Origin of the sequence: Klebsiella sp. CN_Kp088 (assembly GCF_040064335.1) — a bacterium.
Taxonomy (GTDB): Bacteria; Pseudomonadota; Gammaproteobacteria; order Enterobacterales; family Enterobacteriaceae; genus Klebsiella; species Klebsiella aerogenes.
The window spans coordinates 55,075-112,745 of sequence record NZ_JBEAIQ010000015.1; the positions used below are offsets into that span (position 1 = coordinate 55,075).

The 57,671-nt window shown below is 55.9% G+C and carries 50 protein-coding genes and 1 tRNA gene (2 of these 51 only partly in view); 28 read left to right on the plus strand and 23 right to left on the minus strand.

Annotation, left to right across the window (positions count from 1 at the left end; translation table 11 throughout):
- Nucleotides 1–152 carry the 5' end (the start) of a mannitol-1-phosphate 5-dehydrogenase gene (gene mtlD, locus ABLV08_RS05485; RefSeq protein WP_015703789.1) on the minus strand. 997 nt of this gene lie to the left of the window's left edge, so 152 of the gene's 1,149 nt are visible here — the first part of the coding sequence; the start codon lies at nt 150–152; its stop codon lies off the left edge, out of view.
- A 101-nt stretch (nt 153–253) separates the two neighbouring features.
- Nucleotides 254–2,164 carry a PTS mannitol transporter subunit IICBA gene (gene mtlA / locus ABLV08_RS05490; protein ID WP_015369190.1) on the minus strand — a complete coding sequence of 637 codons (1,911 nt, stop codon included), beginning with the start codon at nt 2,162–2,164 and terminating at the stop codon, nt 254–256.
- 538 nt (nt 2,165–2,702) lie between these two features.
- On the opposite strand from mtlA, the gene ABLV08_RS05495 reads away from it, so the two are divergent.
- The 7 genes from ABLV08_RS05495 to ABLV08_RS05525 all read left to right on the plus strand — a co-directional run bounded on the left by ABLV08_RS05495 (nt 2,703) and on the right by ABLV08_RS05525 (nt 10,237).
- A complete protein-coding gene (locus tag ABLV08_RS05495; protein WP_015703788.1) occupies nt 2,703–3,068 on the plus strand; it encodes a DUF3302 domain-containing protein in 366 nt (121 codons plus the stop codon).
- Between the two features lie 2 nt (nt 3,069–3,070).
- Nucleotides 3,071–4,207 carry an HlyD family secretion protein gene (locus ABLV08_RS05500; protein ID WP_015369193.1) on the plus strand — a complete coding sequence of 379 codons (1,137 nt, stop codon included), beginning with the start codon at nt 3,071–3,073 and terminating at the stop codon, nt 4,205–4,207.
- Between the two features lie 91 nt (nt 4,208–4,298).
- A complete protein-coding gene (locus ABLV08_RS05505) occupies nt 4,299–4,907 on the plus strand; it encodes a glutathione S-transferase (protein ID WP_015369194.1) in 609 nt (202 codons plus the stop codon).
- 105 nt (nt 4,908–5,012) lie between these two features.
- Nucleotides 5,013–6,401 (plus strand): L-seryl-tRNA(Sec) selenium transferase, encoded by a 1,389-nt coding sequence (gene selA / locus ABLV08_RS05510; protein ID WP_348855636.1) that lies wholly within the window; start codon nt 5,013–5,015, stop codon nt 6,399–6,401.
- Nucleotides 6,398–8,257 carry a selenocysteine-specific translation elongation factor gene (gene selB, locus ABLV08_RS05515; protein WP_015703786.1) on the plus strand — a complete coding sequence of 620 codons (1,860 nt, stop codon included), beginning with the start codon at nt 6,398–6,400 and terminating at the stop codon, nt 8,255–8,257. The genes selA and selB overlap by 4 nt, the downstream gene beginning before the upstream one ends.
- A 169-nt stretch (nt 8,258–8,426) precedes the next feature.
- Nucleotides 8,427–9,578, plus strand: a complete 1,152-nt coding sequence (gene yiaY, locus ABLV08_RS05520; protein ID WP_348855637.1) for an L-threonine dehydrogenase — start codon at nt 8,427–8,429, stop codon at nt 9,576–9,578.
- A gap of 170 nt (nt 9,579–9,748) precedes the next feature.
- Nucleotides 9,749–10,237 (plus strand): 4Fe-4S binding protein, encoded by a 489-nt coding sequence (locus tag ABLV08_RS05525; protein ID WP_348855639.1) that lies wholly within the window; start codon nt 9,749–9,751, stop codon nt 10,235–10,237.
- A 37-nt stretch (nt 10,238–10,274) separates the two neighbouring features.
- Here ABLV08_RS05525 and avtA read toward each other — a convergent pair whose 3' ends face one another.
- Complete coding sequence (gene avtA, locus ABLV08_RS05530) at nt 10,275–11,531, minus strand: valine--pyruvate transaminase (protein WP_015369199.1); 1,257 nt, start codon at nt 11,529–11,531, stop codon at nt 10,275–10,277.
- A gap of 172 nt (nt 11,532–11,703) precedes the next feature.
- Entirely contained in the window at nt 11,704–13,734 is a 2,031-nt protein-coding gene (locus tag ABLV08_RS05535) for an alpha-amylase (RefSeq protein WP_348855640.1), read from the minus strand.
- A 315-nt stretch (nt 13,735–14,049) separates the two neighbouring features.
- On the opposite strand from ABLV08_RS05535, the gene ABLV08_RS05540 reads away from it, so the two are divergent.
- Nucleotides 14,050–14,877, plus strand: coding sequence for a protein bax (locus ABLV08_RS05540; protein WP_020077703.1), 828 nt, complete (start codon nt 14,050–14,052; stop codon nt 14,875–14,877).
- Nucleotides 14,878–14,920: 43 nt separating this feature from the next.
- On the opposite strand, the gene xylR is transcribed toward ABLV08_RS05540, so the two are convergent.
- The 4 genes from xylR to xylF form a co-directional block, all read right to left on the minus strand.
- Nucleotides 14,921–16,099 (minus strand): D-xylose utilization transcriptional activator XylR, encoded by a 1,179-nt coding sequence (gene xylR / locus ABLV08_RS05545; protein WP_015369202.1) that lies wholly within the window; start codon nt 16,097–16,099, stop codon nt 14,921–14,923.
- 123 nt (nt 16,100–16,222) lie between these two features.
- Nucleotides 16,223–17,404, minus strand: a complete 1,182-nt coding sequence (gene xylH / locus ABLV08_RS05550) for a xylose ABC transporter permease XylH (RefSeq protein ID WP_015369203.1) — start codon at nt 17,402–17,404, stop codon at nt 16,223–16,225.
- Nucleotides 17,382–18,923 (minus strand): xylose ABC transporter ATP-binding protein, encoded by a 1,542-nt coding sequence (locus ABLV08_RS05555; protein WP_015703783.1) that lies wholly within the window; start codon nt 18,921–18,923, stop codon nt 17,382–17,384. Before ABLV08_RS05555 ends, xylH begins: the two co-directional genes overlap by 23 nt.
- A 64-nt stretch (nt 18,924–18,987) precedes the next feature.
- Complete coding sequence (gene xylF / locus ABLV08_RS05560; protein ID WP_348855641.1) at nt 18,988–19,983, minus strand: D-xylose ABC transporter substrate-binding protein; 996 nt, start codon at nt 19,981–19,983, stop codon at nt 18,988–18,990.
- 372 nt (nt 19,984–20,355) lie between these two features.
- On the opposite strand from xylF, the gene xylA reads away from it, so the two are divergent.
- The 3 genes from xylA to yiaB all read left to right on the plus strand — a co-directional run bounded on the left by xylA (nt 20,356) and on the right by yiaB (nt 23,775).
- Nucleotides 20,356–21,678, plus strand: coding sequence for a xylose isomerase (gene xylA / locus ABLV08_RS05565; RefSeq protein ID WP_015703780.1), 1,323 nt, complete (start codon nt 20,356–20,358; stop codon nt 21,676–21,678).
- Nucleotides 21,679–21,773: 95 nt separating this feature from the next.
- Entirely contained in the window at nt 21,774–23,228 is a 1,455-nt protein-coding gene (xylB, locus tag ABLV08_RS05570; RefSeq protein ID WP_015369207.1) for a xylulokinase, read from the plus strand.
- A 169-nt stretch (nt 23,229–23,397) separates the two neighbouring features.
- Nucleotides 23,398–23,775, plus strand: a complete 378-nt coding sequence (yiaB, locus tag ABLV08_RS05575) for an inner membrane protein YiaB (RefSeq protein ID WP_015369208.1) — start codon at nt 23,398–23,400, stop codon at nt 23,773–23,775.
- Between the two features lie 105 nt (nt 23,776–23,880).
- On the opposite strand, the gene ABLV08_RS05580 is transcribed toward yiaB, so the two are convergent.
- Complete coding sequence (locus ABLV08_RS05580; RefSeq protein WP_015703777.1) at nt 23,881–24,876, minus strand: acyltransferase; 996 nt, start codon at nt 24,874–24,876, stop codon at nt 23,881–23,883.
- 179 nt (nt 24,877–25,055) lie between these two features.
- Here ABLV08_RS05580 and ABLV08_RS05585 point away from each other — a divergent pair, with 179 nt between their 5' ends.
- The 4 genes from ABLV08_RS05585 to ABLV08_RS05600 all read left to right on the plus strand — a co-directional run bounded on the left by ABLV08_RS05585 (nt 25,056) and on the right by ABLV08_RS05600 (nt 30,342).
- Nucleotides 25,056–25,361: a YsaB family lipoprotein gene (locus ABLV08_RS05585; RefSeq protein ID WP_015369210.1), complete on the plus strand. Its 306-nt coding sequence runs from the start codon at nt 25,056–25,058 to the stop codon at nt 25,359–25,361.
- Nucleotides 25,362–25,499: 138 nt separating this feature from the next.
- Nucleotides 25,500–26,411 (plus strand): glycine--tRNA ligase subunit alpha, encoded by a 912-nt coding sequence (gene glyQ / locus ABLV08_RS05590; protein ID WP_015369211.1) that lies wholly within the window; start codon nt 25,500–25,502, stop codon nt 26,409–26,411.
- 9 nt (nt 26,412–26,420) lie between these two features.
- Complete coding sequence (gene glyS, locus ABLV08_RS05595) at nt 26,421–28,490, plus strand: glycine--tRNA ligase subunit beta (protein WP_015703776.1); 2,070 nt, start codon at nt 26,421–26,423, stop codon at nt 28,488–28,490.
- A gap of 232 nt (nt 28,491–28,722) precedes the next feature.
- On the plus strand, nt 28,723–30,342 hold the full coding sequence (locus ABLV08_RS05600) for an ABC-F family ATP-binding cassette domain-containing protein (RefSeq protein WP_348855642.1): 1,620 nt from the start codon (nt 28,723–28,725) through the stop codon (nt 30,340–30,342).
- Nucleotides 30,343–30,438: 96 nt separating this feature from the next.
- On the opposite strand, the gene cspA is transcribed toward ABLV08_RS05600, so the two are convergent.
- From cspA to ABLV08_RS05615, 3 genes are all read right to left on the minus strand, one after another.
- Nucleotides 30,439–30,651, minus strand: a complete 213-nt coding sequence (gene cspA, locus ABLV08_RS05605; protein WP_000014594.1) for an RNA chaperone/antiterminator CspA — start codon at nt 30,649–30,651, stop codon at nt 30,439–30,441.
- A 264-nt stretch (nt 30,652–30,915) separates the two neighbouring features.
- Nucleotides 30,916–31,206: an HTH-type transcriptional regulator gene (locus ABLV08_RS05610; RefSeq protein WP_015369214.1), complete on the minus strand. Its 291-nt coding sequence runs from the start codon at nt 31,204–31,206 to the stop codon at nt 30,916–30,918.
- 246 nt (nt 31,207–31,452) lie between these two features.
- Nucleotides 31,453–32,811, minus strand: a complete 1,359-nt coding sequence (locus ABLV08_RS05615; RefSeq protein ID WP_020077711.1) for an aromatic acid/H+ symport family MFS transporter — start codon at nt 32,809–32,811, stop codon at nt 31,453–31,455.
- Nucleotides 32,812–33,247: 436 nt separating this feature from the next.
- Between ABLV08_RS05615 and ABLV08_RS05620 the strand changes: the two genes are divergently transcribed.
- Complete coding sequence (locus ABLV08_RS05620) at nt 33,248–33,958, plus strand: DUF3053 domain-containing protein (RefSeq protein ID WP_015369216.1); 711 nt, start codon at nt 33,248–33,250, stop codon at nt 33,956–33,958.
- 66 nt (nt 33,959–34,024) lie between these two features.
- Here the strand turns inward: ABLV08_RS05620 and ghrB are convergent, their stop codons facing one another.
- The 6 genes from ghrB to ABLV08_RS05650 all read right to left on the minus strand — a co-directional run bounded on the left by ghrB (nt 34,025) and on the right by ABLV08_RS05650 (nt 39,981).
- On the minus strand, nt 34,025–34,996 hold the full coding sequence (gene ghrB / locus ABLV08_RS05625; RefSeq protein WP_015369217.1) for a glyoxylate/hydroxypyruvate reductase GhrB: 972 nt from the start codon (nt 34,994–34,996) through the stop codon (nt 34,025–34,027).
- 24 nt (nt 34,997–35,020) lie between these two features.
- Nucleotides 35,021–36,301 (minus strand): MFS transporter, encoded by a 1,281-nt coding sequence (locus ABLV08_RS05630; protein ID WP_015369218.1) that lies wholly within the window; start codon nt 36,299–36,301, stop codon nt 35,021–35,023.
- A gap of 100 nt (nt 36,302–36,401) precedes the next feature.
- Nucleotides 36,402–37,337, minus strand: a complete 936-nt coding sequence (locus tag ABLV08_RS05635) for a sugar kinase (RefSeq protein ID WP_032715299.1) — start codon at nt 37,335–37,337, stop codon at nt 36,402–36,404.
- 3 nt (nt 37,338–37,340) lie between these two features.
- Nucleotides 37,341–38,090, minus strand: coding sequence for a xylose isomerase (locus ABLV08_RS05640; RefSeq protein WP_032713095.1), 750 nt, complete (start codon nt 38,088–38,090; stop codon nt 37,341–37,343).
- A gap of 109 nt (nt 38,091–38,199) precedes the next feature.
- Nucleotides 38,200–39,216: a LacI family DNA-binding transcriptional regulator gene (locus ABLV08_RS05645; protein WP_015369221.1), complete on the minus strand. Its 1,017-nt coding sequence runs from the start codon at nt 39,214–39,216 to the stop codon at nt 38,200–38,202.
- A 102-nt stretch (nt 39,217–39,318) separates the two neighbouring features.
- Complete coding sequence (locus ABLV08_RS05650) at nt 39,319–39,981, minus strand: OmpA family lipoprotein (RefSeq protein ID WP_015369222.1); 663 nt, start codon at nt 39,979–39,981, stop codon at nt 39,319–39,321.
- A 168-nt stretch (nt 39,982–40,149) separates the two neighbouring features.
- On the opposite strand from ABLV08_RS05650, the gene ABLV08_RS05655 reads away from it, so the two are divergent.
- A complete protein-coding gene (locus ABLV08_RS05655; RefSeq protein WP_032715297.1) occupies nt 40,150–42,480 on the plus strand; it encodes a molybdopterin guanine dinucleotide-containing S/N-oxide reductase in 2,331 nt (776 codons plus the stop codon).
- Here ABLV08_RS05655 and ABLV08_RS05660 read toward each other — a convergent pair.
- The gene (locus tag ABLV08_RS05660; protein WP_015369224.1) at nt 42,449–42,889 is read right to left on the minus strand and encodes an N-acetyltransferase; all 441 of its coding nucleotides are present in this window, start codon (nt 42,887–42,889) and stop codon (nt 42,449–42,451) included. The two genes, ABLV08_RS05655 and ABLV08_RS05660, sit on opposite strands and share 32 nt — an antisense overlap.
- Nucleotides 42,886–43,449: a DNA-3-methyladenine glycosylase I gene (gene tag / locus ABLV08_RS05665; RefSeq protein ID WP_032715295.1), complete on the minus strand. Its 564-nt coding sequence runs from the start codon at nt 43,447–43,449 to the stop codon at nt 42,886–42,888. The genes ABLV08_RS05660 and tag overlap by 4 nt, the downstream gene beginning before the upstream one ends.
- A gap of 257 nt (nt 43,450–43,706) precedes the next feature.
- On the opposite strand from tag, the gene ABLV08_RS05670 reads away from it, so the two are divergent.
- The 11 genes from ABLV08_RS05670 (at nt 43,707) to ABLV08_RS05720 (ending at nt 55,137) form a co-directional block, all read left to right on the plus strand.
- On the plus strand, nt 43,707–44,291 hold the full coding sequence (locus ABLV08_RS05670) for an autotransporter outer membrane beta-barrel domain-containing protein (protein ID WP_163359247.1): 585 nt from the start codon (nt 43,707–43,709) through the stop codon (nt 44,289–44,291).
- A 240-nt stretch (nt 44,292–44,531) separates the two neighbouring features.
- Complete coding sequence (locus tag ABLV08_RS05675; RefSeq protein ID WP_348855645.1) at nt 44,532–45,737, plus strand: MFS transporter; 1,206 nt, start codon at nt 44,532–44,534, stop codon at nt 45,735–45,737.
- Nucleotides 45,738–45,959: 222 nt separating this feature from the next.
- Nucleotides 45,960–47,651, plus strand: a complete 1,692-nt coding sequence (gene eptB / locus ABLV08_RS05680) for a kdo(2)-lipid A phosphoethanolamine 7''-transferase (protein ID WP_032713100.1) — start codon at nt 45,960–45,962, stop codon at nt 47,649–47,651.
- A 91-nt stretch (nt 47,652–47,742) separates the two neighbouring features.
- A tRNA-Pro gene (locus ABLV08_RS05685) sits at nt 47,743–47,819 on the plus strand.
- A 755-nt stretch (nt 47,820–48,574) separates the two neighbouring features.
- Nucleotides 48,575–50,182, plus strand: coding sequence for a dipeptide ABC transporter periplasmic-binding protein DppA (dppA, locus tag ABLV08_RS05690; RefSeq protein ID WP_015369230.1), 1,608 nt, complete (start codon nt 48,575–48,577; stop codon nt 50,180–50,182).
- A gap of 133 nt (nt 50,183–50,315) precedes the next feature.
- Nucleotides 50,316–51,335: a dipeptide ABC transporter permease DppB gene (gene dppB / locus ABLV08_RS05695; RefSeq protein ID WP_002921786.1), complete on the plus strand. Its 1,020-nt coding sequence runs from the start codon at nt 50,316–50,318 to the stop codon at nt 51,333–51,335.
- Nucleotides 51,336–51,344: 9 nt separating this feature from the next.
- Nucleotides 51,345–52,247 carry a dipeptide ABC transporter permease DppC gene (gene dppC / locus ABLV08_RS05700; protein ID WP_032713101.1) on the plus strand — a complete coding sequence of 301 codons (903 nt, stop codon included), beginning with the start codon at nt 51,345–51,347 and terminating at the stop codon, nt 52,245–52,247.
- A gap of 10 nt (nt 52,248–52,257) precedes the next feature.
- Nucleotides 52,258–53,241, plus strand: coding sequence for a dipeptide ABC transporter ATP-binding protein (gene dppD, locus ABLV08_RS05705; protein WP_015703765.1), 984 nt, complete (start codon nt 52,258–52,260; stop codon nt 53,239–53,241).
- A complete protein-coding gene (gene dppF / locus ABLV08_RS05710) occupies nt 53,238–54,251 on the plus strand; it encodes a dipeptide ABC transporter ATP-binding subunit DppF (RefSeq protein WP_348855646.1) in 1,014 nt (337 codons plus the stop codon). The genes dppD and dppF overlap by 4 nt, the downstream gene beginning before the upstream one ends.
- A 299-nt stretch (nt 54,252–54,550) precedes the next feature.
- Nucleotides 54,551–54,658 (plus strand): type I toxin-antitoxin system toxin Ldr family protein, encoded by a 108-nt coding sequence (locus ABLV08_RS05715; RefSeq protein WP_015703763.1) that lies wholly within the window; start codon nt 54,551–54,553, stop codon nt 54,656–54,658.
- A gap of 371 nt (nt 54,659–55,029) precedes the next feature.
- Nucleotides 55,030–55,137 (plus strand): type I toxin-antitoxin system toxin Ldr family protein, encoded by a 108-nt coding sequence (locus ABLV08_RS05720; RefSeq protein ID WP_015703763.1) that lies wholly within the window; start codon nt 55,030–55,032, stop codon nt 55,135–55,137.
- A gap of 82 nt (nt 55,138–55,219) precedes the next feature.
- On the opposite strand, the gene bcsG is transcribed toward ABLV08_RS05720, so the two are convergent.
- The 3 genes in view from bcsG to bcsE are tightly spaced (each overlapping or abutting the next) and all read right to left on the minus strand, a layout consistent with a single transcriptional unit that may run on beyond the window.
- Entirely contained in the window at nt 55,220–56,899 is a 1,680-nt protein-coding gene (gene bcsG, locus ABLV08_RS05725; protein WP_015369234.1) for a cellulose biosynthesis protein BcsG, read from the minus strand.
- Nucleotides 56,896–57,093, minus strand: coding sequence for a cellulose biosynthesis protein BcsF (gene bcsF / locus ABLV08_RS05730; RefSeq protein ID WP_015369235.1), 198 nt, complete (start codon nt 57,091–57,093; stop codon nt 56,896–56,898). Before bcsF ends, bcsG begins: the two co-directional genes overlap by 4 nt.
- Nucleotides 57,090–57,671 carry the final stretch of a cellulose biosynthesis protein BcsE gene (bcsE, locus tag ABLV08_RS05735; protein ID WP_015703761.1) on the minus strand. 975 nt of this gene lie beyond the right edge of the window, so only the last 582 of its 1,557 coding nucleotides appear in the window; its start codon lies off the right edge, out of view — the gene reads right to left on this strand; it ends in the stop codon at nt 57,090–57,092. Before bcsE ends, bcsF begins: the two co-directional genes overlap by 4 nt.

A 57,671-nucleotide genomic window follows, 5' to 3' on the forward strand; every position in this document is an offset into this window, starting at 1 on the left:
ACCACGTGGACCTGATAGCTATGACGGGCATTCAGGGCATCAAGGACCACCTGATTAACATCGGCGAACGTAAGGGAGATACCGGCGTCAGCCAGCAGTTTGCCAATGAAGCCACGTCCGATATTACCTGCGCCAAAATGTAATGCTTTCATAGTATTAACCTTCAATTAATGTTTTTACCTGAGAGGGCTGGGGTGAGGCTTTTCCCTCACCCCAACCCTCTCCCAAAGGGAGAGGGTATGGAGCGTTGTGGTTATTTATTCAGCAACGATAGGACTTCTTCGACGCTGGTGGTTTTCGCCAGCCGCTCAATCACGGTTTCATCATCCAGTGCGTTGGTCAGGCTGGTGATAACGTGAATGTGTTCGTTGTTGCGGGCGGCGATACCGATGACCAGACGCGCGACTTCATCTTCTTCTTCGCCGAAGCGCACGCCTTCCGGATACTGGCAGAAGACGACGCCGGTTTTCAGTACCCGGTCTTTCGCTTCAATGGTACCGTGCGGTACCGCGATAGATTCGCCAAGATAGGTTGAGGTCAGCTTCTCGCGGTCGAGCATCGCCTGCACGTATTCCGGCTCAACGTATCCGCCTTTCACCAATTGTTCACCGGCGAAGCGAATGGCCTCTTCTTTGGTCGCCGCTTTGCGCCCGAGGAAGATGTTATCCGCACCCAGCTGGAACAGGTTTTTGTCAGTATTATCAAAGCTATCTTTCAGGCTATCGGTGACTTTTACTTCGTTGTCGATGTGGCGCTGCGCCGCTACCAGACGCTCGGTCAGGCTGGTATACAGACCGCTGTCGAGGAAGTTGGTCAGCGAAATATGCTGTGCCTGCGGTACCTGGCGCATGGCGCGCTCGGTCAGGTCGCGGTGGGTGATCACCAGGTCGACATCCGGCGGCAGGTTGTTAATCGCGCTGTTAGTGACAGAGATATTGCTCAGTCCGGCATCCTGGACTTTCTTACGCAGTACCCCGGCGCCCATGGCGCTGGAACCCATACCGGCGTCGCAGGCAACGATGATTTTACGCACGTGGCTAAGGTCGTTAGCCACGTCGCCCGCCGCCAACGGCGTCGCCGCGCCTTTGGACTCGGCTTTCATGTCGTGCATGCGACGGGTTGCGGCTTCGATATCGTCTTCTTCTTTCACTTTGCTGGTTTTCAGCAGGATGGCGGAGACAATAAAGGAGACCGCCATCGCCGCAATAATGGCCGCGATGTTAGCGAAGTAGGCGCCTTTTGGCGTCATCGCCAGTACCGCCAGAATGGAACCCGGGGAAGCCGGGGAAACCAGGCCGCCGTTGAGGATAGTCAGGGTGAAGACACCGGTCATACCGCCGAGGATAACGGCCAGAATCAGACGCGGATTCATCAGCACGTACGGGAAGTAAATTTCGTGGATACCGCCCAGGAAGTGGATGATTGCCGCACCGCCCGCAGACTGCTTCGCGCTGCCGCGGCCAAAGAACATGTACGCCAGCAGAACGCCCATCCCCGGACCCGGGTTAGCTTCAATCAGGAAGAAGATGGATTTGCCAAGCTCATGGGACTGCTGAATACCCAGCGGCGAGAAGATACCGTGGTTAATCGCGTTATTGAGGAACAGGATTTTCGCCGGTTCAACAAAGATAGACGCCAGCGGCAGCATGTCGTGCGCCACCATGAAGTTAACGCCAGCCGCCAGCAGTTTTGACAGCACTTCAACCGCCGGGCCGATGCCGAGGAACGCCAGAATGGCAAGGATCATCCCGATGATGCCGGCGGAGAAGTTATTCACCAGCATTTCGAAACCGGATTTGATCTTACCGTCTACCCAGGCGTCAAATTTCTTAATGCAGTAGCCACCGAGCGGGCCGGCGATCATTGAGCCGAGGAACATCGGCATATCCGCGCCGACGATAACGCCCATGGTGGTGATAGCGCCGACGACGCCGCCGCGTTCACCGCCAACCAACTTACCGCCGGTATAACCGATCAGTAGCGGCAGCAGGTAGGTGATCATCGGGCCGACCAGCTTCGCCAGCGTCTCGTTCGGCAACCACCCTGTTGGGATAAATAACGCGGTGATAATCCCCCACGCGATAAACGCGCCGATATTCGGCATCACCATATTGCTGAGGAAACGACCAAAGCTTTGCACCTTGATCTTGATATCGGATGACATAAAACACCCCTTCTTCTGTTTTGCTTATCGCGCAGGCTGAACGCCCGAGGTTTGTTGTTAATGTGGCGGCAGAGGTAGCCGGACCCTGATTGATAGTGCGAAATCTGGCACTGAATCGTTAAGCTGTCCAGCGAGCGGCTTTTTATGTGATTTTGATCACATAAATATAGGTGTCTGGTGCTTATATGTAGTGATCATCATCACAAAAATGATGTGTAAAAAAACAACAACAGGCCATGAAAGCTCCTGAATCGCATATTTATGTGATATTCGTCACATTATAACTTTGCGATTTTGTTATTTGTTTGTGATGAGCATCACAAAATATTTTGCGCTCAATTCCGCCAGGTGTGATCTGCCGCAGGTTCTGCTTTCCCCAGCGGCCAACGATGTAACTTTGCAACCCGCCTGCGCGAAGAACATTTTTTGCCGCTGATGGCGGAAATGAAAACGGTGAATTATGCTCAAATTGTCAGCCAGCCGCCGCTTCGTCGGCGCTCACAATTCCAATAATCTATTAGCGTGAATCGAGGAAATTATGTTTCTCAATTATTTTGCGCTGGGCGTTCTAATCTTCGTTTTCCTGGTTATTTTTTACGGGATTATTATTTTGCACGATATTCCGTACCTGATTGCGAAGAAACGTAATCATCCGCACTCTGACGCAATTCACGTCGCGGGGTGGGTCAGCCTGTTTACGCTGCACGTAATATGGCCATTTTTATGGATCTGGGCCACCCTCTATCAGCCGGAGCGCGGCTGGGGAATGCAGCATAAGCCGAATGACGCAGGGACTGATGGCGCTGACAGCGAGCTGGCGCAGCTCAATCAGCGTATCGCTGAACTCGAACATAAAATCGCGCATCTGCAGCCGACAGCGCCGCCATCCTCGACGGAGAAATAATCATGGACCTGTTGATCATTTTGACGTACGTGGCCATTGCGTGGTCGGTATTTAAAATATTCCGTATTCCGGTAAATAAATGGACGGTCCCGACCGCGGCCCTGGGCGGCGTATTTATTGTTAGCGCGCTTATTTTATTAATGAACTATAACCACCCTTATACTTTTACTGCGCAGAAAGCGGTTATTTCTATTCCTATTACGCCGCAGGTTACCGGCATTGTTAGCAGCGTGACCGATAAAGCCAACCAGCGGGTGAAAAAGGGCGAGGTACTATTTACTATCGACCCGGCGCGCTACCAGGCGCGTGTCGACAGGCTGCAGGCCGATCTGGTCACCGCTCTGCACAGTATCAATACCCTGAAAGCCCAACTGCAGGAAGCGCAGGCGAACACCGTGCGCGTCTCCGCCGAGCGCGACCGGCTGTATAAAGATTATCAGCGCTATTTGAAAGGCAGCCAGGCGCGGGTCAACCCATTTTCGGAAAGCGATATCGATAATGCGCGGCAAAACTATCTTGCCCAGGATGCGTTGGTGAAAGCCTCGGTTGCCGAGCAGGCGCAGATTCAGAGCCAGCTGGATAGCACGCTGAATGGCGAACAGTCGCAGGTGGTGAGCCTGCGCGCGCAGTTGGCGGAAGCGAAATATAACCTCGATCAGACCACCGTCCGGGCGCCGAGCGATGGCTACATTACCCAGGTGCTGATTCGCCCGGGAACCTACGCCGCGTCGCTGCCGCTGCGCCCGGTGATGGTCTTTATTCCGCAACAGAAACGGCTAATTGTCGCCCAGTTCCGCCAGAACTCGTTGCTCAGGCTGGAGGCCGGCGATGATGCCGAAGCGGTGTTTAACGCCCTGCCAGGTCAGGTATTCCACGGTAAACTGGTCAACGTATTGCCGGTGGTGCCGGGCGGGACTTATCAGGCGCAGGGTTCGCTGCAGTCGCTGAGCGTCACGCCGGGTAGCGATGGCGTGCTGGCGACAATTGAACTGGATCCCGATGCGCAGGTCGATGCGCTGCCCGACGGCATCTACGCCCAAGTGGCGGTCTATTCCGACCATTTCACCCACGTGTCGGTGATGAGAAAAGTGCTGCTGCGCATGACCAGCTGGATGCACTACCTCTATCTCGATCATTAATGCGATCGGCGGCAGGTTGAGACAACGTCGCGCCTGCCATTTGCCTGCGCCTGAACCATACTGATCTTTTCGTTGGCGAAAGGAGCAGGCAATGAAACTGATCGGCAGCTATACCAGTCCTTTTGTACGCAAAATTTCCGTTATCTTGCTGGAAAAGGCGATCCCCTTCGAGTTTGTGAACGAATTCCCCTATAACGACGTCAACGGTGTGGCGCAGTACAACCCGCTGGGAAAAGTCCCGGCGTTGCTGACCGATGACGGCGCGTGCTGGTTTGATTCGCCCATTATTGCGCAATATCTGGAACTGCTAAACGTCGCGCCGGCGATGCTGCCCGCGGAACCTCTGGCGGCGCTGAAGATGCGCCAACTGGAAGCCTTGTCTGACGGCATCATGGAGGCGGCGATCGCACTGGTGCGGGAAAAAGCGCGTCCGGCGGCCCAGCAGTCAGAAACCGAACTGCTCCGCCAGCGGGAAAAAATCGCTCGCGGCCTTGATATGTTGGAAGGGTACGCCGCCGACGGTACCTTGCGTCACGGTGAGCTGAATCTGGCGACCATTACTGCCGCCTGCGCTATTGCTTATCTGAATTTTCGTCGCGTGGCGCCCGGCTGGTGCGCGACGCGGCCAAAACTGGTCAAACTGGTCGAGACGTTGTTTCAGCGATCCAGTTTTGCCCGTACCGAACCGCCAGGGAGTTGACCCAGGCAGGTAACAGTTTCCTCGCGCAGGCGTTACAATCGCCACTCATTGTTGACTCCCTCTCCCGTCGGGAGGGGGGAAAATAACTTATCGTCAGGTTCACTCATGTCTACCGATACTCGCGCGCTTTATACCCGGCTTCCGGCCATTGACCGTTTACTTCGCGATCCCGCTTTTGCTTTACTGCTCGATCGCCATGGCCATTCGCAAATCGTGGCGCTTCTGCGCCAGATGTTGGATGAGGCGCGGAAACATATCCGCCAGGCGCAGGCATTGCCAGAGTGGTGCGACGACTGGCCGCAGGAGACCGCCAGCCGGCTGAACCTTAGTCAGCAGAGCGCGCTGCGTCCGGTATTCAACCTGACGGGCACCGTGCTGCACACCAATCTGGGGCGCGCTATCCAGGCGGAAGCCGCGGTACAGGCGGTGGCGCAGGCGATGCGCGCGCCGGTCACGCTGGAATACGATCTCGACGATGCCGGACGCGGTCATCGCGACCGGGCGCTGGCCGATCTGCTGTGCCGCATTACCGGCGCGGAAGATGCCTGTATCGTCAATAACAACGCGGCGGCGGTGTTGCTGATGCTGGCGGCGACGGCCAGCGGGAAAGAAGTGGTGGTCTCGCGCGGCGAACTGGTCGAGATCGGCGGCGCATTTCGCATCCCCGACGTCATGCGCCAGGCCGGTTGTCTGCTGCATGAAGTGGGCACCACTAACCGCACCCACGCCAAAGATTATTGTCAGGCTATCAATGAGCAGACTGCGCTGCTGATGAAAGTGCATACCAGCAACTACAGCATTGAAGGCTTTACCAAAGCGGTTGATGAGGCGGAGCTGGCGGAAATTGGCCGCGAATATGGCGTGCCGGTGGTGGCCGATCTCGGCAGCGGTTCGCTGGTGGATTTGAGCCAGTACGGTTTGCCGAAAGAACCGATGCCGCAGGAACTGATTGCGGCGGGCGTGAACCTGGTGAGCTTTTCCGGCGATAAGCTGCTCGGCGGACCGCAGGCGGGGATTATCGTTGGCGACAGGGCGCTGATCGCTAAGTTACAGAGTCATCCGCTTAAGCGTGCGCTGCGGGCGGATAAAATGACGCTGGCGGCGCTGGAGGCGACTCTGCGGCTGTATCTACATCCGGAGGCGCTGGCCGACGAGCTGCCGACGCTGCGCCTGCTAACCCGCCGCGCCGAAGATATTCGCCAGCAGGGCGAGCGCATTCAGCCTCGGCTGGCGGCGCACTATAGCGATTTTGACGTGCGCGTCGAAGCGTGTTTATCGCAAATCGGCAGCGGGTCGTTGCCGGTCGACCGACTGCCCAGCGCCGCGTTAACCTTTACGCCGCGCGATGGTCGCGGCAGCCAGCTGGAAGCGCTGGCCGCCCGCTGGCGCGCCTTGCCGATACCGACGATCGGCAGAATTTATGATGGCCGCTTATGGCTGGATCTGCGCTGTCTTGAAGATGAACCCCGGTTTATGGAGATGTTATTGAGATGATTATTGCCACCGCCGGACATGTGGACCACGGCAAAACCACGCTGCTGCAGGCGATTACCGGCGTCAACGCCGATCGTCTGCCGGAAGAGAAATCACGCGGTATGACTATCGATCTCGGCTACGCCTATTGGCCGCAGCCTGATGGCCGGGTGTTGGGTTTTATCGATGTGCCGGGGCATGAAAAGTTTTTGTCCAACATGTTGGCCGGCGTGGGCGGGATCGATCACGCGCTGCTGGTGGTGGCCTGCGATGACGGCGTGATGGCGCAAACCCGCGAGCACCTGGCAATTCTGCAGTTAACGGGAAAACCGACGTTAACCGTTGCGTTGACCAAAACGGACCGCGTGGACGCGGCGCGGGTTGCCGAAGTCCGGGCACAGGTGGAATCCACGCTGAGCGAGCTGGGGTTCGACGACGTGGCTTTCTTCGCCACCGCGGCGACGGAAAACCTCAGCATTGCCGAACTGCGCAGCCATTTGCTCCAGCTGACCGAGCGCGCGCATCCGCAACAGCAGCGTTTTCGTCTGGCGCTGGATCGCGCCTTTACCGTTAAGGGCGCGGGGCTGGTGGTGACCGGGACGGCGTTATCCGGCGAGGTAAAAATCGGCGATACCCTCTGGCTGACCGGCGCCAATAAACCCATGCGCGTCCGCGGGCTACATGCGCAGAATCAGCCGGTTGAACAGGCGCGGGCCGGGCAGCGTATCGCGTTGAACATCGTCGGCGACGCGCAAAAAGAGGATCTCAGCCGCGGCGACTGGCTGCTCTCGGCGCAGCCCGCAGAACCTTGCGAGCGGGCGATCGTCGAGCTCACCTGTCACGCGCCGCTCAGCCAGTGGCAGTCGCTGCATATCCACCATGCCGCCAGTCATATCACTGGCCGCGTTTCGTTACTGGAAGGCAATCTGGCCGAGCTGGTGCTGGATACGCCGCTGTGGCTGGCGGATAACGATCGTCTGGTGTTGCGCGATATCTCCGCTCGTTTGACGCTGGCCGGCGCGCGGGTGGTGACGCTGAATCCGCCGCGCCGCGGTAAACGCAAGCCGGAGTATCTGCAATGGCTTTACACGCTGGCGGCAGCGCAGGGCGACGATGCGCAGGCGTTGGATATTCATCTGCAGCGCGATGCGGTGCGTCTTGACGAGTTTGCCTGGGCGCGGCAGCTGAGCGCCGACGGCCTGACGGCATTAATTAACCGTCCGGACTACCTGCAGGCCGGGAATAGCCTGCTTAGTGCGCCGCTGGCCGCCCGCTGGCAGAAAAAACTGCTCGACGCGCTGGCCCGTTATCACGACCAGCATCGCGATGAGCCGGGGCCGGGGCGTGAACGTCTGCGGCGGATTGCGCTGCCGATGGAAGATGAAGCGCTGGTGCTGTTGTTGATTGAACAGATGCGCAGCAGCGGCGTCATTCAAAGCCATCACGGCTGGCTGCACCTGCCGGAACATAAAGCCGGGTTTACCGATGAGCAGCAGGCCATCTGGCAGCGTGCGGAATCGCTCTTCGCCGATGAGCCATGGTGGGTGCGCGATCTGGCGCGCGATCTGAACGTCGAAGAGTCGTTGATGCGCGCGGTGCTGCGCCAGGCGGCGCAGCAGGGGATGATTACGGCGATCGTGAAAGATCGTTATTATCGCAACGATCGGATTGTTGAATTTGCGCAATTGATCCGCCGCCTGGATCTGCAGCGTGGTTCCACCTGCGCGGCGGATTTTCGCGATACGCTGAATATTGGCCGTAAACTGGCGATTCAAATTCTCGAATATTTCGACCGCATTGGCTTTACCCGCCGTCGGGGCAACGATCATCTACTTCGCGATGCGCTGTTATTCCCTGAAAATAAAAACGGCGAATAATCACGCAAATGAAAAATTAAGCCGGTAATGTTTAACAGTACGTTAAAAATGAAAATATTAACGTACTGTTTTTCATCAAATTTCTTGCCATAAATGGCGTTCAGGTCATGTTTTTTATTTCGACATCCTCGTACCCTTCCATGATATTCACCTAAATGAAGGAATCATCATGGCTGCATCGACTTTTTATATTCCGCCAGTAAACGTTATTGGCGCTGGTTCTGTTACTGAAGCGATGAATACTATCCAGCAATACGGATATCGTCGGGCATTAATTGTCACCGACGCGATGCTGAATAAATTAGGTATGGCGGGTGAAGTACAAAAGGCGTTACAGGAGCGGGATATTTTCAGCGTGGTGTATGACGGCGTGCACCCGAACCCGACGACTCTGAACGTCGAAAGCGGTCTGGCGCTGCTGAAAGAGAATAACTGCGACTGCGTGATTTCCCTGGGCGGCGGTTCCCCGCACGATTGCGCGAAAGGTATCGCGCTGGTCGCGGCAAATGGCGGAAACATCCGTGACTATGAAGGGGTGGACCGTTCGGCAAAACCGCAATTGCCGATGATCGCTATCAATACCACCGCCGGTACGGCTTCCGAAATGACCCGCTTCTGCATCATTACCGATGTCGATCGCCACATCAAAATGGCGATTGTCGATAAGCACGTGACGCCGGTTCTGTCGGTTAACGACTCCTCGCTGATGATGGGGATGCCGAAATCGCTGACCGCCGCCACCGGTATGGACGCGTTGACTCACGCTATCGAAGCCTATGTTTCTATCGCGGCGACGCCGATCACCGATGCCTGCGCGTTGAAAGCGATGACCATGATTTCGCAGAATTTAACTCACGCAGTGGAAGATGGCGGCAATGAACAGGCGCGTGAAGCGATGGCCTATGCGCAGTTCCTTGCCGGTATGGCCTTCAACAACGCGTCGCTGGGCTACGTCCACGCAATGGCGCACCAGCTGGGCGGCTTCTACGATCTGCCGCACGGCGTCTGCAACGCCTTACTGCTGCCGTTTGTGCAGGAGTACAACTGCAGCGTCGCCGCCGCGCGTCTGCGTGACTGCGCGCAGGCAATGGGCGTGAACGTTGCCGGGCTGAACGATAAGCAGGGCGCGGAAGCCTGCATCGCGGCTATCCGCGAGCTGGCGCGTAAAGTCGGCATCCCGGCCGGTCTGCGCGATCTGAACGTTAAAGAAGAGGATATCCCGCTGCTGGCCAGCAACGCGCTGAAAGATGCCTGCGGTTTAACCAATCCGATTCAGGCGACTCACGAAGAAATCATGGCGATTTTCCGCGCCGCGATGTAATCCTAAAAACTCCCCGGCGGCGATACGCCGCCGGGTGAAGCGCCATTCCCCCCGGTTTTACCCAAATTTGATGTCGCATTTGCCTAAAACGTTGCTGATTCCATTCAGGATCAAAGCGCGTAGCGGGGCTTTTCTGGCACGCTGCGTTTTTATCCCGAATGGAGTTGAGGATGAACCGGTTTATTATCGCCGATGCGCAAAAGTGTATCGGCTGCCGAACCTGCGAGGTGGCCTGCGTGGTGTCGCATCAGCAGGATCAAGATTGTTCTACCGTTTCTGCAAGACGCTTTGCGCCGCGGATTCGGGTGGTTAAGAGCGATGAGCTATCAACGGCGACGCTGTGCCGTCAGTGCGAGGATGCGCCCTGCGCGAACGTCTGCCCGGAAGAGGCAATACGCCATGAAGGCGACGTCTGGCGAATCGATCAACGCCTGTGCATTGGTTGTAAAAGCTGTATGGTGGCGTGCCCTTATGGGGCGATGACGGTGATGTTGACCGACGAAGGCGTGCAGGCGCTGAAGTGCGATCTGTGCGCGCACCGGCAAACGGGGCCGGCGTGCGTAGCGGCCTGTCCGACTCAGGCGCTGCGCTGTATTGAGCCCGCCGAGCTGGAAAGATTAAGCGCCGAGCGCCGCCGTTGGGCGGCGCAGGCAATGTAATCGGATGTTCCCGGTCAGTCATGGCCGGGAAACACCATCAGGCGTCTTGCTCCTGCCAGGCGCGCTCAATCTCTTCGGCAAGAATTTTCACTCCCGCCTCGATTTTCTCCGGGTCCGGCACGTAGTTCATGCGCATGCACTGATGCGTATGCGGCCACGGCTTGTCCAGCCCCGGGAAGAAGTAATCGCCCGGCACCATCAGCACACCGCGTTGTTTCAGGCGCTGATACAGCAGCTCGGTGGAGATCGGCAGATCCTTAAACCACAGCCAGAGGAAAATCGCCCCTTCCGGTTTATGAATCAGGCAGCGTTCTTCCGGCAAATAGCGGCGAATGGTAGCGATAGTTTCCTGAACACGCTGATAATAGAACGGTTTAATCACCGTCTCCGACAGACGCAGCAGGTCTTTACGCTTAATCATTTCGCACATCATTGCCGGACCAATGCCGCCCGGAGCGAGGCTGATAATGCCGTTCATATTGCTGATGGCGGTAATGATTTTCTCGTTGGCGATGATAATGCCGCAGCGCGTGCCCGGCAGGCCGAGCTTGGATAAGCTCATGCACAGCACGATGTTCGGATTCCACAGCGGGCGCGCTTCGCTAAAAATAATACCCGGGAAAGGCACGCCATAGGCGTTATCAATAACCAGCGGGACGCCGTGCTGATTGGCGAGGGCATCCAGCTTAATAAGCTCTTCGTCGGTAATGACGTTGCCGGTCGGGTTGGTTGGCCGGGAGACGCAGATCATCCCCGTCTCTTCGGTGATCTGCAGATGTTCGAAGTCCACGTGATACTTAAACTGGCCTTCCGGCAGCAGCTCAATGTTGGGACGGGTGGCGACAAACAGATCCTCTTCCAGCCCGGAATCGGCGTAGCCGATATATTCTGGCGTCAGCGGGAACAGCACTTTGCGGGTGGTGCCGTCGGCACGGCGGCCGGCAAACAGGTTAAATAAGTAGAAAAATGCACTCTGGCTGCCATTTGTTAGAGCAATATTCTGTGGTTCGATCTCCCAACCTAATTCTTCGCGCAGCATTTGCGCAAGCAGGGTCAGAAGCTCGCTTTTCCCTTGCGGACCATCATAATTGCAAAGCGCATCAAGGGCTTTGCCGTTATCCAGCATATCGGCCAGCAGGCTATTGAAGTATTCATTCATCTCCGGGATTTGCGCGGGGTTGCCGCCGCCCAGCATGATCGCGCCCGGTGTGCGCAGGCCGTCATTGAGGTCTTCCATCAGGCGGGTGATGCCTGAATGACGGGTGAATTTGTCGCCGAAAAGTGAAAATGTCATCGCGGATATTCTGTTGGTCTTCTGGAAAGGGAATTACCATAACGCCAGCGTCAACGCGGTGCAAATCGGCACAGGAGGGAGCGATTTATTTTTTGTTCTGCTAATAGGGGAGATATTAGTAATTTGTGCTGAAAAGGCTCCCGCCAGCGGCAAGGAGCCCGGTAAGCGACTGCTATTGCTGTCCGGCCCAGACAACCATCACTTTATCAGCGCTGCTTTCACGCACGAAACCATAGCCCTGCTCTAGCGTCAGCGTCTGTTGTTTACCCATACCAATGGCCGGATGGCGGGCGCGGAATTGGGCGATTTTTTGCCAGTGCGCGACATTATCGGATGCGCTGCCGGCAACATCCTGCCAGTTCATATCGGAGCGGGTACCCTGCAGCGGGTCGGAGCCCGTGGGGCCGAACGGGCGCGAAGATTCATCGCCATAGAAGAGTTGCACGGCGCCTGGCGCGAGTAATAACAGTTCCGCCGCCCGGCTGCCGCCTTCGCGGAACAGGCGGGTATCGTGCGAGGAGAGATAGCTCAGCACGTTGAAACCCTGCAGCTTGTCCGCCATCTGCTGCCAGGTGGCGTCCATGTTTGCAAGACAGTTTGCTGCTTTCGCCGCTTGATCCTGATAATCGAAATTAATCATCGCGTCGAAGCCGTGGCGATAGTAGTCGCTTTGCATTACGCCGTGATCCCAGGCCTCGCCGGTCATCCAGAATGGCGCATCATCCAGCGCTTTCTGCGGATTCGCTTTTTTCCATTCCGCCAGCGCGGCCGTGGCCTGCGTTTTGAGCTGCTGCCAGGCGTCCGGTTCGACGTGTTTCGCGGTATCGACGCGGAAACCGTCAATCCCGTAGTCGCGTACCCATTGGCTAAGCCAGTGGGTCAGATAGTCCCGCGGCGTGTAGCCGGCTATCTCTTTGGCGGCGGTATCTGGCTTGTGACGATAGAAATTTGGCAGGCCAGAAGGGATCGTCGATTCGGTTTTCAGGTCCGGCAGGAACGCCAGCGACATGGTGAAATCGTCGAAACCCGGATTGTCGTAGTCGCCGATATCGGTGCGGATCCATTTTTTCCCCCACCATTGTTCCCAGCCTGCTTTATCGCTGAAGTTGATGTAATCATTGAAGCTGTGCCAGCTTTGCCCCGACGCCGGTTCCCAATCGGTCCAGCGCTCGCCAAGCGTTTTTTTCAGTTCATCGCCTTTCAGGTACAACGAACCGAAGTGAAATTCCTGCATATCGGCGAGCGTGGCGTAACCGGCGTGATTCATGACGATATCAAACAGCACGCGTATACCGCGCCGATGGGCCTCATCAACCAGTTGCCGAAGATCGGCTTCGTCACCCATGTTGGCGTCAAGACGGGTCCAGTCCTGGGTGTAGTAACCGTGATAGGCGTAGTGGGGAAAGTCGCCTTTGGTGCCGCCGCCGACCCAGCCGTGAATTTGCTCCAGCGGTGAACTTATCCATAGCGCGTTGACGCCAAGCTGTTGAAGATAATCCAGCTTGCTGGTCAGCCCTTGTAAATCGCCGCCGTGGAAGGTGCCTATCTCCTGCATACCGTCTTTATGGCGCCCGTAGCTGTTGTCGTTGGCCGGATTGCCGTTGACGAAGCGATCGGTCAGGACAAAATAGATCGTGGCGTTGTGCCAGTTAAACGGCGCGCTGGCGGCGCTATTCGCTTGTTCAAGCAGCAGGAGCCCATTACTACCAGCGGCGGGCCGCAGCGTGATTTTGCCCGCTTTCACCGTGGCGATATTACCGCTATAAAAATCGCGGACCTGGCTTCCTTCAGCGAACGTTTGGCCGACGTCGAGCGTCAGCGGTTTACCATCCCATTTGGGGCACTGGCGCAGCAGCGGCTGCGTACTGGTAGTGTGCTGTTCCGCCAGCGACAGCATCAGCGTTGGCGTACCGGAGCGGGTATCGACTTCCAGCGTATAGCGCCCGTCACGGAACACGCGCCACTGCGGCGGCGTATCCCGGCAGGGTTCCAGCGACAGCATCTGATTGAGTTTTATCGCCCCCGCAGGCTGCCAGCACTGTTGGTCAAAACTTATCCGCAAAGGGCGGGTACCCTTCGTCACCTCATTTTGCGTCGTGAAACGGCCTGCATCCTGTTCAGTAAAGGCGGGGAAGTCAGCGGTTGTCCAGGCGGCAAAGGCCATCCCGGGCAGCAGTAGCGAGGCAAGCGCAGCGAGTTTCATGCTGGAGTCCTGTTAGTGGTTTTTATCACAGTGTGTCTGCGCGCCATAAGGTTGAAATCATCCCGCCGGTAATTTTGCGGGGAGGATGAAAAGGGGTGAGTGATTTAGCTCAAAAAATGAGCTATAAATGAGACGGAGATAGCATTTCTGCGCATTCGCGACGGTGCAGAAACCGATTTCAGGTGACAGCAATTCGGAATTGGACTATTTCTCTTGATGCTCTCTCTGGGTATTTTTGATACTATTCGCGATTCAACTATCGATTTTTTGCGAAAAACAAGGTGTTGGAATGAGTAAATCCGACCAGGAGACCTAATGATATCGATTCCCATGCGACGATATGGGGCTGCGATACTCATGTTACTTACCTGTATATTTTCAGGTAGTGTGTTGGCGACAACGCACACAGCAACAAAGAGTCATAAAGCCTCAGTAGTTAAGAAAGTAAAGAAGCCAAGTAGTATCAAGGTTAGCAGTAAACAAGAGTATTCTCGCAATAGTGTAAAGAGCAGTTCACTTCCTGATTTGCGAAAATACCCTTCCGGGACACCAAGGAAAAAAGCGTTTCTCCGGACGGTTATGCCTTACATTACAAAGCAAAATCAAGCGATCACGGCAGATCGTAACTGGCTTGTCTCTAAGCAATACGACGGCCGTTGGTCGCCGAGCGAGCAGGCGCGTCTGAAAGATATCGCCTCACGTTATAAAGTGAAGTGGTCTGGCAATACTCGCCGTATACCATGGAACTCGCTGCTTGAGCGCGTCGACATTATTCCAAACAGCATGGTGGCGACCATGGCGGCGGCGGAAAGCGGTTGGGGCACCTCGAAGCTGGCGCGCGTCAACAACAACCTGTTTGGTATGAAGTGCGGCGGCGGCAATTGTCGCGGTGCGATGAAAGGCTACTCCCAGTTTGAATCGGTCGAGCAGTCGGTTCAGGCTTACGTGAGAAACCTTAACACGCATCCGGCTTATTCATCCTTCCGTAAGTCTCGCGCACAGCTGCGTAAGACGGACCAGGAAGTGACTGCCAGCGCGATGATCCACAAGTTGAAGGGGTACTCGACGAAAGGGTCGAGCTATAACAACTATCTCTTCGCTATGTATCAGGACAATCAGCGCCTAATTGCCGCTCATATGTAATCATCAATGCCCGGTGCGTAAGCCCGGGCATTTTTCTTTTCTGCTACATCATCACTTCACTGTGCCGATCGCGGTACTCTTTCGGCGTCACGTCGTACTCTTTCTTAAACACTGAATAGAAATACTGCAGCGACGGATAACCGCACATCTGCGAAATTTCGTTTATCGATAGCGTGGTGGAGACCAGCAGGCTGCGCGCTTTTTCCAGCTTTTCGCTGTGGATCACCGTGTGGATGGTCTCGCCGACCTCTTCTTTAAAGCGTTTCTCCAGATTAGAGCGAGAGATGCCGACGGCGTCGAGCACCTGCTCAACCTTGATGCCTTTGCAGGCGTGATTGCGGATATAATGCATCGCCTGAATCACCGCAGGGTCGGTGAGCGAGCGATAATCGGTGGAGCGTCGCTCAATGACGCGCATCGGCGGCACCAGCAGCCGCTGTAGCGGTAGCGCTTCGTTTTCCAGTAATCGATGCAGAAGTTTCGCCGCCTGGTAGCCCATCTGCCGGGTACCCTGCGCCACGGAAGAGAGCGCGACGCGGGAGAGGTAGCGGGTCAGTTCTTCGTTATCGATGCCAATGACGCACAATTTTTCCGGCACCGGAATATGCAGCAGCTCACAGGCCTGCAGGACGTGACGTGCCCGGGCATCGGTCACGGCGATAATGCCGGTTTGCGGCGGCAGCGTTTGTAGCCAGTCGGCGAGCCGATTTTGCGCATGCTGCCAGTTCTCCGGCGCGGTCTCCAGCCCCTGATAGACCACGCCACGGTATTTCTCTTTGGCGACTAGCTGGCTGAAGGCGTGTTCGCGCTCCATCGCCCACCGCTTGCCGCTGGAGGTCGGTAGCCCGTAAAAAGCGAAACGGTTCACGCCTTTTTCTTTCAGATGCAGGAATGCGCTTTCGACCAGCGCGGCATTATCGGTGGCGATATAGTGAACAGGCGGATAGCATTCTGGCTTATGGTAGGAGCCGCCGACGCCGATAATTGGCACTTTGACATCCGCCAGCAGCTTTTCTATCTCCGGGTCGTCGTAATCGGCGATAACGCCATCGCCCAACCACTCTTTGATGTTTTCGATACGCGCGCGAAAATCCTCTTCGATAAAAATATCCCATTCCAGCTGTGATGCCTGCAGATATTCGCCAACGCCTTCAACCACCTGACGGTCATAGGCTTTGTTGGCGTTGAATAACAGCGTAATGCGGTGACGCTTTTCAAACATAGATGATATTCCTGCTCTTACCCCGGTCATACAATACCGGCTAATGCCCGAATTATTTCAAGCGCCTTTTGGCGAAGTTTGGCGGTGGCGCAAGTTATTCGGGCATTTTTCATAGTGATACCGTTATGTTCTCCGCTTGGTAGCCGAATCCATCCAGACCGCCAACAGTAAAATGGCGCCTTTAACGATGTATTGCCAGAAGGTGGCGACGTCCATCATGCTCATGCCATTATCCAGTGCCGACATAATAAACGCCCCCATTACGGCCCCTGCCACGCTGCCGATACCGCCCGCCAGGCTGGTGCCGCCAATCACGCAGGCGGCGATGGCGTCCAGTTCGGCGATATTGCCGGCGGAAGGCGAACCCGCTCCCAGTCGCGAACTGAGGATCAACCCGGCGATGGCGACCATCAGGCCGTTAATAGCGAAGACTGCCAGCTTGGTGCGCTCGACGTTAATCCCGGAGAGGCGGGCCGCTTCCAGATTGCCGCCAATGGCATAGATACGACGGCCAAAAGCGGTGCGGGTCGCCATAAACATGCCTGCCAGCAGCAGGGCGGCGAGTATGAGCACCGGCGTCGGCACGCCGCGATAATCATTGAGCAACCAGATAGCGCCCAGCACGATAACTGCGGTGATGGTCTGACGGCCAACGGCGCCGCCAGAACTGGTGGTCGCCAGCCCTAACGCCTGCCGGCGCATCCGCCCGCGCCATTGCCAGATGATAAAGGCCGCCATGCCAATAACGCCGATACCAAAGCCGATGCCGTCCGGTAAATAACTTTGGCCGATTTGCGACATCGCCGGCGTGGTGGGCGAGACGGTGGTACCGTTGGTAATACCGATCAGAATTCCGCGAAACGCCAGCATGCCGGCAAGGGTAACAATGAAAGAGGGCACCTTGCGATAGGCGACCCACCATCCGTTCCACGCGCCGAGCAACAGCCCCATGACCAACGTAACGAGGATGGTGAGCGGCAGCGGCCAGCCGAGCCAGACGTCGAAAATCGCCGCCGCGCCGCCGAGCAGCCCCATCATCGAGCCGACGGACAGATCGATTTCCGCCGAAATGATCACGAACACCATGCCGACGGCGAGGATGCCGGTGATGGCGGTTTGCCGCAGGAGGTTGGAGATATTACGCGCGCTCAGATAGGCGCCGTCGGTAACCCAGGTAAAGAACAGCATAATGGCGATAATCGCGGCGATCATCACGAAAACCTGGAGATTGAGCCCTTTCAGCGCCGGAAAAACGGCAGGGGCGGATGGCGTAAGTTTGATTTCAGACGACGTGTTTTTCGACATGGCGTTCGCTCCTCAGTGCGGCTTCCATCACCTGTTCCTGGGTCAGACCTTGATTATGCAAATCGGCCTTAAGCTTGCCTTCGTGCATCACCAGCACCCTATCGCTCAGCCCGAGCACTTCAGGCAGTTCGGATGAGATCACGATGACGGCGATGCCTTGCTGCACCAGTTGATTGATAAGCTTGTAGATTTCGTATTTCGCACCGATATCGATGCCGCGGGTTGGTTCATCGAGGATTAAAATGCGCGGATTGAGCAGCAGGCAGCGGGCCAGAATCGCCTTTTGTTGATTGCCGCCGCTCAGGCGGCCAATCGCCAGATCCGGCGATGACGTTTTGATTTTCAGCCGCTGAATCGACTGCTGAATGCAATGCTGCTCCGCGGCGTCATCGAGGCTGCTTGCCGGGCCGGTGAACTGGTTTAACGCCGCGAGAGTGATGTTCTTGCCGACAGCCATCACCGGCACGATGCCGTCTTTTTTGCGGTCTTCCGGCACCATGGCGATGCCATGGGCAATCGCCTGTTGGCAGTTGTTAATCGTCACCGGCTGTCCGTCGATAAAGATGCTTCCCTGCCAGCGCCCCGGCCAGACGCCAAACAGACACTGTACCGCCTCGGTGCGCCCGGCGCCGACTAACCCGGCGATGCCAAGGATTTCGCCGCGGCGGAGGGAAAACGACACGTCGTTGACGCGCTTGATATGACGGTTAACCGGGTGCCAGGCGGTGAGATGCTCGACCCGCAAGATCTCATCGCCATGACTATGTGGTTCATTTGGGTACAGCGCAGTGAGCTCGCGCCCGACCATCATAGTGATGATGTCATCTTCATTCATCCCGCTGGCGTCGCGGGTGCCAATATGCTGGCCGTCACGTATTACGCAGATAGTGTCGGAGATAGCTTTAACTTCATTGAGCTTGTGCGAAATATAAATACAGGCGATGCCGTGGTTTTGCAGATCGCGAATAATCGCCAGCAGCGTCGCGGTTTCTTGTTCGGTTAATGATGCCGTGGGTTCATCGAGGATCAGCAAACGTACCTGTTTATTTAGCGCCTTGGCGATCTCGACCAGCTGTTGCTGGCCCAGGCCTAAATCGCCAACGCGGGTATCGGGCGAGATCGATAAATTCACCTGCGCCAATAGCTTCTGGCAGCGCAGGGTCATGGTTTCGTAATCCAGCAGGCCATGGCGTGAGACCTCGGCGCCGAGAAAGATATTTTCCAGCACCGTGAGATGTTTCACCAACGCCAGCTCCTGGTGAATAATGGCGATACCTTTACGCTCGGTATCGCGAATATGATTCGCCTGTAACGTCTCGCCAGCGAAAATAATTTCACCTTCGTAGCTGCCGTGAGGATAGATCCCGCACAGCACTTTCATCAGCGTTGATTTCCCCGAACCATTTTCACCGCATAACGACACCACTTCCCCGGCATTCAGCCGCAGGCTGACGTTATCCACGGCCTTAACCGCGCCGAAGGCTTTGGTGATGTTCTTCATTTCGAGTAACCAGGACATAGAGACTCCGCAAAAGCGATATCCGGCAGGACGAAAATGACGCCCCGAGGCGGGGCGTCAGCCATTACAGTTCACTCTTTTTGTGGAAACCGTCTTTAATCACCGTGGCGTCAATATTCTCTTTATTGACTTCAATTGGCGTTAACAGGCGCGAGGGGACATCTTTTAAGCCGTTATTCAACGTGGCGTCAGCCTTGGGTTGCTGGTCATTGCCTAATTCAACGGCGATTTCGGCAGCGCTAGTGGCAAGCGTGGTAATCGGTTTATAAACGGTCATTGTCTGCGTGCCGGAAATAATACGTTTCACGCCAGCCAGATCGGCATCCTGCCCGGAAATGGCGACTTTACCCGCCAGCCCCTGGGCGCTTAGCGCCTGGATAGCGCCACCGGCGGTCGCATCGTTGGAAGCCACTACCGCGTCAATTTTGTTGTTATTCGCCGTCAGCGCGTTTTCCATGATTTTTAACGCATTTTCCGGCAGCCAGCCGTCGACCCACTGATCGCCGACGATCTTAATTTTGCCGTCATCAACATAAGGTTTGAGCACCTTCATCTGGCCGGCGCGGAACAGTTTGGCGTTATTATCCACCGGCGAGCCGCCCATCAGGAAATAATTACCCTGCGGTACTTTGTCGACCAGGCTCTGGGCCTGCATTTCACCGACTTTTTCATTGTCGAAAGAAATATAAAAATCGATGTCAGCATTATTAATCATGCGATCGTAGGCGAGGACTTTAATTCCCTCCTGCTTCGCTTCTTTAATAACGTTACTGAGCACCTGGCCGTTGTAAGGAATAATTACTAAAACATCGACGCCGCGATTGATCATATTTTCAATTTGCGACATTTGCGTTTCTTCGTTGCCATTGGCGGATTGCACAAATACTTTGGCACCTAATGATTCCGCTTTATTGACGAAAATATCGCGATCTTTTTGCCAGCGTTCCAGACGAAGGTCGTCGATGGCCATCCCAATCTTAACTGCTTTAGCCATGCCCGCCATGCTGGCGAGAAGGAGCGATGAGGCGCAGAGCGTAAGGCAAAGGTTCTTTATCTTCATAATAACGATACCTTTTCAAAGGGTAGGTAAGGCGTACAGGAATAAACTTCAGGTTGCAGATACGTTGCAGATTCTTAACGGGGAAGCGAGGGCTGGCAATTACCTGTTCTTATTTTCGCATTATGAAATTTAGTTTGTTTTGTAATTTATGACCGCGATCGTATTTTATTCAAGAGTATGCAGGTTATTTCATTTCACATCCATCATAGGATTCCATAAATGATGTGGAGAGGAATTATTTTTGCGAGCTGGCGCACGTTTGTGGATTCTCTCAATGGCGGTGTGAAATAACGTAATTGAGGAAGGCGAAAGTGGAATTCTATATTGACGTATAACTTGTTACTCGCCGCACCCCTGAATATGGAGTTCTCTATGCAGACCTATTTCGATCAACTCGATCGCGTTCGTTATGAAGGCCCGAAATCGACTAACCCACTGGCTTTCCGTCACTACAATCCGGATGAATTAGTACTGGGTAAACGCATGGAAGACCACCTGCGTTTCGCTGCCTGCTACTGGCACACTTTCTGCTGGAATGGCGCGGATATGTTTGGCGTGGGGTCCTTCGATCGTCCATGGCAGCAGCCGGGCGAAGCGCTGGAAATGGCGAAACGTAAAGCCGAAGTGGCATTTGAGTTTTTCCATAAGTTGAATGTGCCGTATTACTGCTTCCATGATGTCGACGTTTCTCCGGAAGGCGCTTCGCTGAAAGAGTACAGCAACAACTTCGCGCAGATGGTGGACGTACTGGCGGAAAAACAGCAGCAGAGCGGCGTTAAACTGCTGTGGGGGACGGCAAACTGCTTTACCAACCCGCGTTATGGCGCAGGGGCGGCGACGAACCCCGATCCGGAAGTCTTTAGTTGGGCGGCGACTCAGGTAGTCACCGCAATGAATGCGACCCACAAGTTGGGCGGTGAAAACTACGTTCTGTGGGGCGGTCGCGAAGGCTACGAAACCCTGCTTAATACCGATCTGCGTCAGGAGCGCGAGCAGATTGGCCGCTTTATGCAACTGGTGGTTGAACACAAACACAAAATTGGTTTCCAGGGCACCCTGCTGATCGAGCCGAAGCCGCAGGAGCCGACCAAGCACCAATATGATTATGATGCCTCCACGGTTTACGGGTTCCTGAAGCAGTTTGGTCTGGAAAAAGAGATTAAACTGAATATTGAAGCCAACCACGCCACCCTTGCCGGCCACTCTTTCCACCACGAGATCGCCACGGCTATTGCGCTGGGCCTGTTCGGTTCGGTGGACGCGAACCGCGGCGATGCGCAGCTGGGCTGGGATACCGACCAGTTCCCGAACAGCGTAGAAGAGAACGCCCTGGTGATGTATGAGATTCTCAAGGCGGGCGGCTTCACCACCGGCGGCCTGAACTTTGATGCTAAAGTTCGTCGCCAGAGCACCGACAAATACGATCTGTTCTACGGCCATATCGGCGCGATGGACACTATGGCGCTGTCGCTGAAAGTTGCGGCGCGCATGATTGAAGACGGCGAGCTGGATAAACGCGTGGCGAAACGCTACGCCGGCTGGAACGGCGAATTGGGCCAGCAGATCCTCACAGGCCAGATGACCCTGACCGACATCGCGCACTATGCGACTCAGCATAACCTGGCGCCGCAGCACCACAGCGGGCATCAAGAGTTGTTGGAAAACCTGGTAAACCATTATCTGTTCGATAAGTAATACCGACAAAAGTGCCCGCTAAAACCGGGCACTGGCTGTAAACCATTTGTGCTGCGCCACGCTTTGCCGTGGCGTTCGCGTTAAGGAGACGCTGCATGTATATCGGGATTGATTTAGGGACCTCGGGTGTAAAAGCCATTCTGCTCAATGAACAGGGCGACGTACTGGCGACGCATACCGAAAAACTGACCGTCTCGCGCCCGCATCCGCTCTGGTCCGAACAAGATCCCGAACAGTGGTGGCAGGCGACGAATACCGCGATGCAAGCGCTGGGCGCGCAACACTCCCTGCGCGAGGTAAAAGCTTTAGGCATCGCCGGGCAGATGCATGGCGCCACGCTGCTCGATAAACAGCAGCGGGTCCTGCGTCCGGCGATTTTGTGGAATGACGGCCGCTGCGGCGAAGAGTGCATGCTGCTGGAAGAAAAAGTCGGCGCTTCGCGGCAAATCACCGGCAACCTGATGATGCCGGGTTTTACGGCGCCGAAGCTGCTGTGGGTACAGCGTCACGAAGCCGAAATCTTTAAACAGGTCGATAAGGTCCTGTTGCCGAAGGATTACCTACGGCTGCGCATGAGCGGTGAGTACGCCAGCGATATGTCCGACGCCGCCGGCACGATGTGGATGAACGTCGCGCGTCGTGACTGGAGCGATGAAATGCTCGCCGCCTGCGGGCTCAGCCGCGACAATATGCCGGCCCTCTTTGAAGGCTGCGAGGTGACCGGCCAACTCCGCGCAGAGGTCGCTCAGGCGTGGAATATGCCGCGGGCGCTGGTGGTAGCGGGCGGCGGCGATAACGCGGCAGGCGCTGTCGGCGTTGGCATGGCCGATGCGGGGCAGGCGATGTTATCGCTGGGGACCTCCGGCGTTTATTTCGCCGTCAGCGATGGTTTTCTGAGTAAACCGGAAAGCGCGGTGCATAGTTTCTGCCACGCCCTGCCGGGCCGCTGGCACCTGATGTCGGTGATGCTCAGCGCCGCGTCTTGTCTGGATTGGGCGGCAAAGCTGACCGGCCTCGGCAGCGTACCGGCGCTGATCGCCGCGGCGCAGTCGGCGGATGACAATGCCGACCCGGTGTGGTTCTTGCCTTATCTTTCCGGCGAGCGTACGCCGCACAACAATCCGCAGGCTAAAGGCGTGTTCTTCGGCCTTACCCATCAACATGGTCCCGCCGAACTGGCGCGGGCGGTGCTTGAGGGGGTGGGTTACGCGCTGGCTGACGGCATGGATGTTGTGCACTCCTGTGGTGTGAAGCCAGACAGCGTCACCCTTATCGGCGGCGGCGCGCGCAGCGCATACTGGCGGCAAATGCTCGCCGATATCAGCGGACAACAGCTGGATTTCCGCACCGGCGGCGATGTCGGCCCGGCGTTAGGCGCGGCAAGATTGGCGCAACTGGCCGTTCATCATGATGCGGCTTTCTCTGACCTCCTGCCGCAGCTACCGCTGGAGCAGGCGCATCTGCCTGATGCTCAACGGTTTGCCCGTTATGCGCCGCGTCGTGAAACGTTCCGCCAGATTTATCAGCAGCTTAAGCCGCTGATGTCATAAGTTGTTCTCGCCCCATCTATTGGGGCGAATTCCCTTCCTGAATGATTCGCTTCGCATTGATTTAATTCACATATTTATTTATTCCGAATTGTTGATTCCAACTTGCTGAAACCGCCGCAACCGGCGATTCCCCGGTCATAATGAGGGTTACCATGGCCAGGGAGGCGCAATGAAATTAAAACGTACGACGGCAAGATTAGTCATGCTGCTGGGCTCGCTGGTTTACCTCATCGGCATCTGGCGAACGTGCCCGCTATTCAGCGGTAAAGGCTATTTTCTTGGCGTGCTGGTGATGGGGATGTTTGCTGTCCTCACCCATCAACGAACGGAGCAGGAAGCGCAGCGAGATGATGATTTTATCTCCCTGTGCCGGTTGGTTCTGTTGCTATCGGCAGGATTGCTGCTGGTCGGCGCCTGGTTTGTTCCGGCGCCGTGGCGCGAAAAAAGTATTTACGTGATAGCATGGTTTGTCTGTATGTACGGTGCGTCAGCAACGTCTTATCCCGCTAAAGTCGCGGATAAAGCGCGCAATAACTCAGTGGAATAAACTGTCAACCGACGGTGAAGAGAGGTCGTCGGCAATGGAAACAAAAGCGACGACCTATTCACCCGCGTTTCATCTGATCTCATGGATTGCGCTGATTGGCGATTTTCAGCTCACCAACCGACGGCGATCAATTCGCTGAACCAGCGTAGACAGCGCCAGGCTACCCAACAGCGCGGCGGCGAAAATCCACACAATATCCAGCAAGGGCCAGCGGCTTAGCTCAAGGCCGCTGGCGCGCAGAGCGTGAATAAACAATGCGTGAAAGCCATAAATGCCTAATGAATGTCTGGAGATTAACGCGATACCCGGGAGCTCACGGCTATTGAGGATGTTTTTGCCCAGGGTGAATAACGAGATTGCACAGATAAACACAGCCGGCCCGCAATACAGATACCAGGTATCGCCAAAATCGCCTCGCCATTGCAGTTCATGCAGCGTGCCGCGTGAAATGACCCACACCGCGGCGGTAAACAGTAGCGCGCACATCAGGGTCAGTCCTCTTCTGTCGGTATTCATGGCGCCGATCGCCCGGCCCAGTATCCCGTACAGTACGTAGTAAAAGGTATCGCCGTTGATATAGAGGTTTATCGGTAGCCATTCAATGCCGCCCGCCTTGATGCTTACCATATTGGGGTTGGCGATGAGGCCAATCACCAGCATCAGCGCCAGCAGCATTTTGCCGCTGACCTGCTTCACCTGAATCAGCGGCGAGAGCAGATAAATCACCACAATGGCAAAGAAAAACCACAGGTGATAAAACACCGGCTTCTGCAGTAAATTTTTTAATGACAGCTCAACGTTGATGTGGGTAAAAAGGGTGATATAGAGCAGCGCCAGCGCGCTATAGAACAGAATACACAGCGCGATGCGCAGATAATGGCGGGGCTGGGCGCTGCGTTCGCCAAAAAACAGATATCCTGAAATCATGAAAAAAAGCGGGACGCTGACCCGTGATGCCGAGTTAAGCAGATTCGCGATATCCCATTCGAACAAGCTGATGCTATGAGGATGGGTAATGTACCAGGTGGTACTGTGAATCATTACTACCATCAGGCATGCTATGCCGCGCAAGTTGGTAATCCAGCTTATTTTTTCCTGCATCTGTACCTCATTGGCCCCTGCGTAAAAAGAGTCTGACTCCCGTCGTTTGTCGTCATCACAATGGAATATTCTGAGTTTTTCGCCACACTCTTGTAGAGCATCAGTGAGATTCGCAAAATGTTTGGCTAGTTTTACATGGTCTGCACGATAACAATTGGCTAACAAGGCGGTTGAGAAAAATGGTGATGAAATATTTCGTATCTGCCCTGGCGGCGCTGCTGCTGGTCGGCTGCAGCCAGACACCTGCTCAACCCGTTCAAAAAGCGCAAAAAGCACGTATTACGCCGCAAACTACGCTGAATATGGAAAAATTATGCAAGGATCAGGCGGCGTTACGTTACAGCACCGACACCCGTCGCGTCGACGTCAATCATTTCGAGCAGTTCCAGGCAAGCTATGAGCTTTCCGGTCTGACTTCGCGGAATGAACGCTTTGTCTGTTCTTTTGATCCAGACGGCCAGTTTTTACATCTTTCTATGCGCTAAATGCGGCTTAAACGCCGCACGATGGCGCCGCTTTGCTCAAATTTCGCTAAACAAAGGCCGTTTCATACTGTATATCTCGCAGCCAGCGGGTATACTGATCCCTTCCTTTAAATCCACACGTATCCAGCACGAAATAATATGCAAAAGTTTGATACCAGGACCTTCCAGGGCCTGATCCTGACCTTACAGGATTACTGGGCTCGTCAGGGCTGCACCATTGTTCAACCACTGGACATGGAAGTCGGCGCCGGCACATCCCACCCAATGACCTGCTTACGCGCGTTGGGGCCAGAGCCGATGGCGACCGCCTACGTACAGCCTTCTCGTCGCCCGACCGATGGCCGCTATGGCGAAAACCCGAACCGCTTACAGCACTATTACCAGTTCCAGGTGGTGATTAAGCCGTCCCCGGACAACATTCAGGAACTGTATCTCGGATCTCTGAAAGAGCTGGGTATGGATCCGACTATCCACGACATCCGCTTCGTTGAAGATAACTGGGAAAACCCGACTCTGGGCGCCTGGGGATTGGGTTGGGAAGTGTGGCTTAACGGTATGGAAGTGACGCAGTTTACTTACTTCCAGCAGGTTGGCGGGCTGGAGTGTAAACCGGTCACCGGCGAAATTACCTACGGCCTGGAGCGTCTGGCGATGTACATCCAGGGCGTGGACAGCGTATACGATCTGGTCTGGAGCGATGGCCCGCTGGGTAAAACCACTTACGGCGACGTTTTCCACCAGAACGAAGTGGAACAGTCCACCTATAACTTTGAATATGCGGACGTAGACTTCCTGTTCACCTGCTTCGAGCAGTACGAGAAAGAAGCGCAGCAACTGCTGGCGCTGGAAACTCCGCTGCCGCTGCCAGCCTACGAGCGTATTCTGAAAGCCGCCCATAGCTTTAACCTGCTGGATGCGCGTAAAGCCATCTCCGTCACCGAGCGTCAGCGCTATATTCTGCGTATCCGCACCCTGACTAAAGCAGTGGCAGAAGCTTACTATGCTTCCCGTGAGGCCCTTGGCTTCCCGATGTGCAACAAAGACAAATAAGAGGCGGCCATGTCTGAGAAAACTTTCCTGGTGGAGATCGGCACCGAAGAGCTGCCACCAAAAGCACTGCGCAGCCTGGCTGAATCCTTCGCTGCCAACTTTACTGCGGAACTGGACAACGCTGGCCTCGCGCACGGCGCCGTCGAATGGTTTGCCGCGCCGCGCCGTCTGGCGCTGAAAGTGGCGAATCTGGCCGCCTCGCAGCCGGATCGTGAAGTCGAAAAACGCGGCCCGGCCATTGCCCAGGCGTTTGACGCTGAAGGTAAACCAAGCAAAGCGGCCGAAGGCTGGGCGCGCGGCTGTGGTATTACCGTCGATCAGGCTGAACGTTTGACCACCGATAAAGGCGAATGGCTGTTGTATCGCGCCCACGTTAAGGGGGAAAGCGCGCAAACGCTGCTGCCGAACATGGTTGCGACCTCGCTGGCTAAGCTGCCGATCCCGAAACTGATGCGCTGGGGCGCTTCTGACGTTCACTTTGTGCGTCCGGTTCACACCGTGACCCTGCTGTTGGGCGATCAGGTTGTCCCGGCGACCATTCTGGGTATCGCTTCCGACCGTATCATCCGCGGGCACCGTTTTATGGGCGAGCCGGAATTCACCATCGACAATGCAGACCAGTATCCGCAGATTCTGCTGGAGCGCGGTAAAGTGATGGCCGACTACGCCGAGCGTAAAGCCAAAATCAAAGCGGATGCTGAAGCGGCGGCGCGTAAGATTGGCGGTAATGCTGACCTGAGCGAAAGTCTGCTGGAAGAAGTGACCTCGCTGGTCGAATGGCCGGTAGTGCTGACGGCGAAGTTTGAAGAGAAATTCCTCGCGGTGCCATCCGAAGCGCTGGTTTACACCATGAAGGGCGACCAGAAGTACTTCCCGGTCTATGCAAACGACGGCAAACTGCTGCCGAACTTCATCTTCGTGGCGAATATCGAGTCCAAAGATCCACAGCAGATCATCTCCGGTAACGAGAAGGTCGTTCGTCCGCGTCTGGCCGATGCCGAGTTCTTCTTCAATACCGACCGTAAAAAACGTCTGGAAGATAACCTGCCGCGTCTGGAAACCGTGCTGTTCCAACAGCAGCTGGGTACCCTGCGCGATAAGACCGATCGTATTCAGGCGCTGGCGGGCTGGATTGCCGAACAAATTGGCGCTGACGTTAACCATGCGACCCGCGCGGGCCTGCTGTCCAAGTGCGACCTGATGACCAACATGGTTTTCGAGTTCACCGACACGCAGGGCGTGATGGGGATGCACTACGCGCGCCATGACGGCGAAGCGGAAGATGTTGCGGTCGCGCTGAACGAGCAGTATCAGCCGCGTTTTGCCGGCGATGCGCTGCCGTCTAACCCGGTTGCCTGCGCGGTGGCTATTGCCGACAAGATGGACACTCTGGCGGGTATCTTCGGTATCGGTCAGCATCCGAAAGGCGATAAAGACCCGTTTGCGCTGCGCCGCGCCGCGCTGGGCGTACTGCGTATCATCGTTGAGAAGAACCTGAATCTCGATTTGCAAACGCTGACCGAAGAAGCGGTGCGTCTGTATGGTGAGAAGCTGACTAACGCCAACGTCGTTGATGACGTCATCGACTTCATGCTGGGCCGCTTCCGCGCCTGGTATCAGGACGAAGGCTATGGTGTTGATACTATTCAGGCGGTACTGGCGCGTCGTCCGACCCGCCCGGCGGATTTCGATGCGCGCATGAAGGCTGTGTCGCACTTCCGTACGCTGGAAGAGTCCTCCGCCCTGGCGGCGGCAAACAAGCGCGTATCCAACATCCTGGCGAAATCCGACGAGACCCTGAACGATATCGTTCATGCCTCGGTGCTGAAAGAAGCGGCGGAAATTAAGCTGGCCGGTAATCTGGTGGTGCTGCGTGATAAACTCCAGCCTTACTTCGCCGAAGGCCGTTATCAGGATGCGCTGATTGAGCTGGCTGCGCTGCGCGAGCCGGTTGATGAGTTCTTCGAAAATGTGATGGTTAACGCTGAAGACAAAGATGTCCGCATCAACCGTCTGACGCTGCTGTCCAAACTGCGCGAGCTGTTCCTGCAGGTTGCGGATATTTCACTGCTGCAGTAACTATCTCGAGAAAGGTCAAAAGCCTGCCATCCGGCAGGCTTTTTTTTGCCTTATCGCAATGGTGAAAAAATAATCTTGAAATCCAGGCTCGGGCCTGGCTATCCTATGCCCCGACGAATCCCTCGTCTCACTGGAGCGCACACGACAAATGAACAAACACGACTGATGAATTTCACGCCTTACCTCGCAAACGCTGCGGGTAGGGGAGTATTGATTTCATTCAGGAGTGCTTATGGCTCATTGTGCCCACACCCCCTCTTTTGTTTTACATCAGGTCACCTGTCAGTTCGCGACGGGACAGACGCTTTTTGGCCCGCTGAATTTATCGCTGGAACCGTTGCTTTGCGGCCTTGTCGGGCGAAATGGCGTTGGCAAGACACGCCTGTTGCGTCTGCTGGCGGGCCTTGATTCTCCTTCCGGCGGGCACATCGAACGGTCAGCCACCGTTGCCTGGGTGGCGCAGCAGCCGACCCTCACCGCCGGGACAACCGTCGCCTCGCTATTGGGTTATGCGTCCCTATTCGACGCCCTGTCCCGCCTTGAACAGGGAAAAGGGCTGGCAAATGACTTCGAACTGTTGGATGGCCGTTGGGATCTGCCCGACCGCCTGAGTTCAGCCTTCTGCGATGCCGGGCTCCCGGCATTCGCCGCCGATCGTCCTGCCTTTTCGCTCAGCGGTGGCGAACGAATGAAGGCGCTACTGTGCGGCGCATTCGTTTCTGGCGCGGACTATCTGCTGTTGGATGAACCCACCAACCATCTCGATCGTCAGGGCCGTGAGTGGCTGTATCAACAGCTGAAACTCTGGCGGGGCGGGGCCTTAATCGCCAGCCATGACCGTGAATTGCTGGCCCTGATGCCGAGGATTATTGAGCTGACGCCGGCGGCGCTGCGCAACTACGGCGGCAATTATGCCGAATATCAGCGGCAGCGCGAAGCGGAGCAACAGGCCGCCCGCTCGGCGCTGGAGCATGCCGCAATCGAACGGCGGCGCACCCGGGCGCGGATGCAAAAGGAGCATGACGCGGCCCAACGGCGCTCGGCTCAGACGCTGCGTACCGTCGATACGCTGAATATCGCCTCTTTCGAGCGTGTGAAGTACAAAGGGGCGGCAAAAGAGCGTCCGGGAACGCTGCGCCGCCAGCATCGTGAGCAGAACAGTAGTCTGAATGCCGCCGTGCACCAGGCGCGGGAGCGGGTAGAAGAAGATAATCCGGTGATGTTCACACTGCCTGGCAGTGAAGTGGCTGCCGGCAAGCAGGTACTGGTGCTGGAATCGCTGCAGTTGGCTCACTCATCCCCCGCGCCGCTCGACTGGCGGGTGGATGGCCCGATGCGCATCGCGCTAAAGGGGCCAAACGGCTGTGGCAAAACAACATTATTGAAAACCCTGATGGGGCTGGAGCAGGCAACCGCTGGCGACGTCCGGCTGTCGGTGAGTGCGGCGTATCTCGATCAGCATCTGACGCAGCTGGATTTATCATTGTCGGTGATGGCGCACCTTAACCTGGGCGATACCCCACTGGATGAGGGAGTACTGCGTAGCCGTCTGGCGCAGCTCCAGTTGGGAGCTGACAAGGTCAGCCTTCCGCTGGCGGCGTTAAGCGGCGGCGAACGCCTGAAAGCGGCGCTTGCCTGCGTGCTCTGGCGGCGGGACTCAACTCAATTGCTGCTGCTGGATGAGCCAACCAATCACCTCGATCTGGCGTCGACCCAGGCAATTGAAAGCGCGCTGGCGACGTTTCCCGGCGCGATGCTGGTGGTATCGCATGACGAGGCATTTTTACAGGGTCTGAAGCTGACCCATTGTCTGGAGTGGAGGGAAACGGGCTGGCATTTTGCCGCCCTCTGAATGACAACAGGCGCCATCTGCTGATGGCGCCTGTTGACGACAGATAAAAAAATCCCCGCCATAAGGCAGGGATTTATTATTCTTAGCGGCTTGAACTTACAGAGAAGTTACGTTGCCAGCTGCCGGGCCTTTAGCGCCGCTTTCGATGGTGAAGGAAACTTTCTGACCTTCGTCCAGGGATTTGTAGCCATCGTTCTGGATAGCAGAGAAGTGTACGAACACGTCTTTAGAGCCATCGTCAGGAGTGATGAAGCCGAAGCCTTTGTCAGCGTTGAACCATTTTACGATACCAGTCATTTTACCGGACATAGTGAATTACCTTTAAAAAAATTAGTGAGCCTTGCGGCGTAGTGGTCTGGACTACAGATTTAAAGCGATAAAGGGAAAGTTCACTACGGGGATATCTAATGGATAACCTTTGAAGGACTGCTCTATTCGACTGCTCTGTGGTCTGTACATCAAACCTGCGAGCATTAACGCATGTTCTCAGTCGGATAGCAAACTTTTTTTCATCAGGATATAAAACGGCCCTGCATCAGGACCGTTACCAAAAGAAGATAGTAAACCAGTTTTTCAATCGATTAGCTGCCTTGAGAGCTGTGGATTGGCCATCATCAGGCGCATCAATTTGAGCTCCGTGGATGAAGGTTTTACCCGTCGCGATTCCCACTCTTCAACCATCGCGACGCTGACGCCCATTGCATTGGCGAAATCATCTGTCTTAAGGCCTGTGCCCTTACGCAGCCGTTCGAATTCATTAAAAACGCTTGGGGTACGGGCGTGCGTAGCCGTTTGCGGCTGGTCTTTAAAAACAATCTGTTCCAGGTTACTCAACAAATCAAATACGGGATCTTTATATTCCATTGAGAGCTCCTATTCTGTCTCACTGCGGAGAGGAAAATACATCGAGCCATTTAAGAATAGTCGCAAAAGCAAGGAAAATAATAACCGAAGTGATTATTTGTCGGCGTGGTTTCGTTAATCACCCGGAAAAGCGGCGTGCGTAAAAGCTAAGGGGATGATTACTAAGAGTGTCAGCAGCTTTGGAAAATTTATGTAAATGATGGTTAGCGGCAAGAAAAAGCCAGCGCAGAGCGCTGGCTGGATTGATTAGGCTTTCTGTAGGTTTTTACCGTCATTTGGCTTAACGGCAGGTTGGCGCTGGCTCAGTTTGTATTTCACTACCAGGGCGATGGTGGATAAAAACGCCGGGATCGCCAGCATGGTGAAGATGGTCTCAAACGATAATTGCGCCTGCATCAGGAAAGCGCCGCTGAAGGCACCGAGGATCCCGCCGAAGCGGCCGATACCGAGCATCCAGGCAACGCCGGTGGCGCGGCCCTGGGTTGGATAGAACCCGGCAGCCAGCGCCGGCATTGATGATTGCGCGCCGTTCATAATGCTGCCAGCGATAAACACCATTACCCCCATCAACAGCAGATTGCTGGTTGAGAAACCCACCAGGCAAACAAAGACGCCGGTGAGCAGCCAGCCGACGGCAACCACCTTGTTAGGGTTGATCTTATCCATTAGCGCGCCGAGGATCAGCACGCCAATCCCGCCGCCGAGCGGGAACAGGGCGGTGATGATAGAAGCCTGGCTCATCGAGGCGCCGGTCTCGCGGATAAGCAGCGGCAGCCAACTGGTCAGCAGATAGAAAATCAGCAATCCCATAAAATAGGTCAGGCACAGCATCACGGTGCCCACGGCGTAGCGCGGGGAGAAAATCACGCCAATGGCTGACTTTTCCTTCACCTGGCCTGCTTCACGTAGCTCAAATTCAACCGCATCCGGCAATGGCGCGATACGCTTCAGGATAGCGGCGATCCGCTGCGCCGGCTGGCGTTTCACGACCATATAGCGTGCGGATTCCGGTAGCAGGAACATTAACGCCACGGCCAGCAGCAGCGGCATCACGCCGCCAAGCACCAGCACGCTTTGCCAGCCATAATGCGGGATCATCCAGGCCGACAGAAAGCCTCCCAGCGACGACCCCATTGGGAAGCCGACGAACATCAGGTTTACCATCAGCGCGCGGCGGCGTTCCGGGGCATATTCGCTCATTAGCGTCGCGGCATTCGGCATTGCCGCGCCTAAGCCCAACCCGGTGAGGAAGCGCAATAATGTCAGTTGGTTAAGGCTGCTGGCAAATGCGGTTAACAAACTAAAGCCGCCGAAAACCAGGATCGACATAATCAGCACTTTCTTGCGGCCAATACGATCGGCGAGCGGCCCGGCCGTCAGCGCGCCGACGGCGAGCCCGACCAGAGCGGCGCTCATTACCGGGCCCAGCGCGGATTTCTCAACCCCCCATTCCTGCACCAGGTCTGAGGCGATAAAACCAATAATCGCGGTGTCAAATCCGTCCATCGCGACGGTAATAAAACATAAGGCGAGAATCATCCATTGGTACTTCGTGAATGGATGTTCGTTGATAAAAGCCTGAATATCGATGGTTGTTTTCTTCATACGGCATTCCTGGCAGGCTGAGCGGGGGACAGAGGTATTGTTATAGTCTCCCTCGCTGTCATTGATGTTGTTTGTGCGATAATCGAACATAACGCCGTTAATCGCTCATTAATCAAACCATTGAACCTGCCTGTAGACAATGTGCCGCCTTCAGGAAGCGTGCGATTATCGTCCGCTTTGCGTAATTCCTTCGCCGTTAATTTTATTAATTTTAATTAAATCAAAAAGATATTTACTATTTTTTTGGCTTAAGTTATCGCGTTAAATGTGATGAACTTAACAGCGGGCCTGGCTGGCGCCGGGAAGGCGAAAAAGGATATTTTCCGCGGTAAGATTATCAGGAAAGGGTATCCTGCAAGGCCGTCCTGGACTATCCTTGTCAGCGTCTGGCACGCGTGTGCCTGTTTGCGCTTTTTTTGGCTGAAGGAGTAAAAAAATGGCGACAGGAAAGTCCTGCTCTCGCTGGTTTGCGGCCGTTGCGGCCATATTAATGGTGGTTAGCCTGAGTGGGTGTTTTGATAAAGAAGGCGATCAGCGCAAAGCGTTCATCGACTTCCTGCAGAATACGGCGATGCGTAGCGGCGAACGTCTGCCTACGCTGACCGCCGATCAGAAAAAACAGTTCGGCCCCTTCGTGTCCGATTATGCGGTGATTTACGCTTATTCACAGCAGGTCAGCCAGGCGATGGATGCGGGTCTGCGCCCGGTGGTTGATAGCGTTAACGCCATTCGCGTGGCGCAGGATTATACCACTCAGCGTGAGCCGCTGCGGCAGGCTAACGGCGCGCTGGGCGTGCTGAGCCAGCAGCTGGAAAACGCTAAAATGCAGGCGGATGCCGCGCATGGCGCGCTGAAGCAGGCTGATGACCTTAAGCCGGTTTATGACCAGGTGTTTAATAAAGTCGTGACGGCGCCGGCGAATGCGCTGCAGCCGCTGATTCCGGCCGCGCAGGTCTTTACTCAGCAACTGGTCCAGGTGGGTGATTTTGTCGCTCAGCAGGGGACGCAGGTGAGCTTCGTGGCTAACGGTATTCAGTTCCCGACGTCTCAGCAGGCAAGCCAGTACAATGCGCTGATTGCTCCGCTGGCCGCTCAGCATCAGGCCTTTAATCAGGCCTGGACGGCGGCGGTTAACGCCACGCGTTAATCGGTATATCGCTGTTCTCCCGGCTGACGGCGTAAGCGCCGCCGGCCGGGCTTCTGCTTTCCTCGCTTACTTCACCTGCGGGTTCACGCAGTTCTTCTCAACCTTGCCGTTCAATGCGTCAATCAGGTTATCTACCGCGCAGGCCGCCATGTTATAGCGGGTCTCGTGGGTGGCGGAACCAATGTGCGGTAGCGCGACCACGTTCGGCAGCGTCAGCAGCGGCGAATCTTTTGCCAGTGGTTCATGTTCAAAGACGTCAAGACCGGCAGCGTGGATCTCACCGGCCTGCAGCGCCGCAATCAGCGCCTGCTCGTCAACGACCGGACCGCGCCCGGCGTTAATGAAGATGGCGGAAGATTTCATTTTGGCAAACTGCGCTTCGCCGAACAGGTGGTGGGTCTCTTCGCTCAGCGGCAGAATGAGGCAGACGAAATCCGCTTCCTGTAACAGGGTATCGAGATCGCAGTAGCGCGCATTGAAGCGCTCTTCCGCCTGTGGATGCTGCCGGCGCGCGTTATACAGAATCGGCATGCCGAAACCGAAGTGGGCGCGCTGCGCCAGCGCCATGCCAATGCGGCCCATGCCGACGATGCCCAGGGTTTTATGGTGTACATCGCAGCCGAACCAGTCCGGCCCGATGCTCTTGGTCCATTCGCCCGCTTTCACGCGTTCAGCGACCTCAACCACCCGACGCGCGGTGCTCAGCACCAGCGCCATCACCGTATCGGCGACGGTTTCGGTCAGCACGGTCGGCGTATGCATCAGCAAAATCTTGCGCGCGTTCAATGCATCGACATCAAAATTGTCGTAGCCGACAGACACGGTAGAGGTCGCACGCAGCTTCGGCATTTTCTCCAGTAACGCGGCGTCAACCTTTTCACTCGAACCCAGTAAACCTTCCGCCTGGGCGAAAGCCTCCGCGTGCTGCGAAACGGTTTCCGGACGCAGGTTTTTCACCTGGGTGACGGAAAAGTGTTCCTCCAGACGGTGTAACAGATCGTCGGGGAGCGTTTTATAGAGAATGACAGACGGCTTCATGCGAATCTCCGTAGCGTAAGTAGTTCAGGCGTGATGAGCGCCAAGCGGAAGTTTTTGATTCTTAGCAGGCTTAACAATTAAAGTAAGCCATACCGAGGCGAAAAGCGCCACACCCATGAAAATGTACGAGGCGGACGGGCTGCCGGTTGCGCCGTTGAGATAGCCGACGAACCACGAACCAAAGAAAGAACCCAGCGCTCCCATACTGTTGATCAGCGCCATCGCGCCGCCGGCGACGTTGCGTGGCAGCATCTCCGGGATAATCGCAAAGAACGGGCCATACGGGGCGTACATGGCCGCGCCAGCGATCACCAGCAGGGTATAAGAGACCCAGAAATGGTTGGCGCCGACGGCCCAGGAGCCGATGAACGCCAGCCCGCCAATGAGCAGCAGCGGCCAGACAAACAGCTTACGGTTCTGCATCTTATCGGAAGCCCAGGAGACGGCAATCATCGCAATCGTTGCCGCCAGATAGGGTACTGAAGAGAGCCAGCCTACTTCGACCATCCCCATGTTTTCGCCGCCGCTGCGGATGATTGACGGCAGCCACAGTACGAAACCGTACACGCCGATGCTCCAGGCGAAATATTGCATACACAGCAGCACCACGTTGCGTGAACGGAAGGCTTCGCCATAGTTACGTACCGCTTTGATGCCCTGCTGTTCGCGCTCCAGTTGTTCCTGCAGCGCCGCTTTTTCACTTTCCGCTAGCCAGTTCACCTGCGACGGTTTGTCTTTCACCAGTACCCACCAGCAGAAGGCCCAAATCACAGCAGGGATCCCTTCAATGATAAACATTTCACGCCAGCCAAAGGCCTGGATCAGATAACCCGATACGACCGACATCCACAGTACGGTGACCGGGTTACCGAGGATCAGGAAAGTGTTAGCGCGTGAACGCTCTGATTTGGTGAACCAGTTACTGATGTAAATCAGCATCGCCGGCATGACCGCCGCTTCCACCACGCCAAGGATAAAGCGGATGGCCGCCAGCGCCGGGATGTTATGCACCACGCCGGTTAGCGAGGCGCAGCCGCCCCACAGGATAAGGCAGATAAAGATAAGTTTACGCACGCTGCGGCGTTCAGCGTAAATCGCTCCTGGGATCTGGAAGAAGAAGTATCCAAGAAAGAAAAGGGCGCCAAGCAGCGATGAGATGCCTTTGGTGATGCCAAGGTCTTCGGTAATGCCCGCGGCCGATGCAAAGCTGAAGTTGGCGCGGTCAAGGTACGCCAGGCTATACGTGATAAACACGATAGGCATGATGTACCACCAACGTTTTGCTGCATTTGTTGAACTGTTCATAGGCTTGCCTCTGTCAATGAGGTGACATACGCCCGCCGGAACGGGCGCTGCTGTGCCGCGCTGCATGTAGGGTACAGGACGGCTGTTTTAGGTGAAAAGATTATTCGCCCAGCGCTTCGCGGGTGGGCAGCCCTTCGCTATCGCCCTGTACCTGAATGGCCAGCGAGCCAATTTTGTTACCGCGGTTCACGGCTTGCGTCAGCGTTTTGCCTTCCAGCAGCGCGCTGATTACGCCAACGGCAAAGCCATCACCCGCGCCGACGGTGTCCACCACGTTGTCGACTTTAATGGCTGCGATGGCGCCCTGTTCGCCGTTGGCGGTCTTGAACCATGCGCCGTCGCAGCCGGTTTTAATCACCACCGCCTTAACGCCGCGCGACAGATAGAAATCAGCGATACCTTCCGGCGTCTGCTGGCCGGTAAGAATCACGCCCTCTTTTAAGCCTGGCAAAACCCAGTCAGCCTGGAAGGCGAGGCGGTTCAGTTTCTCCACCATCTCGGCTTCGCTTTTCCACAGTACCGGGCGCAGGTTTGGATCAAATGAGAGGGTTTTCCCTTCGGCTTTCATCACCCTGGCCGCATGTTCCAGCAATGCATACGAGCTGTCGGACAGCGCGGCGGCGACGCCGCTTAAGTGCAAATGGCGGGCGCTGGTGAAGTAATCAGCGCGGAAATCTTCCGTCGACAGATGGCTGGCAGCCGATCCTTTACGGAAATATTCCACGATGGGATCGGTTCCATTTTCGACTTTAGATTTCATCTGGAAGCCGGTAGCGTAGCGCTCGTCAACGGCCACGCCGCGCGCGTCGATGCCTTCTTTGGCCAGCGAATTCAGCACGAAGCGGCCAAAGCTATCGTTGCCGACGCGGCTCACCCAGCCCACCTTCAGCCCCAGGCGCGCCAGGCCGGTCGCCACGTTCAGTTCAGCGCCGGCGACGCGTTTGATAAAGCGTTCAACCTCCGCCAGTTCGCCGGTTTCGGTGGCGACAAACATCGCCATGGCTTCGCCAATGGTAATGACATCTAAGTTTTCCATGGCTTAATCCTCGCGTAACAGATCAACGTAATGGCGGGTGACGGCGGTCAGGTCTTCGCCGACCAGCGGGAATTCAATACCGCGCGGCGCGTCGGCGGGCAGGTTATCGAGCAGCGCCAGCCAGCGAGCGTCCGCCTGGTCCGGTGGGACGGCGCGATACTTCTCATGATGAGGCTCCGCCGCCTTCACATGAATATAGCTGACAGCGGGGGCGAGATGGCGCGCGGCTTCTTCCGGCGAATCGCCGACCCACAGCCAGTTTCCCATGTCGAAAGTCAGCGTCACCGGCATCTGATGGACCCGGCAGGCGGCTTTGAAGCGCTGCATCGGCGCCAGTTGGCCGCAATCGGTCTGGTCATTTTCCACCACCAGCGCCATGCCGCTGGCGCTCAGAATGTCGCGCAGCGTCTCCAGCTGTTGGTTATGGATGAAATGACCGAGGGAGAGCTTCAGCCACAGAGCGTTGAGGGTTTGCGCTTCTTCAAGTAACGACGGGAGATGGGGATTGAGCTCGCCGTTGTCGGTGAACAGCGCTTGTGGCGCGGAGTAGCAGGCCAGCAGCCCCTGTTTTTCAATGTCGGCCGCCAGCGTCGGCAACTGCTTCAGTTCCGCCGCGCTGAACAGCTCGCGGCGAATTTCCACGCCATCGGCGCCGGAACCGGCGATAAAGGGTAATACGGCGGACTGCCCGCCAAGCGCTTTAACGTGGTCGTTGCCATAAGCGGCGGTGACGACAATGATTTTTCTGGCCATTGAACAAACTCCTGGCGTGGTGGGGCTTAACTCCCTATTACGCTAGATGGTACCGGTTCCAAAGGAAAGGCCAGGATGTTTAATTTATGATCGTCATCACGATGAATCGTTAACGAGACGTTGATCCCCGGACAATAAGCTCGCCGGAGAAGACCCGCTCGCAGATGGGGTCGCTGCCGCCTTCGATACGCCTGACGACCTGTTCGACCGAAGCATAGCCAATCTGCCAGGTTGGCTGTTTGAGGGTGGTAATACCGACGCCCGCCAGCTCCGCCCATTCCAGCTCATCGAAGCCCAGCAGGCCAATATCGCTGCCCCAGATGAGGTCAACGCGCTTCAGTGAACGGGCGACCTGTAACGTCAGGGCGCCATTGGCGGAAATCACCGCTTTGCGCATTCCGCGGTGGCGGGCGTGGAACTGGCGCAGGACGTTATCCATCATGGCGCCGTCGTTGAGCGGCACCTCGGCGTTTTCCGCCACCACGCCAGCATAGCGCTGTAGGGTCGCGCGAAAGGCGTCCAGGCGCTCGCGGCGGGTGTTTACGGAGCCGATTGGCTCGCTTAAAAACAACAGCGCTTCAAAACCCTTTTCCACCAGATGTTCGGTGGCGGTGGTGGCGGCCTGAGTGTTATCCAGCCCCACGACATCACAGGCGAAATCGGGGATTTTACGGTCGATAAGCACCATCGGTAGCGAGGATTGCTGCAGGCGGTTGAGGCCTTCTTCGCGCATGCCGACTGCATTAACCACAATCCCTTCAACCTGATAGCTACGCAGCAGGTCAAGGTAATGCAGCTCCTGATCGACCTCGTTGTTGGTATTACACACCAGCAGGGTGAAGCCTTTTTCGCGGCAGGCGGCTTCAATCCCGCTTAACACGTTCACGGAGTAAGGGTTGGTGATATCGGCGATGATCAGGCCAATCAGGCGGGTACGGCCATGTTTGAGGCCACGGGCCATCAGGCTGGGACGGTAGTTGAGCTCGGCAATCGCTTTTTCAATCCGCGCCAGCAGATCGTCGGAAAGCAGATGCTTTTCGCCGTTGAGATAGCGTGAAATGCTGGTTTTACCGGTCTTCGCGGCTTTCGCCACGTCGCTGATGGTTGCTCGCGCCGCTTTCGCCATGATGGCTTCCTTTGCTGAAAATCTGCCAACACCTTAGCGCGAAAAATAGCGATATCAAGCATTTTGCCCGGCAGGGAGGCTGCCGGGCCGGAAACGAGAAGATTACTGCAGCGGGCTGAGGGTAATTTCCACGCGACGGTTCTGCGCTTTGCCTTCCGCCGTGCTGTTGCTGGCGATCGGGTTCGCCGGGCCCATGCCGGTAGTGCGAATACGGTTGGCCGCTACGCCCTGAGTGATGAGCGCGCTGGCGACGCTGTCGGCACGCTGTTGCGACAGACGCATGTTCAGATCGTTGCTGCCGGTGCTGTCGGTGTAGCCGACGACGTTAACGGCAGTTTTCTCGTACTCTTTCAGTACCATCGCGACGCCGGTCAGGGTGTTGGCGCCTGCAGGTTTCAGGTTGGCGCTGCTGCTGTCAAAGGTGACGTTATTCGGCATGTTGAGCACGATGTTATCGCCATTTCGCGTCACGCTGACTCCGGTTCCCTGCATTTTTTCGCGCAGTTTCGCTTCCTGCACGTCCATGTAGTAACCGATGCCGCCGCCTAGCGCCGCGCCTGCCGCTGCGCCAATCAGCGCGCCTTTGCCGCGGTCATGCTTGGAAGAGGAGAGCGCGCCGACGCCTGCGCCTACTAAGGAGCCGATACCCGCGCCGATGCCGGATTTTCCCGCTTCGCGTTCGCCGGTATAAGGGTTGGTAGTACAACCAGAAATAGCCAGTGTGCCGCTAACGATAGCAGCAATCATGAGTACGCGTTTTTTCATCTTATTTCCTTAATCCTTTTTATTCTTTGCCACCGCAAGCGTGACGGTTGATTATGACGTCCGAATACGGAGAAAATTCCCCGTAGGGTATCTCTTTTTGTAAGTAACATTGAACGGTTGACTAACAAACCGTCACAACACCTGCATTCGCTGACCCAGGAGCCTGCTTTGCCAACTTCATCTGCAACTAAAACCATCTTAACCGCGGCCCACTGGGGGCCAATGCTGGTGGAGACGGATGGTGAAAATGTGATTTCGTCCCGCGGCGCGCTGGACACCCCCTTCGCCAACTCGCTGCAAACGGCGGTGCGCGAACAGGTGCACAGTAAAACTCGCGTTCGCTATCCGATGGTGCGAAAAGGCTATCTCGCCTCGCCTCAACAGCCGCAGGGCGTACGCGGCCAGGATGAATTCGTGCGGGTAAGCTGGGAGCAGGCACTTGATCTGATTGATGCCCAGCATCGACGGATCCGCGAAAGCTACGGCCCGCAGTCGATTTTCGCCGGTTCCTATGGCTGGCGTTCTAACGGCGTGTTGCATAAGGCGGCAACCCTGCTGCAGCGCTATATGAGTCTTGCCGGGGGCTATACCGGACACCTCGGCGATTATTCAACCGGCGCGGCGCAGGCGATCATGCCTTATGTGGTTGGCGGTAATGAAGTTTATCAACAGCAAACCAGCTGGCCGCTTATCCTGGAGCACAGCGAGGTGGTGGTGTTGTGGAGCGCTAATCCGCTGAATACGCTGAAAATCGCCTGGAACGCCTCGGATGAACAGGGGATCCCCTGGTTTGATCGCCTGCGCCAGAGCGGCAAGCGGCTGATCTGCATCGATCCCATGCGATCGGAAAGCGTTGATTTCTTTGGCGAATCGATGGAATGGATCGCGCCACATATGGGCACTGACGTCGCGTTGATGCTGGGGATCGCCCATACCCTGGTAGAGCATGGCTGGCAGGACGATGAATTCCTCGCCCGCTGTACCAGCGGTTATGACATTTTCGCCCGCTATTTGAGTGGTGAAAGCGATGGCGTCGCCAAAACCGCCGAATGGGCGGCGGCAATTTGCGGCGTAGCGGCGGATAAAATCCGCGAACTGGCGAAACTTTTCCACGAAAACACCACCATGCTGATGTCCGGCTGGGGCATGCAGCGCCAGCAGTTTGGCGAGCAAAAACACTGGATGCTGGTGACGCTGGCGGCGATGCTGGGGCAGATTGGCACGCCCGGCGGCGGTTTTGGTCTTTCTTACCACTTTGCCAACGGCGGCAACCCCACGCGCCGCGCCGCAGTGCTGGCCTCCATGCAGGGCAGCGTAGCGGGCGGCGTAGACGCGGTGGAAAAAATCCCGGTTGCCCGCATCGTTGAGGCCCTGGAAAATCCCGGGGCCAGCTATCAGCACAACGGGATGACGCGGCGCTTTCCCGACATCCGCTTTATCTGGTGGGCGGGCGGCGCTAACTTTACCCATCATCAGGATACCAACCGCCTGATTCAGGCCTGGCAGAAGCCGGAGCTGATTGTGATTTCCGAATGCTTCTGGACCGCCGCCGCGCGCCATGCTGATATCGTCTTACCGGCGACCACTTCGTTTGAGCGTAACGATCTGACCATGACCGGCGACTACAGCAATCAGCATCTGGTGCCGATGAAGCGGGTGGTCGCGCCGCGCGATGAAGCGCGCGACGATTTCGATGTTTTTGCCGATCTGAGCGAACGCTGGGAGGCGGGCGGCCGCGAACGCTTCACCGAAGGAAAAAACGATTTGCAATGGCTGGAGACCTTCTACCAGATTGCCGCCCAGCGTGGGGCGCAGCAGCAAGTGACGCTGCCGCCGTTTACCGAATTCTGGCAAGCGAACCAGCTAATTGAAATGCCGGAAAACCCGAATAACGCCCGTTTCTCCCGCTTCGCGGCATTTCGCGCAGACCCGCAGGCTAACCCGTTAAAAACCGCGAGCGGAAAAATTGAAATTCACTCGCCGACCATTGCCGGGTTTGGCTATGCCGATTGTCCGCCGCACCCGATGTGGCTCGAACCTGACGAGTGGCACGGCAACGCCGAGGTGGGTCAGCTGCAGATACTTTCCGCCCATCCGGCGCACCGCCTGCATAGCCAGTTGAACCAGACTTCGCTGCGTGAACGCTATGCCGTCGCCGGGCGCGAACCGCTGACTATCCATCCGCTGGACGCTCAGGCGCGCAATATCGCCGACGGCGATCTGGTGCGGGTGTGGAATTCGCGCGGTCAGGTACTGGCTGGTGCAGTGGTCACGGAAGGCATTCGTCCGGGGGTGATTTGCCTGCATGAAGGCGCGTGGCCGGATATCGACCCCGATGCCGGCATATGCAAAAACGGCGCGGTGAACGTGCTGACGAAAGATATTCCGACCTCGCGTCTGGGCAATGGTTGCGCCGGGAATACGGCGCTGGCATGGCTGGAAAAATACGATGGACCCGCGCTGGCGCTTAGCGCATTTGATCCGCCGGCCAATGCATAATCCAGGTTGGGTGCTGGGTATCGTCCTGCCATGCGCAGTCTTCTATACGGAAACCTTGCGCGTGGTAGAAATTTACCGCCCGCACGTTTTTCTGATAGACCTCCAGGCTTAACCAGTCGTAGTGCTGCTTGACCTCATCAAGCAGCGCGCGGCCGATACCGTGGCGGATCGCTTGCGGGGCGACGAAAAGCGCCCCGACGAAGCGCGAATCCATCACGCTGATAAACCCTTTCAGTGCGTCATTCTCCTGCCACACCCAGGTGGCGGCGGCGGGAAGATAGACATCGCGCACAACTTCCAGGCTTTCCCGCCAGTAGCTTTCAGCAATGAACGGATGCGCGTAAATCGTGCTTTCCAGCCATAACTCGAGTAGCGGGCCGGTCTCCGTGGCATCCCATTTTTGGATCATGCTGGTCTCCCGGGGTAGCAACAGCAAGCGGTCACGTGATCGTTGACTAACCCGCAGGCCTGCATAAATGAATAACAGATAGTGGAGCCGACGAATTTAAAGCCGCGCTTTTTCAACGCTTTAGATAGCGCATCGGAGGCTGGTGTGGTGGTGGGAATTTCGGCGAGCGTCGCCGCATGGGTAATTTGCGGCTGATTATCGACAAACGACCAGACGAAATCGCTGAATGCTTCACCGTTGGCTTCCATGGCGAGAAACGCCCGCGCATTGCCGATGATGGCCTGGATCTTTCCCCGATGGCGGATAATGCCCGCATTCTGTAGCAGGCGCTCGACGTCCGCTTCATCCATGGCCGCTACGCGCACCGGGTCGAACTGGTGAAAGGCCTGACGATAGTTTTCACGTTTTTTCAGAACGGTTATCCACGAGAGCCCCGCCTGTTGGCCTTCGAGGCAGATCATTTCAAACAGCTTTTGCGGCGTTCTCTCGGCGACTCCCCATTCTTTATCGTGATACTGGATATAAAGAGGATCCTGGCTTACCCATCCGCAACGTTGCATGTTTCTCTCCCTTTCGTCAGAAAACTTTTTCATCCGCCTTGACGGCTGAAAGATAAAGATAATAGTTAATACAGGGAAACCACTTCCCATCAACTCTTATACTTCAAGTTGCGTAGAAGTGGGCGGCAGCTCGAATTATTTTGAGTATAAAAACACAGCAACATTGCCGATTCGGCTCTTTTGGAGTCGCATTAATGATAATAAAGAAATGCAATGGCCTCCGGGGTGGGTTGATCCCGGCGTGCATCACTATCTGGATGTCGTGTGTTTCAGGTGCTTATGCCTGGCAACAGGAATATATCGCTAACGATACAAAAAGTAATACGTCCGAACGCTATACATGGGATAGCGATCACCAACCGCGTTATGAAGATATTCTCGCCGAGCGTATGAGAGCGTCAGAAGCGCCCGCAGGGCTGGCGTTAAATCAGGCGCTGTCGCCGCCCGATTTAGGTCACGGCATGAGCGTGGGATGGAACTATTCACTGGCCAGCGGCGTGACCTCCGGGCCGGTTGCCAGCTTGCGTAGCGATCTCAATCCGCCGCCAGCGACGCGTCGCGCGGGCGAAGGTATTTACGTCAACACGCTCGGCTGGCGTATGGATTATCAGCAACTGTGGGGCGTGCATCCATGGGCGCAGGTAAGCTATAACCAGTCTATTTCTGTCGATAACAATGCGTCGATTAGCCGCGGAAAAGACGGTAGCTGGGGCGATGTCACGTTGGGCGCCGATATGCCGCTGGGTTCGCATCTGGCGGCATGGGCCACGCTTTCGCAGGCAGATAATGTACCATCGGGTGAAAATACGCTGTATCTGATGGGCGTCAGCGCCAATTTCTGACCTATTTTGTTATGCATTTGAAACATCGCCGTTACTGTTAAATCTCAGTAATGGCGCGTTTTTGTGAGATAGCGCACACTAACTTTTTGACGGAAATTTTGGGAATGAATGTTTTGCAATGCCATTCATTCCGCCATAAATGCATTTCATTCCTCGTTGATGGCAGTTCATGCCTTTTTTCCCCATCGGATATGGGGGGTTGGTTATTGTGGCGGCAGTTAATCCTTCAGGACATCTGCTATGAACGCTGCAAACACTCAATATACCCGCTGGCTTACGCTGATTGGCACGATCATTACGCAATTCGCGCTGGGATCGGTTTATACATGGAGTTTGTTTAATAGTTCTCTGGCCAGCAAACTGGACGAGCCAGTAAGCCAGGTGGCATTTTCCTTCGGCCTGTTAAGTCTTGGGCTGGCGTTATCCTCTTCCGTTGCCGGTAAATTGCAGGAACGCTTTGGCGTGAAACGCGTCACCATGGCATCCGGCATCCTTCTTGGCGTCGGTTTTTTCCTTACTGCCCATGCTAACAGCCTGATGATGCTGTGGCTGAGCGCCGGTCTGCTGGTCGGTTTGGCGGACGGCGCGGGCTATTTACTGACGTTATCTAACTGCGTGAAGTGGTTCCCGGAGCGTAAAGGTCTGATTTCCGCCTTCTCGATTGGCGCTTATGGCCTTGGCAGCCTCGGTTTTAAATTTATCGATAGCCACCTGTTGGCGACGGTCGGGCTGGAAAAAACCTTTGTTATCTGGGGCGCTATCGTGCTGGTGATGATTGTCTTTGGCGCGATGCTGATGAAAGATGCGCCGAATCATCCCGCGACCACTACCGCTAACGGCGTCGTCGAAAATGATTTCACCCTTGCTGAATCCATGCGTAAACCGCAGTACTGGATGCTGGCGGTGATGTTCCTGACGGCCTGCATGAGCGGCCTGTATGTGATTGGTGTAGCGAAAGATATCGCGCAGGGCATGGTGCACCTCGACGTGGCGACGGCGGCGAATGCGGTTACCGTGATTTCTATCGCCAACCTGAGCGGCCGCCTGGTACTGGGCATCCTGTCCGACAAGATCTCCCGTATCCGCGTGATAACCATCGGTCAGGTGGTGTCCCTGGTCGGTATGGCGGCCCTGCTGTTCGCGCCACTGAATGCGATGACCTTCTTTGCGGCGATTGCCTGCGTGGCCTTTAACTTCGGCGGCACTATTACCGTCTTCCCGTCGCTGGTAAGCGAGTTCTTTGGCCTCAATAACCTGGCGAAAAACTATGGTGTAATTTATCTTGGCTTCGGTATCGGTAGTATTTGCGGTTCGCTGATTGCCTCCGTGTTCGGCGGCTTCTATGTCACCTTCTGCGTCATCTTCGCTCTGCTGATTTTGTCGCTGGCGCTCTCCACGACTATTCGTCAGCCGAAAAGCGAAATTTACCACCAGGCCCACGCCTGATAGCGTCGCCCTTCCTAAGCTAATAATGCCTTACCAGCCAGATATTTTGTAAATATCTGGCTGAATCACATTCCTCGCGGATACTTTTCCCATTTGCTGTGGTCTACTTAGCGCGCTTTGTAGAGGTTTCCGATAACCAACCCAGACGCACTTTATTAATCTTCCTGTTTATATCGTTTTATTCAGGGCGGTTTCATCTCTTCGTTTCCCAGGTTTGCTTGCATGAAATACATTAAAACGATGTCGCAGCAGAAGCTAAGCTTTTGGCTTGCGCTGTACATCGGCTGGTTTATGAACGCCGCGGTGTTTTTCCGTCGTTTCGATGGTTACGCTCAAGAGTTTACCGTCTGGAAAGGGTTGTCCGGAGCGGTGGAACTAGTGGCGACGGTGCTGGTCACCTTCTTCCTGCTGCGTTTGCTCTCGTTATTTGGTCGTCGAGTCTGGCGCATCTTAGCCACGCTGGTGGTGCTGTTTTCCGCAGGGGCAAGTTATTACATGACTTTCCTTAATGTGGTCATTGGCTACGGCATTATCGCTTCGGTGATGACTACCGATATTGACCTGTCGAAAGAGGTTATCGGCTGGCATCTGATCTTGTGGCTGGCGGTTGTTAGTGCGTTGCCGCTGCTGCTTATCTGGAGCAACCGCTGTCGTAAGACGCTGCTGCAACAGGTTAAAACGCCGGGGCAGCGGGCGAAAAATATCCTGATAGTCGTGCTGGCCGGGCTGATGGTCTGGGGGCCAATTCGCCTGCTGGAAGTCCGTCAGAAGAATGTTGAGCGCAATTCAGAAGTCGATATGCCAAGCTACGGCGGCGTGATTGCCAACTCGTATCTGCCTTCTAACTGGCTGTCGGCGCTCGGGCTGTACGCCTGGGCGCAGGTGGATGAATCGTCTGATAATAAGTCGCTGATTAATCCAGCGAAAAAATTTACCTATGTGGCGCCACAGGATCTTGATGATACGTACGTGGTGTTTATTATCGGCGAGACCACCCGCTGGGATCATATGGGTATACTCGGCTATAACCGTAATACCACGCCGAAGCTGGCGCAGGAGAAGAATCTTGTCGCCTTCCGCGGCACCTCTTGCGATACCGCCACCAAACTGTCGTTGCGCTGTATGTTCGTGCGTGAGGGCGGAGCGGATGATAATCCGCAGCGGACGCTGAAAGAGCAGAATGTGTTTGCCGTACTGCATCAACTGGGCTTCGCCGGTGACCTGTACGCGATGCAGAGCGAGATGTGGTTCTACAGCAATACGATGGCCAACAATATCGCCTATCGCGAGCAGATCGGCGCCGAGCCGCACAACCGCGGCAAGAACGTGGATGATATGCTGCTGGTCGATGAAATGAAGCGCGGCATGGAGCAAAACCCGAGCGGCAAGCGTTTGATCATTCTCCATACCAAGGGGTCGCATTTTAACTATACCCAGCGATATCCACGCAGCTTTGCGCAGTGGAAACCAGAATGTGTGGGCGTGGACAGCAAATGTTCGAAGGCCGAGTTGATTAATTCCTACGATAACAGCGTCACTTATGTGGATCACTTTATCGTCAGCGTGCTGGACCAACTGCGGGATAAAAAGGCTATCGTGTTCTACGCCGCCGATCACGGCGAGTCGATTAATGAACACGAACATCTGCATGGCACGCCGCGTATGATGGCGCCGCCGGAGCAGTTCCGCGTGCCGATGATGGTCTGGATGTCGGATAAGTATCTGGCGAATCCGGATCACGCCGCCTCCTTTGCGCGCCTCAAGCAGCAGGCGGCAATGAAGGTTCCGCACCGTCACGTTGAGCTGTATGACACCATTATGGGTTGTCTTGGTTATACCTCGCCGGATGGTGGAATTAATGAGAACAACAACTGGTGTCGCATGCCGGCAGCGGCGAAAGCGGCGAAGGAATAACAGTAGTGGCGAGATTCTCGCCGCTTGATTGATTTTTTGCTAATAAGGCATTGACGGGGGGGCATCCCAGCAGTAAGATGCGCCCCGCATTCGGTGATTGGCGCAGCCTGGTAGCGCACTTCGTTCGGGACGAAGGGGTCGGAGGTTCGAATCCTCTATCACCGACCAAATTCGAAAAGCCTGCTCAATGAGCAGGCTTTTTTGCATCTGCGGCCCGAAGAGGATGAGAACCTCCGGGGGGAGGTTCGACTCGAGCGCTTCCCTGATTGCGGCGCAAGCGCCTTATCAGGGCTACTTCCGTACAGCGCTTGGCGAACCCGGTAGCCCGGCTCAGCGCAGCGCAAGCCGGGGCGAAAACCCCGCCATAATCACAAAAATCGCATTTCCCCGCGTATCTCGCCAGCTGTTCGCTGTTTTGTGACATCTTCCATTGCATTTTTTTATCGATGAACAGATCTTTTTTCGCGAAGCTTATGGCTAACTACAGCATTTTCCGCTGTGCGTTTTAACGTTCGCGCTATTAATCGCTCACATAATGGTCACATAGGAAGAAATTTTCACCATTTTTAAGAATTGTTTATCACCAGATGTTGCAAACTATTAAGGGGTTTATTCTGGCTTATGGCCGCTAGCATAAATTTCTCTGCTGAAAATAGCGCCACCAAGTTTTTTTAATCTTTGCCCACCGATTCTCACCCCTGACGCAAAACCCGGTTAGCTGTATTGACGTTTAACCATTCTGTTGACAGATTGTACGGCATGAGGGGCATTTCATGGAGAATCCGTACTGCAACTCAGTCGTTTTAGCGAACGGAATCCCCATCTCTCTCAACGCCTTCGGGCACCACCGACCAGACCGGGTAAAAAATAAATAAAGGTCTGGCGGCTATATGCAAACAACATCACAGTTTTGGAGCAGAATAATGAGTATTTCCTTGAAAAAGTCAGGGATGCTGAAGCTTGGTCTGAGCCTGGTCGCCATGACCGTTGCCGCAAGCGTACAAGCTAAAACCCTGGTTTATTGTTCTGAAGGTTCGCCGGAAGGCTTTAACCCACAGCTCTTCACCTCGGGTACCACCTATGACGCCAGTTCGGTGCCTATTTATAACCGTCTGGTTGAATTCAAAACCGGTACGACTGAAGTTATTCCTGGTCTTGCTGAGAAGTGGGATGTCAGCGAGGACGGTAAAACCTATACCTTCCACCTGCGTAAAGGTGTGAAGTGGCAGGATAATAAAGACTTTAAACCAACGCGCGAGCTGAATGCCGACGACGTGGTGTTCTCCTTCGACCGCCAGAAAAATGACAAAAATCCGTACCATAAAGTCTCTGGCGGCAGCTATGAGTACTTCGAAGGGATGGGCCTGCAGGACCTGATTAGCGAAGTGAAGAAAGTGGACGATAATACCGTCCAGTTCGTGCTGACTCGCCCGGAAGCGCCGTTCCTCGCTGACCTGGCGATGGACTTTGCTTCTATCCTGTCGAAAGAGTATGCCGACAACATGCTGAAAGCCGGCACGCCGGAAAAAGTAGACCTTAACCCAATCGGCACCGGCCCATTCCAGCTGCTGCAGTACCAAAAAGACTCGCGCATTCTGTATAAAGCCTTCCCGGGCTACTGGGGCACCAAGCCGCAGATCGATCGTCTGGTCTTCTCCATCACTCCGGACGCTTCCGTACGCTACGCCAAGCTGCAGAAAAACGAGTGCCAGGTGATGCCGTATCCGAACCCGGCTGACATCGCGCGCATGAAGGAAGATAAAAACATCAACCTGCTGGAACAGCCGGGTCTGAACGTGGGTTATCTCTCCTTCAACACCGAGAAAAAACCGCTGGATAACGTCAAAGTTCGCCAGGCGCTGACCTACGCGGTGAACAAAGAAGCGATCATCAAAGCCGTTTATCAGGGCGCCGGCCAGTCGGCGAAGAACCTGATCCCGCCGACCATGTGGGGCTATAACGATGATGTTAAAGACTACACCTACGATCCTGAGAAGGCGAAGCAGCTGCTGAAAGAAGCGGGCATGGAAAAAGGCTTCACCATCGACCTGTGGGCAATGCCGGTACAGCGTCCGTATAACCCGAACGCGCGCCGTATGGCTGAAATGATCCAGGCCGACTGGGCGAAAGTCGGCGTACAGGCCAAGATAGTCACCTACGAGTGGGGCGAGTATCTGAAACGCGCGAAAGCGGGCGAGCATCAGACCGTGATGATGGGCTGGACCGGCGACAACGGGGATCCGGATAACTTCTTTGCGACCCTGTTCAGCTGCGCTGCGGCGAAAGACGGCTCTAACTACTCTCGCTGGTGCTACAAGCCGTTTGAAGACCTCATTCAACCGGCACGCGCCACCGACGACCACAACAAGCGTATTGAACTGTACAAACAGGCTCAGGTAGTGATGCATGACCAGGCTCCGGCGCTGATCATTGCTCACTCCACCGTTTACGAGCCAGTGCGTAAAGAAGTCAAAGGCTATGTGGTTGATCCGCTTGGCAAACACCACTTCGATAACGTCTCTGTCGAATAATAAGCACGATGCCTGACCCCCTCTCCCCGCGCGGGAGAGGCGGGGGGCGTATTCCCGCTATTCGGGGAGTACTTTTGTGAGCAATACAGACGCCTTGTCACCAGGCCTGGCGTCACTATAGAGAATCCGGGTTATGTTGCAGTTTATTCTCCGACGTTTGGGACTCGTCATCCCGACATTTATCGGTATTACCCTTCTCACCTTTGCTTTCGTTCATATGATCCCCGGTGATCCGGTGATGATTATGGCGGGCGAACGTGGTATTTCCCCTGAACGTCACGCGCAGCTGCTGGCCGAAATGGGCCTTGATAAGCCGCTGTGGCAGCAATATGCCCATTACATTTGGGGCGTACTGCACGGTGATTTAGGGATCTCGCTGAAAAGCCGAATTCCCGTGTGGCAAGAGTTTGTGCCTCGCTTCAAGGCCACCCTCGAACTGGGCGTCTGCGCGATGATTTTCGCCGTCGCCGTCGGTATTCCGGTGGGCGTGCTGGCTGCGGTAAAACGCGGCTCCATCTTTGACCACACTGCCGTGGGGCTGGCGCTGACCGGCTACTCGATGCCTATCTTCTGGTGGGGCATGATGCTGATTATGCTGGTTTCGGTGCAGCTGAATCTGACGCCGGTCTCCGGGCGTATCAGCGATACGGTATTCCTTGACGATACCCTGCCGCTGACCGGTTTTATGCTGATTGACACCGCCATCTGGGGCGAGCAGGGCGACTTTATTGATGCCTTAATGCATATGATCCTTCCCGCCATCGTGCTGGGTACGATTCCGCTGGCGGTGATCGTGCGTATGACCCGCTCATCGATGCTGGAAGTGCTTGGCGAGGATTACATCCGTACCGCACGCGCTAAGGGGTTGACCCGCATGCGGGTGATTGTCATCCATGCGCTACGCAACGCGATGCTGCCGGTGGTGACGGTGATTGGTCTCCAGGTGGGCACGCTGCTGGCGGGCGCCATTCTGACCGAAACCATTTTTTCGTGGCCAGGTTTAGGCCGCTGGCTTATCGATGCGCTACAGCGCCGCGATTATCCAGTTGTGCAGGGCGGGGTTCTGCTGGTGGCGACGATGATTATTCTCGTCAACCTGCTAGTCGACCTGCTGTACGGCGTGGTGAACCCGCGTATCCGGCATAAGAAGTAAGGGGCCATCATGTCACAAATTACAGAAAATAAAGTTGTCGCCGCACCGGTGCCAATGACCCCGCTGCAGGAGTTCTGGCACTATTTCAAACGCAATAAGGGTGCCGTCGTCGGGTTGGTGTATGTGGCGGTGATGATTATCATTGCGGTATTTGCCAACTTTCTCGCCCCTTATAACCCGGCGGATCAGTTCCGTGATTCGCTGCTGGCGCCGCCGTTCTGGCAGGATGGCGGCAGCCTGGCGCATCTGCTTGGCACCGATGACGTGGGTCGCGATATTCTCTCACGCCTGATGTACGGCGCGCGCCTGTCGCTGCTGGTAGGCTGTCTGGTGGTAGTACTGTCGCTGATCCTCGGCGTGGTGCTGGGGCTGATTGCTGGCTATTTCGGCGGGGTGGTGGACTCCGTCATCATGCGCGTGGTCGATATCATGCTGGCGCTGCCGAGCCTGCTGCTGGCGTTGGTGCTGGTGGCTATCTTCGGGCCGTCAATCGTTAATGCTTCGCTGGCGCTCACCTTCGTTGCCCTACCGCACTATGTGCGTCTGACGCGCGCGGCGGTGCTGGTGGAAGTGCACCGCGATTACGTTACCGCTTCCCGCGTGGCGGGCGCCGGCGCGATGCGCCAGATGTTCGTTAATATTCTCCCTAACTGTCTTGCGCCGCTGATTGTTCAGGCGTCGCTGGGCTTCTCTAACGCCATTCTCGACATGGCAGCGCTGGGGTTCCTCGGTATGGGCGCGCAGCCGCCGACGCCTGAGTGGGGCACCATGCTTTCCGACGTATTGCAGTTCGCGCAAAGCGCCTGGTGGGTAGTGACCTTCCCGGGTGTGGCGATCCTGCTGACGGTGCTGGCATTTAACCTGATGGGTGACGGTCTGCGTGACGCGCTCGATCCCAAACTGAAGCAGTAAGAGGTTCGAGATGGCGTTATTAAATGTAGATAAGTTATCGGTGCATTTCGGCGATGAGAATGCGCCGTTCCGCGCCGTAGACCGCATCAGCTATAGCGTGAAGCAGGGCGAAGTGGTCGGCATCGTGGGGGAATCGGGTTCCGGTAAGTCGGTGAGCTCGCTGGCGATTATGGGGCTGATTGATTACCCCGGCCGGGTGATGGCGGACAAACTGGAATTTAACGGCCGCGATTTGCAGCGAATTTCGGAAAAAGAGCGGCGCCAGCTGGTGGGGGCGGAAGTGGCGATGATCTTCCAGGATCCGATGACCAGCCTCAACCCGTGCTTTACCGTCGGCTACCAGATTATGGAAGCGATTAAGGTCCATCAGGGCGGCAATAAGCAAACCCGCCGCCAGCGGGCGATCGACCTGCTGAACCTGGTGGGTATTCCTGACCCGGCCTCGCGGCTGGACGTTTATCCGCACCAGCTTTCCGGCGGGATGAGCCAGCGCGTGATGATCGCGATGGCTATCGCCTGCCGGCCAAAACTGCTGATTGCCGATGAACCGACCACCGCGCTGGATGTGACCATTCAGGCGCAGATTATCGAACTGCTGCTGGAGTTGCAGCAGCAAGAGAATATGGCGCTGGTGCTGATTACCCACGATCTGGCGCTGGTGGCGGAAGCCGCGCATAAAATTATCGTCATGTACGCGGGTCAGGTGGTGGAGACCGGTGATGCGAAAGATATCTTCCGCGCGCCGCGTCATCCTTACACCCAGGCGTTGCTGCGGGCGCTGCCGGAGTTTGCCCAGGATAAGGCGCGTCTGGCCTCGTTACCGGGTGTCGTTCCGGGGAAATACGATCGTCCGAATGGTTGCCTGCTGAACCCGCGCTGCCCCTATGCCACGGATAAATGCCGTAGCGAAGAGCCCGCGCTCGCGGACCTCGACGGCGGCCGTCAGTCTAAATGTCACTACCCACTCGATGATGCCGGGAGGCCTGGATTATGAGTACGCAAAAGGTCGCCATGCAACAACCGCTGTTGCAGGCCATTGACCTGAAAAAACACTATCCGGTGAAGAAGGGGCTGTTCGCTCCGGAACGGCTGGTGAAAGCGCTGGATGGCGTCTCCTTTACCCTTGAACGCGGTAAAACGCTGGCGGTGGTGGGAGAGTCGGGCTGCGGTAAATCGACGCTGGGTCGTTTGCTGACGATGATTGAAATTCCCACTGGCGGCGAGTTGTATTATCAGGGGCAGGATCTGCTCAAGCACGACCCGCAGGCGCAAAAGCTGCGGCGGCAAAAAATCCAGATTGTGTTCCAGAACCCATATGGTTCGCTGAACCCACGTAAAAAAGTGGGGCAGATTCTGGAAGAGCCGCTGTTGATTAACAGTAGCCTGAGCAAAGAGCAGCGGCGTGAAAAGGCGCTAGCGATGATGGCGAAGGTGGGCCTGAAAACGGAGCATTACGATCGCTATCCGCATATGTTCTCCGGCGGTCAGCGCCAGCGTATCGCCATTGCCCGCGGGCTGATGCTGGATCCGGATGTGGTGATTGCCGATGAGCCGGTCTCCGCGTTGGATGTTTCGGTACGCGCCCAGGTGCTGAACCTGATGATGGATTTGCAGCAGGATTTAGGGCTGTCCTACGTGTTTATCTCCCACGACCTCTCGGTCGTCGAGCACATCGCTGATGAAGTCATGGTGATGTATCTTGGCCGCTGCGTAGAGAAGGGGACCAAGGATCAGATCTTTAATAACCCGCGTCATCCGTATACTCAGGCGCTGCTGTCGGCGACGCCGCGACTGAACCCGGACGATCGGCGCGAGCGCATCAAGCTGACCGGCGAACTGCCGAGCCCGCTGAATCCGCCGCCGGGCTGCGCCTTTAATGCGCGCTGCCGCCGACGCTTTGGCCCATGCACCCAGCTTCAACCGCAGCTTAAGGATTACGGCGGCCAACTGGTGGCCTGCTTTGCCGTTGATCAGGATGAGAATCCGGAGAAAGCGCGAGCGTGATGGTAGGCGGGTTGTCGCGTGATGATTTCTGCGGGGGAGGGCTGGAATGCGCCTCGCAGATTGCCAAAGGGCGTGGTGAAGGCGATAACATGGAGCAGTAGAATCGACGCCAAGCCGGGTTCGCCCGGTGAGGCGCAATGTTGCGGGGGCTTGAACCCCGGCGGCATAGATAAGTTGCTGGAAAGAGAAAACCCTCGCACGTTGCTGGTGTTAACCAGGCAACTGAACGAGGGCTATCGACAACTCCAGACAAGTTAAAGATAGCCGCGAACGGTTGCCATTGCAATACAGGCGGCTCTATGACGCTCACACAGTTGGGTCTGATCTTATGGGACGATCTGGCGGCGCCGATAATCGCTGGCATTGTGGTCAGTATTATCGTCAGCTGGATGCATAACCAGAAGTGACGGACCGGCGGGCGTGAGTCTGCTGCGTTGGCAATTTGCGCCCGAACAGGCCGCAGGAATTCTCCTGCGGCCTTTTTCGTTTTTCCTGGCGGCACGCAGAATGTGGTTGGTTGCTGGAATGCGCCTCGCAGATTGCTAAAGGGCGTGGTGAAGGCGATAACACGGAGCAGTAGAATCGACGCCAAGCTGGGTTCGCCCGGTGAGGCGCAATGTTGCGGGGGCTTGAACCCCGGCGGCATAGATAAGTTGCTGGAAAGAGAAAACCCTCGCACGTTGCTGGTGTTAACCAGGCAACTGAACGAGGGCTATCACTAACTCCAGACAAGTTAAAGATAGCCGCGAACGGTTGCCATTGCAATACAGGCGGCTCTATGACGCTCACACAGTTGGGTCTGATCTTATGGGACGATCTGGCGGCGCCGATAATTGCTGGCATCGTGGTCAGCATTATCGTCAGCTGGATGCATAACCAGAAGTGACGGACCGGCGGGCGTGAGTCTGCTGCGTTGGCAATTTGCGCCCGAACAGGCCGCAGGAATCCTCCTGCGGCCTTTTTCGTCTTTACTGCGGATATGGCACCCAACTGCCGCCGTTGAGCTGCACGTAGGGTTTGCCTTGATACTGAATGACAATAGCGTTGGAGTTTTCCGATACCGCCGCGGTCTGCGGCAGGTTAGCGGTGTACTGCTGCCAGTTGACGTTATCTTCGGTAAACATCTTGCCGTCCAGGGCGCGCACCACCAGTTCAGAAACCGCGAGGTAGCTGGAAGGCTGAGTGATTTCCACCGCAGCGCCCTGGTGCGGCGCCTTCATGCCGAAGAATTTCACCGCCGCAGGGACGTTGGTAATCGATGGGCTTGGGATATCGCGCAGCCCGGAAACCTGCATCTTATCCCCCTTCAGCGCGGCGCCGTGTTCCGGCACCACCACCACCATCACTTTACGCCCCGATTTTTCCAGTTCGGTGAAGAAGGCGTCCAGCTCATCAAAGAATTTCTGCGCGCGAGCTTTATAGTCGGCTGTTTTGCTTTGGCCGGGATAATGGTTGCCATCGTGCAGCGGCAGCGTGTTGTAGAAGGTCGCGGTACGCGGCGTGTTGAGCTTCTCGGTAGACTGTAGCCAGCGATCGAGCGTCGCCTGGTCGTCGTAAACAGGCGATCCGTCGAAGCCTTGCAGGATAACCGGCAAACCGCTCTGATCCATCAATGGACTTTGCATGCCGCCGAGTGAGCGAACCTCTTTGAGGAAGTCGCCGAATACGCCGTTATGCCCCAGCATCAGCTGTTGGGTAAAGCCCAGTTTCGCCAGATTTTCGAACAGATAGCACTCGCTGCCCGATGGCTGATACAGGTTGCTATGAGATAGCTGGCCGCAGCTGGCGCGCAGCAGGCGAACCGCTGCCGGGCCGCTGTAGGAGGTCGCGGAGTTGAAGTTTTTGAAGACAATATCGAAATGTTTCCACAGCGGGTGATCCATCAGCCCGGCAGCCTCGATGTCCGACCATGACAGGGAGCAGATGTTGATCACCAGCAGATCAAACGGCTGCGCATCCTCCGGAAGCTGAGCGGGGAATGACGTTTTTCTTTTCTGTTCAGAAGCATAGAAAGTTTTCAGCCAGTTGCTGAGGTTAGCCGAGGTTGGCGGTTCGGTCTGCGGCGGGATATCGCCGCTGGCGGCAGCGCTGGTGGATGCCGCGGCTGTTGTGGTTCCACCGGTTGTTGCCGCCGGCGTGGCCGCTGCCGTGGTCGGCTGACCGGCAGGCCATAAGGTGAAGGAGGGCAGCAGCGGGCTGATAACCAGCCAGACCATGATAGCCGAAACAAATACGGTAACGCGTAGCCACTGGCTGATGAATAGCCACAGCACCAGCAGCACAAAGAAGGCGCCGACCATATTCCAGTTAATAAAGCGGGTGATCAGATCCCAGATGTAATCGGCGCTGAAACCGGCAATTTGCGAACCCTGGCTCATGATGCTTTCCGGACCCGGTAACCAGGTATCATGCCAGAACAGGGCAAAGCCGAGCGGAATCGCTATCCAGTGGCGTACCCGGTGCAGTTTTTCTCGGGGGATCGGCACCAGCAGAAAGGCGAGGAACACCAGGTTAAGCATCGGATGGAAGTTCAGGTACCCCGCCCACAGCAGGGCAAACTTCACCAGAAAATAGAAGTTCCAGCCAGACAGGCCGCGCCAGTACTGCCATAGCGGAAGCGGCGTAGCGGTAGTTTTTGCTTTGGTCATTTTTTCAGTTTGCCCTGCCTGGTCGCATTATCCCGGCGCAGCACGCCGGCTGGTTTCACATAACGGGGTTTAAAGAACATCAAACGCAAAGTCGTGCGAATACGGCGCTGATAATGGCGCGTTAGATATCCCAGTGGGAAAAACAGCAGGGCGCACAATACGATCAGCTGAATGATATCGGCGATAGACATCATGACCGCGGTTCTCCGTCGGTGGAGAGCCGCCAGGGTTCCGGGATTCGCCGCCACTGGCGCCCATCGTGCTTAACGTTAAGGGCTTCGTTTTTGCCTATGGTAATTGGCAGCGGCGTGTTCCAGTTGTCCGGGGAGAGGCCCCGCATCAACAGGATTTCCGCTGAAATTTGCTTGTCTTCAAACCAAATCATACGGTTAGAGAAAATGTCTCCGGTCGGTAATGGGAAGATATGGTTTAATGCGGTGTCGAGGTCATTTACCCGGCAAAACGATAAGAACAGCACTAATCGATTATTACCGATCGTCACGATATCGCCCATGCGGTTAGGTTTACACAGGGTTAATGCCTGTTCAACGCGTAGCCCCGGCGCAGGGCGTAACGCCACCATCACCCCTTTGCTATCCGGTGGCAGCAGCGTGTTGGCCATGATATTGCCGACCGCTTCACAGAAGGCGTCCCACTTTTGATAGCCGCGAAGTTTAAGCGGCCGGCTCCAGGTCAACAGCGTGTTGAAGTCTTCCGGAACGTGGCGAGTAAATTTCTGCTTTTGCACGCTTTCAATGAGCGTCAGGCAGCG

Coding starts and splice junctions, on each gene's coding strand:
- mtlA (WP_015369190.1), bottom strand. CDS start 2,164: ATGTCATCCGATATCAAGATCAAGGTGCAAAGCTTTGGTCGTTTCCTC.
- ABLV08_RS05495 (WP_015703788.1), top strand. CDS start 2,703: ATGTTTCTCAATTATTTTGCGCTGGGCGTTCTAATCTTCGTTTTCCTG.
- ABLV08_RS05500 (WP_015369193.1), top strand. CDS start 3,071: ATGGACCTGTTGATCATTTTGACGTACGTGGCCATTGCGTGGTCGGTA.
- ABLV08_RS05505 (WP_015369194.1), top strand. CDS start 4,299: ATGAAACTGATCGGCAGCTATACCAGTCCTTTTGTACGCAAAATTTCC.
- selA (WP_348855636.1), top strand. CDS start 5,013: ATGTCTACCGATACTCGCGCGCTTTATACCCGGCTTCCGGCCATTGAC.
- selB (WP_015703786.1), top strand. CDS start 6,398: ATGATTATTGCCACCGCCGGACATGTGGACCACGGCAAAACCACGCTG.
- yiaY (WP_348855637.1), top strand. CDS start 8,427: ATGGCTGCATCGACTTTTTATATTCCGCCAGTAAACGTTATTGGCGCT.
- ABLV08_RS05525 (WP_348855639.1), top strand. CDS start 9,749: ATGAACCGGTTTATTATCGCCGATGCGCAAAAGTGTATCGGCTGCCGA.
- avtA (WP_015369199.1), bottom strand. CDS start 11,531: ATGACATTTTCACTTTTCGGCGACAAATTCACCCGTCATTCAGGCATC.
- ABLV08_RS05535 (WP_348855640.1), bottom strand. CDS start 13,734: ATGAAACTCGCTGCGCTTGCCTCGCTACTGCTGCCCGGGATGGCCTTT.
- ABLV08_RS05540 (WP_020077703.1), top strand. CDS start 14,050: ATGATATCGATTCCCATGCGACGATATGGGGCTGCGATACTCATGTTA.
- xylR (WP_015369202.1), bottom strand. CDS start 16,099: ATGTTTGAAAAGCGTCACCGCATTACGCTGTTATTCAACGCCAACAAA.
- xylH (WP_015369203.1), bottom strand. CDS start 17,404: ATGTCGAAAAACACGTCGTCTGAAATCAAACTTACGCCATCCGCCCCT.
- ABLV08_RS05555 (WP_015703783.1), bottom strand. CDS start 18,923: ATGTCCTGGTTACTCGAAATGAAGAACATCACCAAAGCCTTCGGCGCG.
- xylF (WP_348855641.1), bottom strand. CDS start 19,983: ATGAAGATAAAGAACCTTTGCCTTACGCTCTGCGCCTCATCGCTCCTT.
- xylA (WP_015703780.1), top strand. CDS start 20,356: ATGCAGACCTATTTCGATCAACTCGATCGCGTTCGTTATGAAGGCCCG.
- xylB (WP_015369207.1), top strand. CDS start 21,774: ATGTATATCGGGATTGATTTAGGGACCTCGGGTGTAAAAGCCATTCTG.
- yiaB (WP_015369208.1), top strand. CDS start 23,398: ATGAAATTAAAACGTACGACGGCAAGATTAGTCATGCTGCTGGGCTCG.
- ABLV08_RS05580 (WP_015703777.1), bottom strand. CDS start 24,876: ATGCAGGAAAAAATAAGCTGGATTACCAACTTGCGCGGCATAGCATGC.
- ABLV08_RS05585 (WP_015369210.1), top strand. CDS start 25,056: ATGGTGATGAAATATTTCGTATCTGCCCTGGCGGCGCTGCTGCTGGTC.
- glyQ (WP_015369211.1), top strand. CDS start 25,500: ATGCAAAAGTTTGATACCAGGACCTTCCAGGGCCTGATCCTGACCTTA.
- glyS (WP_015703776.1), top strand. CDS start 26,421: ATGTCTGAGAAAACTTTCCTGGTGGAGATCGGCACCGAAGAGCTGCCA.
- ABLV08_RS05600 (WP_348855642.1), top strand. CDS start 28,723: ATGGCTCATTGTGCCCACACCCCCTCTTTTGTTTTACATCAGGTCACC.
- cspA (WP_000014594.1), bottom strand. CDS start 30,651: ATGTCCGGTAAAATGACTGGTATCGTAAAATGGTTCAACGCTGACAAA.
- ABLV08_RS05610 (WP_015369214.1), bottom strand. CDS start 31,206: ATGGAATATAAAGATCCCGTATTTGATTTGTTGAGTAACCTGGAACAG.
- ABLV08_RS05615 (WP_020077711.1), bottom strand. CDS start 32,811: ATGAAGAAAACAACCATCGATATTCAGGCTTTTATCAACGAACATCCA.
- ABLV08_RS05620 (WP_015369216.1), top strand. CDS start 33,248: ATGGCGACAGGAAAGTCCTGCTCTCGCTGGTTTGCGGCCGTTGCGGCC.
- ghrB (WP_015369217.1), bottom strand. CDS start 34,996: ATGAAGCCGTCTGTCATTCTCTATAAAACGCTCCCCGACGATCTGTTA.
- ABLV08_RS05630 (WP_015369218.1), bottom strand. CDS start 36,301: ATGAACAGTTCAACAAATGCAGCAAAACGTTGGTGGTACATCATGCCT.
- ABLV08_RS05635 (WP_032715299.1), bottom strand. CDS start 37,337: ATGGAAAACTTAGATGTCATTACCATTGGCGAAGCCATGGCGATGTTT.
- ABLV08_RS05640 (WP_032713095.1), bottom strand. CDS start 38,090: ATGGCCAGAAAAATCATTGTCGTCACCGCCGCTTATGGCAACGACCAC.
- ABLV08_RS05645 (WP_015369221.1), bottom strand. CDS start 39,216: ATGGCGAAAGCGGCGCGAGCAACCATCAGCGACGTGGCGAAAGCCGCG.
- ABLV08_RS05650 (WP_015369222.1), bottom strand. CDS start 39,981: ATGAAAAAACGCGTACTCATGATTGCTGCTATCGTTAGCGGCACACTG.
- ABLV08_RS05660 (WP_015369224.1), bottom strand. CDS start 42,889: ATGATCCAAAAATGGGATGCCACGGAGACCGGCCCGCTACTCGAGTTA.
- tag (WP_032715295.1), bottom strand. CDS start 43,449: ATGCAACGTTGCGGATGGGTAAGCCAGGATCCTCTTTATATCCAGTAT.
- ABLV08_RS05670 (WP_163359247.1), top strand. CDS start 43,707: ATGTCGTGTGTTTCAGGTGCTTATGCCTGGCAACAGGAATATATCGCT.
- ABLV08_RS05675 (WP_348855645.1), top strand. CDS start 44,532: ATGAACGCTGCAAACACTCAATATACCCGCTGGCTTACGCTGATTGGC.
- eptB (WP_032713100.1), top strand. CDS start 45,960: ATGAAATACATTAAAACGATGTCGCAGCAGAAGCTAAGCTTTTGGCTT.
- dppA (WP_015369230.1), top strand. CDS start 48,575: ATGAGTATTTCCTTGAAAAAGTCAGGGATGCTGAAGCTTGGTCTGAGC.
- dppB (WP_002921786.1), top strand. CDS start 50,316: ATGTTGCAGTTTATTCTCCGACGTTTGGGACTCGTCATCCCGACATTT.
- dppC (WP_032713101.1), top strand. CDS start 51,345: ATGTCACAAATTACAGAAAATAAAGTTGTCGCCGCACCGGTGCCAATG.
- dppD (WP_015703765.1), top strand. CDS start 52,258: ATGGCGTTATTAAATGTAGATAAGTTATCGGTGCATTTCGGCGATGAG.
- dppF (WP_348855646.1), top strand. CDS start 53,238: ATGAGTACGCAAAAGGTCGCCATGCAACAACCGCTGTTGCAGGCCATT.
- ABLV08_RS05715 (WP_015703763.1), top strand. CDS start 54,551: ATGACGCTCACACAGTTGGGTCTGATCTTATGGGACGATCTGGCGGCG.
- ABLV08_RS05720 (WP_015703763.1), top strand. CDS start 55,030: ATGACGCTCACACAGTTGGGTCTGATCTTATGGGACGATCTGGCGGCG.
- bcsG (WP_015369234.1), bottom strand. CDS start 56,899: ATGACCAAAGCAAAAACTACCGCTACGCCGCTTCCGCTATGGCAGTAC.
- bcsF (WP_015369235.1), bottom strand. CDS start 57,093: ATGATGTCTATCGCCGATATCATTCAGCTGATCGTATTGTGCGCCCTG.